A 53,155-nucleotide genomic window follows, 5' to 3' on the forward strand; every position below is an offset into this window, starting at 1 on the left:
CAAGTCTCTGATGGCGTAACGGCTCAGAACGCCGGCCAGACCGAGCAAGCCGAAGCGCAGCTGCAGTTGGCGTTGCCACAGCTGGCGCCAACTGTCGCAGCACCCGTGGCGTCGGAGCTGGGCGAGATCGCGGTGCAGCGTAACGACTGGAGCGGCGCGAGCGCCCGGTTCGAACGCGCGCTGAGTCTGCGTGAAGAAAGCGCCGGCTCGAACGCCGAAGCGCCAGCTGCGGCGGCTATTGAGGCGGACGCGCAGCAATTGGTTCGCTCGCTCGATCGCTCTGGCCGGACGCGCGAAGCGTGTCAGCGTTTGGAGCAGGTGCAAGCCGAACATGACGTCGCCTCGCCAGACGCCGATCTGCTCAACCGCTGCCGCACCCAGTTCCGCGCGCGCTTGAACACTGACGTTCAGCTTGCCCCGCAATTGCGCACGATCCGTCCTGGCGTGGTGCAGCGCACGGCGCCAGCAGCGGAAGTCGCGCCAGCGACGCCGTAGTCAGGGCGGCTTGAGGAAAAGCACCTTCGCGGCGCCATAGTCGCGCGTGTCCAGCGTTTCGAATGCGGGGATCGCGGGCGTCTCGTCGGCGCCAACTTCGAACACGATCAGCGCATCGCTCGTGATCCACGAGCCGGCGCCCAGCTGCCCGAGCGCTGCTTCGCCCAGACCCTTGCCGTAGGGCGGGTCGAGGAACACCAGATCGAATGGATCGCCAAGACCGGAAGGCTTTAAGCCCAGATCGGTTGCGTCACGGCGATGGATGCGCGTGGTCCCGAACAGGCCCAGCGCTTCGATGTTGTCACGTATCACGCCGCGTGCGGCGGCATCCGTCTCCACGAACAACGCGAACGCGGCGCCGCGCGACATCGCTTCAAGCCCAAGCGCGCCCGAGCCTGCGAACAAGTCAAGCACGCGCCGGCCTTCAATGCCCGGCGACCAGGGTGCGTGGGCGAGAATGTTGAACACGGCCTCGCGGGCGCGGTCGCTGGTCGGGCGCGTGTCCCGTCCTACCGGCGCTGCGATTGGCCGTCCCTTGAATTGTCCGCCCACAATGCGCATCGACGCCCACATGCGGCGCCGCGGCGCCGCGTGCAACATTGCAGATAATCGGCGTGCGCCATATGTCGCGCACGACGGGCGCTTGACCCGCACCGTACGTTTCGGGAACAAGAATGGCGCCGAAGGTCGGTAGATTGCGGAGCTGAACAATCGTGGAATCACTGGCCGCTCATTTTGCCGACCTGTTCAATCCCGATCTCGCTGTCGCAAACTTCACGGCGCTGTTCTCGGTCATCCTCATCGACTTGGCTCTGGCCGGCGACAACGCCGTGGCCGTGGGCCTAGCGGCTGCTGCCCTGCCGGCGGTTCAGCAGCGGCGTGCGATCTTTTGGGGCATCATCGTTGCCCTCGTGCTGCGGATCGTTTTTGCCACCGTGACTCAGCAATTGTTGGCAATCGATTGGTTGCTGCTCGCTGGCGGTCTGCTGCTGTTTTGGGTGGCGTGGCGGATGTGGGAAGACCTGCGCAAACATCAGCCCATTTCGGTGGGCGATCCTGTCGCCGGCGAGCATATGGCTGAGGTGATCGCGTCCCACGGCAAGAAGCCAAGGACATTCCTCAGCGCACTGATGACGATCATAATCGCCGACGTTTCGATGTCGCTCGACAACGTGCTCGCGGTGGCGGCGGTCTCGCGCCACAACGAAGTTATCATGTGGTTCGGCCTCGTGCTGTCAGTAGTCCTGATGGGCGTGGCGGCGACGTTCATTGCGCGCGTTATCGAAAAGCACCGCTGGATTGCGCTTGTCGGCATTATCATCATCGTCTTCGCCGGCGCCCGTATGGTTTGGGAAGGCTGTCACATCTTGTGGCCGGCCTACTTCCCGCCAATCCCCGCCTTCCTCGGTGGCGGCCACTAAGCGAAGTCTTTGCCCAGCTGTTCGCGCAGCACTTTGCGTGGAATTTCCTCGACCGCGTTCGGCGCCAGCACGCCGAGCTGGAACGGCCCGTACGCGATGCGGATGAGCCGGTTCACTTTCAAGCCGAGCGCGTCGAGCACGCGGCGGACTTCGCGGTTCTTGCCTTCGGTGATCGACACCGTGATCCAGGAATTGGCGCTGGAAATGGCGCCTTGACCACGCTCAAGCTTGGCGTCGATTGGCCCATAGCGCACGTCATCGACGGTGATGCCGTCCTTAAGCTGATCCAGCTCCTCCTGCGCCACCCGCCCGAACGCGCGCGCCCGGTAGCGCCTAATCCAGCCATTGGCCGGCAGCTCCAGCCGCCGCGCCAGTTCGCCGTCATTGGTGAGCAGCAGCAGGCCCTCGGATGTCAGATCGAGCCGCCCGACGGAAACCACACGGGGCAGGTCCGGCGGTAAATTCTCGAACACCGTCGGCCGCCCGGCGGGATCGCGGTGCGTGGTCACGAGGCCGGAGGGCTTATGGTAGCGCCAGAGCCGTGTGGCGTCGGCCGCGCCGACCGGGCGGCCATCCACGCTGATCTTGTCCTTGGCCGTGACCTTCACGGCCGGCGTATCCAGCGTCGTGCCGTTGAGCTTCACTCGGCCCTCGGCGATCAGCTTTTCGGCGTCCCGGCGCGAACAGACGCCCGCGCGCGCCAGGAATTTGGCAATGCGCTCGCCTTCGCTAGAAGAGAAGTCAGAGGAAGAAGCCATGTTCGCCGTGATTTACCGCTGGCAGGTCGTACCAGGGCTGGAGGCGCAATTCGAGGCGGGTTGGAAGCGCGGCACCGAGCGGATCGCCGCGGAGTTCGGCGGCTGGGGCTCGCGGCTGCACCGGGCGGAGGGGAATGTGTACATCGCTTACGCGCAATGGCCGGATCGGGAGACGTGGCAGCGCGCCAGCGAGGCGCGGATGCGCCATTCCGACGATGAAGCGCGGCGGATGTACCGCGAGGCCATCGTGCCTGGCACCTTCGAGACGCTTTACGCCATGCCGGTGGTCGCCGATCTGCTCGAACTCAAACGCGCATGAGCGACGAGAACCACATGTCGCGCGCTCTTTCGCTCGCTGTCGCCGCCGCGGGCTCGGGCGAGGCGCCGATTGGTTGCGTGATCGTCGACGGGCTGGGCGAGATTATCGCCGAAGGCGCCAACATGCCGATCTCCGCGCATGATCCGACGGCGCACGCCGAGATCATCGCGCTGCGGAATGCGGCAGCGGTGCTGGAGAATTATCGGCTGAAGCCGGGGCTGACGATGTACGTGACGCTGGAACCCTGCGCGATGTGCGCCGGCGCCATCAGCCACGCGCGCATCAGCCGGCTCGTCTACGGCGCGAGCGATCCCAAGGGCGGCGGCGTCGCGCACGGCAGCCGCGTGTTCGATCAATCGACCTGTCATTGGAAGCCGGCGATCACCGCTGGCGTCTGCGCCGATGCCGCGTCAAAGCTGCTCAAGGACTTCTTCAAGGCGCGGCGGTAGAGGAAGCGCATGACTCTCCCCGAAACCCAAACGCTCTATTTCGAAGATGTCCGCGTCGGCATGCGCGAGACGTACTCGAAGCACGTCAAAGCCTCGGATGTCGTCGGATTCGCCGAGATCAGCGGCGACCGCAACCCGATCCATCTGAGTGAACACTTCGCCGCCAAAACGCCCTTCGGCGGCCGCATCGCGCACGGGCTCTACACGGCGAGCTTGATCTCCGCCGTCATCGGCACGCGCATGCCGGGGCCGGGCGCGATCTACATTTCGCAGACGCTGCGCTTTCTGGCGCCAGTGCGGATCGGCGACACGGTCGAGGCCACGGTTGAGATCGTCGAGCTGGTGGAGAAGGGGCGGCGCGGTAAGCTGAAGTGCGAATGCCGCGTTGGCGACACGGTCGTGCTTGAAGGCGAGGCTGAGGTGAAAATCCCAACGCGGCCCATCCCCTAGAGTCATTCCAGACACGCGAAGCGTGATCTGGAATCTAGGGCAAACGTTCAGCTCTACGATCCCTGGATTCCAGATCGGCCTTCGGCCGTCTGGAATGACTCTATGGGGTGATCAGCGCGCGCCTTGCGTTGATGACATCCTGCGTCATCTGCCGCCGCATTGCGTTCACATCGTCGAACTTGGCCTCGTCGCGCAGGAACGCCGCGAGTTCAACTTCGATGGTCTTGCCGTAAAGATCGCCGCTGAAATCGAACAGATGCGCCTCTAGCACAGGCTCTGGCAGCGCCCCGACTGTCGGATTCACGCCGACGCTCGCCGCGCCGGGCAACAGTACGCCATCGCCGGTATCGACGCGAACTGCGTAGACGCCAAGCCGGGGGCGCACATACGCGCCAAGCGCCACGTTTGCCGTGGGAAAGCCGAAGCCGCGACCGCGCTGGAAGCCGCGCAGCACTTCGCCCTCGATTGCCCAGGGCCGCGTCAGCATATCAGCCGCGCGCGGCATGTCGCCCGCAGCGATGGCCTCGCGGATCGCGGAGGAGGACACTTTTGCGTTGCCATCTGTCACTGGTGCAACGGCTCCGACCGTAAAGCCGAGCTGTTGGCCGAGCGCCGCAAGGCCTTGAGCGTCGCCCATCCGGCCTCTGCCAAAGCGAAAATCGGCGCCGACGCTCACGTGGGACGCGCCGAGCGTACCTTTCAGAACTTTCTCCGCAAACTCCGCATCGGTCGAGTCAGCAACCGCTGCATCAAAACCAATTTCAAACACTTCGCTTACGCCAACATCGCCAAGCGCTCGCGCGCGTTGGCGATTGCTCTGCAGACGAAAGGGCGGTGTGTCCGGCTTGAAGAAGCGGCGCGGGTGCGGTTCGAATACGGCGGCTCCGAGCGCAACGCCGTACTCTTCCGCAACAGCACGCGCCGACTCGATTACGGCCTGATGTCCGCGATGCACGCCGTCGAAATTGCCGAGCGCGATCGCCGCGCCGAGCGCGTCTGCTGGAACTAAAGTTTCTGACGGATCGTCCATTCGTTCACAAAGTCTTGCGTTTCGCGCCGATCTGAGCGCTGTCCCTTGCCAAAGCATGACCAGCGCAAGCTTAGACGCGCGCGCGTTCACTCATACTTAAGCGCTACTTTACCGAAAATTCTCAGGTCTTTGCTATCTGTGATCTTACTACACGGCGCAATAAGAGCCGGGAACGTCTCGCCGCTGGATCGTCGCACCCCGATCCGGCGGCGCGCCGCCCCCTCAACAACAAGCGCCGGGGTGCGGGAGAGCCGAGCGTATGTCCGTATCGATGACGATGCCGATTTTGATCGTGGATGACTACAACACCATGATCCGGATCATGCGCAATCTGCTCCGCCAGCTTGGTTTCACCAATATCGACGAAGCATCCGACGGGCGCACAGCGCTCGCCAAGATGCAGGCGAAGAACTACGCGCTCGTGATCTCCGATTGGAGCATGGCGTCGATGACGGGCATGGAATTGCTGCAACGCGTTCGCGCCGATGAGAAAACCGCCGCCACACCGTTCGTGATGCTCGCCAACGACAACGAAGAAGGCGAAGCCGCCGAAGGCCGCGCCGGCGCGTCATCCTATTTGGTGAAGCCGTTCACCGCCCAGGCGCTGAAGCAAAAGCTCGTGCCGGTGATCGGCGCGTTCTGATCAGACGACGGTCTGCCCGCCGTCAATCACAAATGTCTGCCCCGTCGTGAAGTCGCCGGCCTTCGACGCTAGGAACACCGCCATGCCCGCGATCTCATCCGGTTGACCGATGCGGCGTAGCGGCGAACGTTCGGTCGCGACTTTCAGAATTTCCGGATTCTCCCATAACGCGCGCGCGAAATCGGTCTGGATCAGGCCGGGCGCGATGGTGTTGACGCGGACGTTATCCGGCCCGAATTCGGCCGCGAGATTGCGCGTGAGCTGCATGTCGGCGGCCTTTGAGATCGCATAGGCGCCAAGCACCGGCGTGCCGCGCAAGCCGCCGATCGACGAAATGATGATCACCGAGCCATCCTTGCGCGCGCGCATCTCGGGCGCGACCATCTGGATCAGCCAGTGGTTGGATACGATGTTGTTCTGCAGGATCTTGTTGAACTGATCGTCCTGCATGTTGCCCATCGGGCCGAAATACGGGTTCGACGCAGCGTTGCAGCAGAGGATGTCGATCTGGCCAAGCTGACGCCGAGTTTCGTCAACGAGGTTCTGTAGCGCCTCTTTTGCAGCGATGTTGCACGGAATGGCGATCGCAGCGTTGCGACCGACCTGATCGTTGATCTCAGCCACCACCGCGTCGCACACGTCCGCCTTGCGCGATGACACCACGACATTGGCGCCATGTTCCGCCAGCCGATGCGCGATGGCTTTGCCGATGCCCTTGGTGGAGCCGGTAATGATGGCGGTCTTGCCGCTGAGGTCGAACAAATTGGCCATCGCACCGCTCCCTGTTATGTGAGCGCCAGTCTAGGCGCGCCGGGCGAGGGCGGTCTAGGCTGACGTGGGAGGAACGCGATGCGGGTTTGGGTTGTGGTGTTGGTTGGGGCGCTGGCGCTGGTGGCATGCGACCGCGCAAGCGATGATCCGCTCGCACGCAACCGCGTCACCTGCGCCAATGCAAACGCCGAAGCCGCTGAGCGCGACGCGGCGTGCACCGCGCTGATCGACAGCGGCGAACTGGACGAAGCCGCGCGAGCCGAGGCGCAGGCGCATCGTGGCGTGGCGCGCCGTGCCGCCGGGCAAGTGACGCCGGCGCTACGGGACTTTGAAGCAGCGCTGCAGGTGGATGAGAACAATGCGGAAGCGCTCGCTGGGCGCGCAGCGATCCTGCTTGCGAGCGGCCAGCTTGATGCGGTCGAGCCGCTAGTGGACCGGCTGATCGCGCAAGGCGATGAACTGGATCAGGCCCACCTGATGAAGGGCGACATCGCGTTCCAACGCGGCGACTATCAAGCGGCGGTCGCGTCCTACGACGAAGCGATCAACCGCAATCGCAGCTTGGCGCTAGCCTACGCCCACCGCGGCCGCGCCAAGCAGCGGCTGCAAGACGACCTCGGCGCGCTTGCCGACTTCGACGCCGCCGTGCGCAACGATAACGATCTGGTCGACGCCCGCGCCGCACGCTGCTGGCTCTCAGTGCAGCAGTCGCGCAACCTAGATCGCGCACGCGGCGATGCGGAAACTGCCGTCGCGGCGGCGCCGGATAATGTGGAGGCCCAACTCTGTCGCGGCGTGCTGCAATTGCGCGGCGGCGAATGGGCTGGCGCGCGCACGTCCTTCGAAGCGGCGCTAGGAATCGAGCCTGGTAATCCGACGGCGCTGTTCGGCCGCGGAGTCGCCCGTCGTCGCAGCGGAGACAATGACGGCAGCGACGACATGGACCGCGCCCGCGACTTCGACCGTCACATCGGCGAAGCCTTCGACGATATGGGCGTGCGGACGTTTTAGGAGAGCGCAGTCATCGCGTACGCCGCGCGCACGCCTTCCAACGCTAGCGCTGCATCGACCTTCGCCACATCGATCGCGCCATCAGTCCATAGCGCTTCACCGTGCATGCCGGAGGCGATGAAGAGGCAATCCAGCCCTTGCGACTGCGCACCGGCGAGATCTGTCGGCACGCCATCGCCGATGGCGAGGATGCGGGATTTGTTGATGGACTCGCCGGCGACGCCTTCGAGTTCGCGATACGCCAAGTCGTAGATCGGCGCGAACGGCTTGCCGGCCATGATTACTTTGCCGCCGAGCGCTTCGTAATCGCGCGCGATCGCGCCGGCGCACCAGATCATGCGGTCGCCGAATTGGACGATGATGTCTGGGTTGGCGCAAATCATATCGAGTTCGCGCGCACGCGCTTCGCGCAGTGTTTCGGCGTAGTCCGCCGGCGTCTCGTCATCGCGGTTGAGACCAGAGATAGCGACGAACTTCGCCGCGCTTAGCGGCGCTGTTGCGAGCCCCAATCCTTCCCACAGCGTCCGATCGTAATCGTCGGGTCCGATCTTATACATTGGTCCCGGCGCCCGGAGCGCCAGTTCGGCGCGGATCGCGTCGCCGGAGGTGACGATGGCGTCCCAGGCATCGCGCGGCACGCCGGCGTGATCGAGTTGGCCGGGGATCGGTCCGCGCGGCTTCGGCACGTTCGTGATCAGGATGACGTGCTTGCCCGCGCGCTTGAAACGTTGCAGCGCTGCGCACGCGGCGGGGTAGGCGCGGCGGCCGTTGTGCAGAACGCCCCAGACGTCGCACAAAACGGCGTCGTAGCGATCGGCGATCGCGTCCAGACTCGGGATGATTTGCGTCACGCCAGGCGATCCAGAATTTGCGCGGCGCTTTGGTCCGCATGGTCGGGGCCGGCGTCATACGGGCAAACGATGACCATGTCAGCCAGCGCGCGCTGCGGCTCAATGTGGCGCTCGTGCATGGGGCGCACGGTGGTGAAGAACTGCGCCATGACGGAACGCGGCGTGCGCCCGCGCGATTCCGCGTCGCGGATCATGCGCCGGCCTAAGCGGAGCGCTTCGTCGGAGTGCATGTAGACAGAGAGGTCGTAGAGCGCGCGCAGCTCAGGCGCCGCGAGCAGGTGGATGCCTTCGACGATGACCGTGTCGGCATGGACGATGCGTTCAACATCAGCTCTCCGCCGGTGCGTGACGAGATCGTAGACCGGCTTGTCGAACGCCTCGCCGCTCTTAGCGAGCGCCAGATGATCACCCAACAGCGCGTGCTCCTTCGCTTCCGGCGCATCGAAATTGTAGGTCGCGGCGTCGAAGTTCGGGATGGTGGAGGAGCAGCAATAGTAGTCATCCTCGGCAATGACCACCGCGCCCGCGCCGAGCTTTCGCGCCAGCGCGCGCGCTACCGTGGTCTTGCCGGCGCCGGAGCCGCCGGTGATGGCGATGATCTTCGTCATGAGCGGCTAGTTGTGGCGGGACGCAGAAAAACTCAACCGTCATCCCGGCCGACCGAAGGGGAGAGCCGGGACCCAGGGGATCGTAGAGCTGTGTGTTTGCCCCTGGGTCCCGGATCGCGCTCCGCGCGTCCGGGATGACGTCAAGATTGGGAGTCGTGGGCTTTAATAACGCTTCTTGGCGCTTGCAGCCGCCAGGCCTTCTCCAGCCGCCCGCGCGCTTCCTTCTTGGTGAGCTTGCCCGGCCGCATCATCAGCGCCGGGTAACCCTTGTAGTGTGGCGTGATGTAGAACAGCTCCGGCGCCATCTCGCAGAGGAAGTCCTGCTCCTCGACATTGGCGATGCGCAGCACGAAGGCTTTTTCGTTCGGATTGTAGCCGGCCATGAACTTGCCGCGCACTTTGATCGCGGGTCGACCATATGAGGTGGATTCCTCCACCTCCGGCAGCTCCTTCGCGATCTTGACGAACTCGTCCCATTTCATGGGACCGAACTTACGCGATGCGGCCGGATTGCTTCATGTAGAATTCGCGCGGCGGCGCGGTTTCTTCCATCAAGCTTTCCTTGATCGCGCGCGGTGTCCCGAACAGGTGCCCTTGGCCGAACGGGATATCGAGGTCGAGCACCTCGAGCACTGTGTCTTCGCTCTCGATGCGTTCCGCGATCATGTCGATGCCGTAGCGCTGGAACACCGCCGCGATATCGGCTGCCGCGATTTCGCGCGTGATGGCCGAACGCGGGCGCATGCCGCGCGTGACGATCTGCTCGCTGATCGTGGTAGCGGAGATCTTCACGTACCGCACGCCTGAGCGTTCCAGGTCCGGCAGATCCATCTCAGTGTTGGTGACGCGGTCGATCGAGAAGCGGAAGCCGAGGTCCACCATCTTGGCCATGGCGCGCGCTTCGATCGAGGTACGGTTCTCGTAGCCATCCTGCGGAATCTCAAAGATCACGCTGCCGGCAAGATCGCGGTTCTCACGCATGAAATCGAGGAATTGCGGGAAGAATTGTTCATCCGCCAGCGCCGACGGCGAGATGTTGCAGAAGATGCCGATGCGGCGATCCTGCTTCATGAGCTTGCGGACAATCTGCACGCAGCGAAACAGCAGCACGTTGTCGATTGTGCTCATCAGCCCAGCTTGCTCAGCCGCCGGGATAAATTCCTGCGGCAGAATGATGCGGCCGTTCATGTCCTTAAGACGCGTGAAGCCTTCGTAGAACGCGGTCTTGCGCTGCGGCAGCTGCACGATCGGTTGCAGGTAAAGTTCAACGCGGTTTTCCATCAGCGCCTCGCGCACGAGGTCCATCGGACCGCGTGCAGCGGTTGGGTTGATGGCGGTGATGTTGCCGGCGCCTTGAATCGTTTGTAGACGCGCATCCATAGCCGCGCCGAGCTTGTCGACGATCTGATCGATCATGCGCAGTTCGATATTCGCCGGCTGCGTTTCGATCTGATGCGTGGTGGGCGCTGGCGTGCCGTACGCAATGGAGGCTTCCATCGAGTCGAGGCGCGTCTGCATCGCGTCGATGTCGGCGGTGACTTCGCGGTGTGCGACACGCAAGCGCTCCATGTCGCGCTTCATCGACTTCTCGGTGTTGCCGACGCGGCCTGCGGCGGTCGTCGCTGAGATGCTCGAGTGCGTCACCGCGCATGCGCAGAAGAGCGCGATGCCGCCGAGGAACGACGAGCCCAAATCCTGGCCGCCCACTTCGTTCAGCAGCAACGCCACCGTCAGCGAGATGGTGAGGTAGCCGAGGTAGAGCAGCACGTGGGTGATGATGGGCATTTTTTGCCGTCCCGAATCTCAAGTGTCCCATGGGACCTGGAGCCTGGTTGACGCCGTCTTAACCTCCCTGAACGCATCCCGCTTGACACGGTTATCGTGACGCAATAATGGATATTGCCAGGCGATAATAAATTATCGTCAGAGGGAGCGGACAATGGGCGACTCGGAAACGCCGCGGGACATTTGGCGGGATTCGGTGATCAGGGCCGCGGCGGAGGCCAGCCGGCTTCAGCCTTTGGCATCAATCCTGTTGGCGGCGGCGCTGCTGCTGATCCTTGGCCAGTACGTGATCGGCCCGATTAGCGAGGTGTTCTTCAACGAGTACGGCCCGGGCGAGGGCCGTGACTACGAGAGCCTCGTCCATCAAATCGTCGAAGCCTTCCCGCCGCTGATCCTTGCGTGGGGCCTTTGGGAGACGCGCAATTATCTTGGCCGGCTCGCACGTGGCGAAGTTTGGGGCCCGGCGACGGCGATGCTGCTTGGCCGCATCGGCGACGCGCTGCTCTGGGCGGCGGCGATCGCGATGATCGTGGTGCCGAACATTCAGAACTGGGTGTCGGGCGGTTTCGGCGGCTTCGATTGGAATTTCGAGGCTGAGTACTTGGTGCTCGCGGGCTTGGGGCTGTTGCTGTCATTGATCGCACGCGTCGTGCGCAACGTCGTGGAAGTCGCTGCCGCGCTCAAAGCCGACAACGACCAGATTGTTTGAGGGAGAACGTCATGCTGATGGTGAATCCCGCTGCGCCGATGGTGCGCGCACGCAAGTTGGCCGAAGGCGGCAGCGTCATGCTGATGGTGGCCATTGTGGCTGTCGTCGCGAGCGCGGTGCGCCAGCACGTTGCCGATCCAACCTTGGATGCGATCGCGCTGGAGTATTCGTGGCTGCAGGCGACGAACCACGTGCTGATCAACTCAGTGCTGACGTTGCCCAGCATCTATCTAATCTTGGCTTTGTGGCAGCTCCGTACAGCCGTCGAAGAATGCTTCTTCACGCGTGCGGCAGGGTCCGCGCTACGTTGCGCTGGTTATTGGGCGCTGTGGGCGCTGTTTGCGAAAATGCTGTTGGCGCCGACGCTTTACGGCATGTTCTCGACCGGGCAGTCGGGCGTCGTCGTCACTTATGAAACGTTCGACATCGGCATGGTCGGCTTCTCGGCATTGCTGATGCTGGCGGGTTATGTCCTCGAAACCGCGACGACGCGGGAGTTTGTTGAACTCTAATGAGGATTGTCGTGACGCTCGATGTGATGCTGGCGCGCCGCAAGATGCGGGCGAAGGACCTCGCCGAGCGCATCGGCATCACCGAGGCCAACCTCTCGCTGCTCCGTACCGGCAAGGTGAAGGGTGTTCGCTTTGAGACCTTGGCCAAGCTCTGCGCCGCGCTCGAGTGCAAACCAGCGGACTTGTTGGACTTTGAAATGACGGAACCGCCGCCAGCGGCGGAGACGCCGGAAGAAGCGGCGGACGACGTCTAGACTTTAGTTCGCGCGGGAGGCGCGAAGCCGGGACCCAGCCACGCAATCGCTCCATCCACTATGGGTCCCGGCCTCTTTCTTCAACTGGATGCGAACAAATGCGCCGCTTGGATCAGGTAGATCACGCCCAGCCCGGTTACGATCCAGCGCGTCCACTTCAGGAAATTCACGTCGCTCATGCGGTTGAGCACCAGGCCGCCGAGATAAGCGCCGAGCATGGCGAGTGGCGCGGCGACGATGAAAAACCACCATGGCGGTAGGCCGGTCGCTTGCGCCGAGGCGAACAACGGCACGCCATAGAACACCATTTTCACCGTGTGGCTGAACGCTTGCGTCGCCGCTTTGGTGGCGACGATCTGGTGGCGCGTCAGCGCGGTGCGGACGAAGAAGACGTCGAGCAGCGGGCCGGAGACGCCTGCGATGACGTTGAGACCCGTAACGCTCAGTCCGCACGCAACGGCGTGAACCGGCTTGGCGGCGTCGAGATTGAAGCGATCTTTGGGAATCCACGCCAAGCCCGGCACCAGCCCCAACAGCAAATACACCCAGGCTTTCGTCGGCGAATAGGTCACCATCGCCAGCAGTGCAGCGGCAACGGCGGAGCCCGCGCCGTAGAACAGGATGATCGGCCAATCGATGTACTTACGGTGCAGAATGGCGCGCCAGCCGTTGGAGACGAACTGGACGGCGCCGTGGGTCACCATGGCGGCGGCTACAGGCATGGCCAGCGTCAGCGCGCCCATCAGCATGAGGCCGCCGGCCATGCCGAACACGCCGGACACGGTCGCGGTGACGAGCACGACGATAAGCAGAACGATGTATGTCATGGGCAGATTACGAGCGGTTTCGCGCACGCCTCCTTGAGTTCGAGTGGGGAGAGCGGCGCGGCGGGGAGCGCCCCGTAAGCCGCAACGAATGCGGTGCTCGCGTCAGACTCAATCTACGCGCGTTCGGCTAAATTGCAAACGCGCAAGGATCAGCCGAAGGCAGCCAATCGCGCTTCCAGCTTCGTTTCAACTGCCGGCCATTCCTCGCGCAACACCGAATACCAAGCCGTATCGCGCCAACCACCCCAGGGTCTCCGCATGTGATGGCGGTGAATGCCTTCGAACGCGGTGCCGAGCTTCAGGATGGCCGCGCGCGAGTGCGCGTTCTCGGAATCCGTCTTCAACTCCACCCGCTCGGCGCCGCACGCAAAAGCGTGCCGCATCAGCAGCAACTTGCACGACGGATTGACCGGCCCGCCGCGCACGCGTTCGGCGTACCAGGTACCGCCGATCTCGACGCCGCCATCGTACTCGCGCGGATTGATGAAGCTGCTCTGCCCGCAAGCGCGACCGTCGGCGACGACCGCGTAAGGCTGCCAGCGCCCGGCGCGGCCTTGCTCGATCTGCCAGTCCACCATGGCCTCGAAACCGTCGTGATAGAGTTGCGGGCTCGGGCTGAAGCGCAGGGTCTTGAGCGGCTCGCCGATCGCTTCTCGGAGATCAGCCTTGTGGCGCTCATCCAGCGGTTCGAGGCGCACCCAAGCATTGGCGAGCGGCCCGTATTCCAGTTTCATCACGGCTCCCAAAGCTTTCGCAGCGGCAAGCCAGAAAGGCGCGTTGCTCCCGCTCGCGCGGAGCCTTAGCGTGCGCTCAGCACCTGCGCCAGCGAGCCGGAGATCACGATGTATTTCGAACATTCAGACCGCGCCAAGGAATGGATCGGCCGCGTCAGCAAGTTCATGGACGACCACATCATCCCCGCGGTGCCCACCTATGAGGCGCAGCAGAAAGAGGGCAGCCGCTGGAAGGTGATCCAGGTCGTGGAAGACCTGAAGGTGAAGGCCAAGAAGGAGGGCCTCTGGAATTTCTTCATGCCGTCGTCGAGCGGACACCCGAAGGTCGATGACACGTTCCAGTTCGAGGGCGAGACGCTTACCAATCTCGAATATGCGCCTTTGGCTGAGATCATGGGCCGCGTCGTGTTCGCGTCGGAAGTGTTCAACTGCTCCGCGCCCGACACCGGCAACATGGAAGTGTTCGAGCGCTACGGCACGCGCGCGCAGAAGGATCAGTGGTTGAAGCCGCTGATGAACGGCGAAATCCGCTCGGCCTTCCTGATGACCGAGCCGGCCGTCGCCTCGTCCGACGCCACCAACATCCAGTGCGAAATCAAGCGTGACGGCGATGACTACGTCATCAACGGCCGCAAGTGGTGGTCATCGGGCGCCGGCGATCCGCGGTGCAAGATCGCGATCCTGATGGGCAAGACCAATCCGGACAACCCCAAGCACAGCCAGCAGAGCCAAATCCTGGTGCCGCTCGACGCCAAGGGCGTGACCATCGAGCGCCCTCTCACCGTGTTCGGCTATGATGACGCCCCGCACGGCCACATGGAAATCGAGTTGAAAAACGTGCGCGTGCCGGCGTCGAACCTGTTGTTGGGCGAAGGCCGCGGCTTCGAGATCGCGCAGGGCCGTCTCGGCCCCGGCCGCATCCACCATTGCATGCGCACCATCGGCGCCGCGGAAGCGGCGCTGGCGGCGCTCTGCAAGCGCATCACCACGCGCGTTGCGTTCGGCAAAACCATCGCCGAGCACTCGGTGTGGGAAGAGCGTATTGCCCGCGCCCGCATCGATATCGAGATGAACCGGCTGCTCTGCCTGAAGGCCGCCTACATGATGGACGTCGCAGGCAACAAAGTGGCCAAAAACGAGATTGCGATGATCAAGGTGTCGGCGCCAACCATGGCGCTCCGGATCATCGACGACGCTATCCAGGCCCACGGCGCCGCGGGCGTCTGCCAGGACTTCAACCTAGCGAAGTCTTATGCCGGCATCCGCACTCTGCGCTTGGCTGACGGGCCGGATGAGGTGCACGCGCGCACCATCGCGATGAACGAGCTGGCCAAGTACGGCTGGACCGGCAAGCGCAAACAAGAAGGCGAGAGCCTGCCCGGCATGCGTTGATGCTGTTTGCTTGGATTTTGAACGCACTGGCGCTCGCGCTCGGTGCGGGCCTCGGCGCGCGTGCGCTGTACGACCCGCACTGGGCGTCGCGCTTCGTGCGCTTGAAGGCGGATGAGCAAGAAGGCGGATTCGCCGAATTCCGCGCCACGTTCGGTGGCATGATCTTTTTGCTGCACCTGTGCGCGTTGGTGCTGACCTTGCGCTACGTGCTGGCGGGTGGCGCGCTGGTTGGTGTCGTCGCCACGGGCGCCTCAGCTGCCGTGGCAGCCGCTTGGGGCGGCGCGGCGTTCGGGCGTCTTGTCTCGATGTGGCGCGACAAGACCGATACCAAGTTCAACCGATTGAGCGTTTGCGTTGAAGTTGCAATGGCGCTTGCCGCCGGCCTGCCGTGGCTAGCGTGGTTCTTCGGCGGCTAGTCCCGGAAGTCGTTGATGCTCATGTCCGAGCGCCGTGGCCAAACGCCGGCGCGCAAGCCGCAATCGGACGGATCGAAATTCTGGCGGTTGATCACCACGGTGTTGGTTGGCGTTTCTTCGATGCGCACTTCGCGCACGGTGAACGCCAGTCCTTCGACCGCGACGAACGCAGTCAGCTTCAGCCAGAAGCAGGCCGCCAGCGCCTCGGTGGTCGGATCGCCCTGGAATGTTATGATCTGCGACAGCCGCTCCGGCTCGCGGGTGCGAAAGTAGCCGATCAGCGGATCGTTTTCGTCGAGGTGAAGGGCGTGATCGACATGCTCGTCGATCCATTGATGCCAGCGCCGCTTCACATGCTCGAACGGCGCCGCCGAATTGGCGCCGCCGAAGCGGAACGGTTCGGTCGGATCGAGGCGAACGGTGACGAACTCGTTATGCCCGTGCGGGATCGCGCATTTCGGGCTCTTGGTCGTCAACAGCCGATGGGCCATCGCATAGCGACGGGTGAATTCAAGCGAAGCCATTGTTGCGTCCCTCGGGCCCTCCCGCAGCACAGACGGGCGCCAGAGCGGTGGCTTAGGCGCGGGCGTATGCGCCCGTCAATCGTTACACGGCAGATCGAGACGCCGGCAAAGCCAGGTTCCTAATTCAGAACCAGCGCCGCCACTTGGCGATGGCAAACAGCGTGGCCGGGGCCGCGAACATCATCGCCACGCCAACCCACGGTCCCCAAGACGCGCGAAACCAGGTCATGTGATCGAAATTCATGCCGAAGATCGACGCGATCAGAGTCGGCGGCACGAAGGCGATGGTCGCGAGCGAGAGCGCTTTCAGCACATTAGTTTGCGCCGCGTTGATCAAGCCAAGCACGGCGTCCTGCAAGTACGAGAGCCGCGGCTGCATTTGCTCAGCGATGCGTTCTAGTTCGCTGACGTCACGCGCGAGCGCCGAAAGCCTGGAATCCACCAAGCCATATCTGCTCTTGCTGGCGCGTGCGTAGACGAACAAGCGCTGCATGCTTGTGAGCGAATCGTGCGCCAGCGCCGCCAATCCGCCAATCCGACCAAGGTCCTTGAGCGCCATGCGCAAGTCCATCGTGTCGGTTTCGTCGAACACCTTCACCGAGAGCGCGTTGGCGTCGCGTGTCGCGTCGGCCAGGACGTCGGCAAGCCGTTCAGCCGCGCCTTCGATCAGCGCCAGCATCACGTCGGCGCCGGTCTGCGCCGAGCTGATCCGCGCCGAGGCGCGGCCTTGGCCAATCTCGAACGCGCGCGGACGCACTTGGCGCACGGTGACGAGCTTGCCCTTCGTCAGAATGAAGGTGACGGCCCCCGACACGAGCGGTCCCTCATCTCGCCGCCCGAGCAGCGTGGCCGTCAAGTGCAGCGCCTCGTTCTCTTCATAGTAGCGCGCTGATTCCTCGAACGCGGCGCGTTCCGCGGGCGTCGGCACGTCGATGCCGAGCTCCTGCTCGACGTCCGCTTCTTCCTCGTTCGTGGGAGACTCCAGGTCATACCAAAGTGCGCCTGGGCTTTCGCAGGCAACCTCGGAACCGCCGCGGGCAAGTACTCTGAGCATGGCGCTCCGTTAGCGCTATTCGCGTCCGCCGCCTACTCGTTCTTGTGCGTAAAGCCCCGCGCCATGACGAAGCGGATGTTCATCAGCACGGCCACGTCCTGGGTTGGATCGCCGTCGACCGCGATAATGTCGGCCGCATAACCCGGCGCGATGCGGCCGGCGATATTGTTCAGCTGCAGGTGATCGGCGGCGTCGATGGTAGCCATGCGGATGGCCTGCATTGGCGTGTAGCCGCCTTCGACTAGGAACTGGAATTCGCGCGCGTTCTGGCCGTGGCGGGAGACCCCGGTGTCGGTGCCGAATGCGACCTGCACGCCGGCGCGGCGCGCGTTTTGGATGTTTTGGCGCATGCGCGTGCCGACTTCGCGGGCCTTGTTCGCTTGCGCCGGAGTCAACACGCCGCCCTGCGCCGCCATTTCTTCGACCGTGACACCGGCGAGAATAGTGGGAACGAGGTAGGCGTGGTTGCGGCGGAAGAGGCGGATGGAGTCCGCATCGGCGTATGAGCCGTGCTCGATCGAATCCACGCCAGCCCGGAGCGCCGCGTTTATGCCGCCGGCGCCGTGCGCGTGCGCGGTGACACGGCGTCCCATGGCGTGCGCCGCATCGACGATGGCTTCGAGTTCGGTGTCGCTGAATTGCTGATCGAGCCCTGCGGAGGTGTTGGAGAGCACGCCGCCTGTTGCGGTGATCTTGATGACGTCGGCGCCAGCCTGAATTTGACGGCGCACGGCGCGGCGGCAGGCGTCGGCGCCAGAGCATGCATTCGGGCTACGCAGGGCATCGTTCACAGCCGGCGAAAAGCCGTTGACGTCGCCGTGGCCGCCATCAGGCGTGATCGCCGCGCCAGACGCGATAATACGTGGCCCAGGCACGCGGCCCTCGGCGATCGCGCGGCGGAGCGCGAAGATGGAATCGTTCATTGCGCCCAAGTCAGCGACCGTGGTGAAGCCCGCCAGTAGCGTGGTTCGCGCGAAGCCCGCGCCACGCAGGGCGCCGTCCGCCGCGGTGAGCGTCACTTCTTCGATCAGTTGATCGGGGCCGAGTTCGCCGGTGAGGTGGACGTGGTTGTCGATCAGGCCCGGCAGTACGAAGCGGCTGCGCTGATCGATAATCGTCGCGCCCTGACGCTCCACGTAGCCGGCTTCGATGCCGATGATATTGCCCTCGGCGCCGACGAGGATGGATTGCTCACTGAGAATGCGGCCAGTCGAAGCGTCAGCGAGCAGGCGGCCCGCATGGATGATGCTGGCGACACGCGGTTCGGTTTCTTGCGCGAAACCCGAAGCGCTGAGCGCTGTCAACGCAACGAAAGCGGTGAGTGCCGTGATGGCGCGGTGCAGCATGGATTGTCCCCTCGATCGGCCTTGAATCGAACCGCCCGCTGATCGCGTCAAGCGCTTACCCGCGTCGCACGACGCGCTTCATCGATTTGCGCCGCCGTTCGTTCACTTCAGGCCGGCCTTCTGCGCGTACATGAATGCGGCGGTCGCGAGGGGGCGGATGCGCTGGATCATTTGCAACGCGTGCGCGCTCGCCGCCGTGCCGTCACGCACGCGGCCGGCAATGCCTTGGAGGATGCAGGCGAGGCGGAAGGCGTTGTAGGAGAAGTACCAGTCGAGCGCGGGGATGCCGTCGCGCCCTGTCTGTTGGCAATAGAGCTCGACTGCTTCGTCCTGCGTCGGGATCCCCAAGCTAGCGACATCGACGCCGCCAAGTCCGGCGCGGCCGTCGTGCGGCATCACCCAGTTGATCAGATAGTAGGTGAAATCGCCGAGCGGATCGCCGAGCGTTGAAAGCTCCCAATCCAGCACCGCGATCACGCGCGGCTCGGTCTGATCCAGGATGAGATTGTCGAGCCTATAGTCGCCGTGAACGATCGAGGTGCGCTCACCGGACGGGATGGTTTGCGGCAGCCATTCGATCAGACGGTTCATCTCGTCGATCGTTTCGGTTTCGCTCAATTTGTATTGCTTCGACCAGCGATCGATCTGACGTGCGAAATAATTGCCTGGTTTGCCGTAGTCACTCAGGCCGATCTTCTCGTGGTCGGTGTTGTGAAGCTTCGCCAGCGTGGCGATCTTGTTTTCATACACGGCGCGACGCTCAGCCTTGCTCAGCTCCGGCAGCGCGCCGTTCCAGAGCACGCGGCCTTCCACCATCTCCATCACGTAGAACATCGCGCCGAGGACGCTGTCGTCCGTGCACAGCGCGTACTGGCGCGCGACCGGAAAGCCTGTGGGGTACAGCGCCGACATCACGCGAAACTCGCGGTCCACCGCATGCGCCGACGGCAGCAACTTTCCCGCCGGCTTCTTGCGCAACACGTATTTCTTCGCGGGCGTGACGAGCTGATAGGTTGGGTTCGATTGCCCGCCCTTGAACTGGTTGATCGTCAGCGGCCCCGCATAGCCCTCGACGTTCGATTGAAGCCACACCGTGAGCGCCGCTTCATCGAGTTGATGGCGTTCCTCAACAGGCTTCACGCCCTTGAAGTTGGCATGTGGGTCTTCGGTCGGTTCAGTCATTTAGAACAATCTCGTCATTCCGGACGCGCGAAGCGCGATCCGGAACCCAGGGGCGACCAGCGCGTCGTTTGCCCCTGGGTTCCGGGTTCAATGCTTCGCATTGCCCCGGAATGACGACAAGGGTTGAGTATCGCGGCTACGGTGTAAGCGCGCGCCAGGCGATGTCGCGGCGGCAGAAGCCGCCCGGCCAGTCGATCACGCTGACCGCTGCATATGCCTGGGCCACGGCGTCTTTCAGCGTGGCGCCGGTCGCGGTGACGTTGAGCACGCGCCCCCCGGCGGCGCGCAGCAGGCCAGCATCATCCACTTTAGTGCCAGCGTGGAAGATCACGACATCCTCCACCGCGTTGGCTTGCGGAACGCCGCGGATCACGGAGCCCGTCAGTGGTTCGTCCGGATAGCCTTGCGCCGCGTAAACGACAGTCACCGCCGGCCGGGCATCCCACTCCACAGGCGCGGCGCCAGCGAGTTCACCTTTCGCCGCCGCCAACAGCACTGGCGCGAGATCGCTCTTCAGCCGCCGCATCAATGTTTGGCACTCTGGATCGCCAAAGCGGACGTTGAACTCGATCAGCTTCGGCCCATCTGGCGTGATCATCAGCCCCGCGAACAGCACGCCGACGAATGGTCGGCCTTCCGCCTTCATCCCGCGCAATGTCGGCAGGATGATGCGCTCCATGGTTTGATCGCGTGCATGGTCCGTAAAGATCGGCGCCGGCGAGTAGGCGCCCATGCCGCCGGTGTTCGGTCCTTTGTCGCCATCGTAAGCGCGCTTGTGATCTTGCGCGGCGCCGAACGCGATCGCGGTCTCGCCGTCGCAGAGTGCGAAGAAGCTGGCTTCTTCACCTGGCAGAAAATCCTCGATGACGATGCGCTGACCAGCGCTGCCGAATTTTCGCCAGAACAGGATTTGATCGATCGCCTCGTCGGCTTCGCGGCGCGTCGCGGCGATGACAACGCCTTTGCCGCCCGCGAGGCCGTCGGCCTTGATCACGAATGGCGGTTCGCGATCACCCAGGTACGCCTTCGCGTGGATCGCATCGTCGAATACTTTGTAACCGGCGGTGGGAATGCCGTGCCGCGCACAGAAGTCCTTCATGAAGGCCTTGGAGCTTTCCAGCTCCGCCGCGGCTTGCGTCGGGCCGAAACAGGCGACGCCGACTTGCGCGAGGCGATCCGCTAACCCCGCTGCCGCCGCAGCCTCCGGCCCGATCACAACAAGATCAATCTGCTCGCGCATCGCGAACGCGGCCAACTCCGCGGCGTCATCCGATTTGATCGGCACGGTGCGGCCAAGCTCGGCCAAGCCCGGATTACCGGGCGCGGAGATCAGCTCCGAAACGAGCGGGCTCTGCTTCAGCTTCCAGCCCAGCGCATGTTCACGCCCGCCCGACCCGACGATCAGAATCTTCATGGGCGCCAATATGGACCGCCGGCGCCCTCGCCGGCAAACACTGGCGTTGGCCGGCGAGGCGCCGGCGGTCCATAGTCAGATCAAGCCGGCGTGACGATGCGGTCGACGCCAGCCTGCACGATCGGGTGATAACCCGCGCGGGCGCGGGCGTAGATACGCCGCGCGATCGGCTGGCCCCAATCGCCTTGGCCCATCAGCGCCGTATAAAGCGGACGCACGAACTTGCCGCGGCCCTGGCTGGTGAGGAACGTCTCCAGGGCGGGGACGGCCGGCTGGTAGCGGTTGCGCACGGCGAGCGCGAGCCAGTCGAACAGCACTTCACTGTTGCCGGTTTCGTTGAGGTGGAGCGCGGCCTGCAGCGCATCGAGACGCGCGCGCGAAAGTTCGCGCGGCAGCGTTTGCAGATAACGCTGGCGCTGCGCCGTATTCCAGTTCGCCCAAGCCGCTGCTGGCGCGCCACCGCCAGCGAAGGCCTGCACAGCTTGATCGACTTCAGTGAAGCCCGACGCCACCGGCGCTTGCGCGTTTGACGGCAGCCCAGGCTGGTACACCCATTGGTCGAGCATCAATTGTGCTTCGAGGGCTGCGTCGCCACGCACGGCGTGCTGACGGAAGTCGGCGAGGAACCACTCCGACGTCATTGGCCCGAAGGCGTGACGGTCGAAATACCCACGCAAGTAAGTGTCGATCTGGTTGCGACCGATGATGCGTTCGATCGTCCGCAGCATCCAGGCGCCCTTGTCATAGACGATGGTGCTGGGCGGGCCGTCGGCGCCCGGCGCCGGATCTTGGTGCAGCACGGTTTGTGCCGGTTGCGCGGTTTGCAGTGTCTGCTGCAGCGCGGCCCAGCTCAGCACTTCGGCCATGCGCGTTTCTTCGATGCCGAAGAGTTCTTCGCCGATGCGGTCCTCGATATAGGAGGTGAAGCCTTCGTTGAGCCAGCTATCGCCCCAGACCGCGTTGGTGACAAGGTTGCCGGACCACGAGTGCGCCAGTTCGTGCGCGATCAGCGACACGAGGCTGCGGTCGCCGGCGAGGAAAGTCGGCGTCAGGAAGGTGAGGCGCGGGTTTTCCATGCCGCCATACGGGAATGACGGCGGCAAGATCAGCACGTCGTAGCGGCCCCAGCGGTATTCGCCGTAGAGCGCTTCAGCGACGCGCATCATGTTGCCCATGTCGGCGCATTCGTAAGCGGCGCGTTCGCGCACGCTTGGCTCGCACCAGACGCCGGTGCGGTCGGTGACGGCGTGATGCACGAGATCGCCGATGGCGATGGCGATGAGATAGGGCGGAATGCGCTGCGGCATGCGGAAGCGGAACGCGCGTTTGCCTTCACCCGCGGTTTCGCCGTTGGGCGTCAGCATCTCGGCGCTCATCACCACTTTCAGATCGGCGGGGCCAACGATGCGCGCGTCGTAGGTTTGGCGAATGCCGGGGCTATCCTGTGTTGGGATCCAGGAGCGATTGAGGATCGCTTGGCCCTGGCTGAACAAGAACTTCTTGTTGCTCGCGGTTTGCGCGGGCTCAAGGAATTGCAGCGCGCTGGCGCCGGGGCTGCTTTCGTAATCGATCTCGATTTCGTCGGCGCCATCGAGTTGGACTGTAAGCGGCGCACCCAGCGTCGGGCGGCGTTCGCCGACGGTGTATTGCAGATCCCGGCCGTTTGCTTTGATCGAACGGATGACAAGGTTGTCGTTGTCGAGGACGATCTCACGCGCGTCGGGTGCGGAGGCGATCCTGAGCTTGCACTTGCCGGTCATCACTTTGCGCGCGAAGTCGGCTTCGAGATCGAGCGAAACGTGCGTGACGCGCGCGACGGCCGGTTGAGCATGCGAGCTGTTGTCGGCCGGGAGCGGCGCCATCGGATCGACGGCGGCTCCTGTTGTTGGCGTAACGCACGCGGCCAGAACAGGCACGGCGACGGCGGAAGTCAGAAGAGTGCGGCGAAGCATGCGTAACGTCCCCTACGAAGTTTGAGCGTACCCAAACCCCTAGTCGGGGGCCGACGCAAGCCGTGATGCGCGGCTATTCGTCCTTCGGCTTCATCACTCCGGAAAACGTGATCACAGCCAGGGCGGTAAGGATCGCGCCAAGAATGGCGTAAAGCGCATGCGCCCACTTCCAAACCGCCGCGCCCTCGAACAAGCGCCAGTCGGTGTCGCCGATTGGCGCGCCCGCCGAAAGTTCCGCGCGCGCCGTGCGGCCGGGGCCGCAGCGGCTCTCTTGGCCGAGATCGATCACCGGTAGCGCCACGTCCACCGCGTAGAGCGCCGGCTCGATCGCGCCATTACATTGCGTGCCGCGCGGCGTGACGAGTGCGCCCTGCGCGTTCATCGTCAATACACCGGCGACGCCGAGCGCCAGGAACAGCGCCAACGCCCGCACGATGCGGATCGGCGCCAGGCCGTAGCCCGCGATGATGCCGAACAGCGAAGACAAGAACCACGTGATCGGCCCCGCCGACGCCACAACGGTGCGCTTGTCGTGCTGCGCCAGCAGGATGCGCCGCGCATCTTCACGGCGGCCCGCACGCGCATACACTTGCGCCGCATGCGTGAACGGCTGCGGCGAGAAGCGTTCGCCGTAACGGTTGAGCCAATGCAAACGCTGGCGCCATTTCTCGTCGCGATTGTCGATGCGCTGATAGTCGAAGCCCTCAAGATCAAGCCGCGCGCCATCCACGCCCCAGCCAGCTTTCAGATCGTCATCCAACGCAGCGCAGCTCGCGCCAGACGCATCGATGCGCGCGTCTTGCTGCGTCACCAACCCTCGCGCCTGCACTGCGCCTTCGATGGTGGCGTCCGCAAACGAGAACAACGCGCCCTTGGCGCCATCCGGCCCAGGTCCGCGCAGTTCCAGATTCGTCCACCCGAGCGCGCCATCAATCCGCGCGCGGTCGAACTTCGCGCCGCCTTCGATCACTGTTTTCTGCCCAAGCGGCGCAAAGCCGTTGTCCGCGATCTTGAACGTCAGATTGCCACCGACGCGCACGTTCGGCGCACGAATGGCCCAGGCGCCGCCATTGATGAAGCGCCCGCCGCCAAAGGAGAGATAACCCGCGATCCGCGCATCAGCGAGAAACACTTCGCCTTTGATATTTGCGCCCTGCAGCAGCGCCGCGCCGCCAACGCTCATGCTGGCGCCTTCGATGGCGCGCCCATAGGTGTCACCGCGCGGCGTGCTTTTGTGCGTAATCTCAGCGCCGCGCAGATCGAGATTGCGCGCGATTGCCGCGCTCTGCAGCCAAAGCTGGCCCGCGATCTTGGCGCCGTCGCCGAAAATCTGTCCGCCGATCTCAGCGTTGCCGAGCATCAGCGCGATGCTGAATTCGTTCTTGAAGGATGCGCCTTCGCTGATGTCGAGATCGCGCACGATGCGCGCGCCATTAAACCGAACTAGCCCTTCGACCTTGGCCTTACGCATCAGCACGTTGGCGATCTCGGCGGCGTCGGCGTTGAGCGCTTCGCCCAGGCCGTCCTCAGTGCGGTTCAGCAGCGTAGCGCCTTCGCACGACATCCCGCCGGTGATCCGCGCGTTCTGCATCCAGACGCAGCCAAACGCTTCGAAGCCCTGATCGATCAACAGATTGCCGGCGATCTCGGCGCCCTGCAGCATCAGCGCGTCTTCGTCGCTATCGACCGCGCGCGCGAACTTGGCGCCGCGCGCCAACACGTCGCCATCGATGCGCGCGCCACGCAGCTTCGCCGTCAGCGTCTCCAGGCCCGGTGCGCCGAGCGGCGCGACATCGCAAAGATCAAGCTCGCCATCGACTTGCGTTTCGATCGCCACCAGCTTCACCAGCCGGCTGCCCTTGAGCGAGAAGCGCGCGAGTCGCGCGTGGCTCACATCCACAAGGTCGGGCAGCTCGCACTCGACCAGCGCCAGCGCCGGCAGCCCGGCGCCGCCAGCCCCTGAACAATCCGTAAGGTCGAGCGCGCCTTCGATCTTGGTGCCGCGCAGCCGCACACCCGGCGTCCGCACCGCCCAATTTGGGTCCAGTTGCAGCATCAGCTTGCGCAGAAAACCGGCCCGCACCGGCGGTTTGGCCCCGCCAGGGCCGGCCATCGCTGTAAAATCGGCCACCTCGCCGGCGCGCGTGCGCTCGACCACGAAATGCTCGTGCGGCGACAAATCGTTGGCGTCGAACGCCATATGCTGATCCCCCGGCTCCCCAGCCCGGGGAATGTTAAGCATTCCCGGCGCGCGCGGGCGAGTCGGCTTATATGAAACTGATGTCAGAGACGGCAGAGAGCACCCAGGCCGCGAATTCCAACTTGCCGGAATTGACCGTCAGCGAGTTGTCGCAGGCGGTGAAGCGGTCGGTCGAGACCAATTTCGACCGTGTCCGCGTGCGCGGCGAACTCGGCCGCGTGATGATCGCCAAGTCCGGCCATCTCTACGTCGATCTCAAAGACGCCAACGCCACCATCTCGACGGTGATGTTTCGCCTCGAAGCGCAGAAGCTCAACTTCAAGCCGGAGGAAGGCTTGGAGGTCGTCGCCGAGGGCAAGCTCTCGACCTTTCCCGGCCGCTCGCAATACCAGCTCATCTGCGACCGCATGGCGCCCGCCGGCGCCGGCGCGCTGTTGGCGCAACTCGAGAAGCTGAAAGCGCGGCTGCAAGCGGAGGGCCTGTTCGCGCGCGAGCGCAAGAAGCCGATCCCGTATCTGCCGCAAACCATCGGCGTAGTGACATCGCCCACCGGCGCTGTGATCCGTGACATCCTGCATCGCCTGCGCGAGCGCTTTCCGCGCCGCGTCATCATCTGGCCGGTGCTGGTGCAGGGGCCCGAGGCCGCCGGCCAAGTCGCGCGCGCCATCAAGGGCTTCAACGCGTTGCAAGGCCGTGACCGCCCCGACGTGCTGATCGTGGCACGCGGCGGCGGGTCGATCGAGGATCTCTGGGCCTTCAACGAAGAGGCCGTCGTCCGCGCCGCCGCCGAAAGCCAGATCCCGCTCATCAGCGCCGTCGGCCACGAGACCGACACCACTTTGATCGACTACGCCTCCGATCTCCGCGCGCCAACGCCGACCGCCGCCGCTGAACGCGCCGTGCCGGTGCGGTCGGAGTTGATCGAGCGCGTCACCAGCGCTGATGGCCGGCTAAAGAATGGCCTGGTCCGCGGCCTCGAACGCCGCCGCACCGAACTCCGCGCCGCGGCCGGGAAGCTGCCGCGCCTGGAGACGCTGTTTCAAATCCCGCAACAGCGTTTCGATCGCGCAGCCGAGCGTCTCAACGCGGCGCTCGTCGCTAACACGCGCGCCGCGCAATCCAAACTCGATCGCGTCGCCGCGCGCCTGCGCCCCGAAGCGCTGGTGCAAGACATCGCCCGCCGCCACGACCATCTCGTCCGCACCACAGCGCGCCTGCAGCCCGCGATCAAACGCACGTTGGAAGGTCACCGAAAGCATCTCGATGGCGCCACACGCATGTTGGAATCGCTGTCGCACAAAAGCGTGCTGGCGCGCGGCTTCGTCATGGTTCACCGCGATGACGGCACGCTTGTCCGCGCCGCCAAGGATCTGAACGCCGGCGACGTGATCGACCTCACCTTCGCCGACGATCACAAGAAAGCGGTGATCGATCCGCCTGCGGATGGCGCGGCAAAGCCGAAAGGTAAGAGCACCAAGCCCGGCGGCGATCAGGGTCAGCTGTTCTAGGCGCGGAAGCGGGGATAGAGGCGCCCTCTATCCAACAAACGCGCGCGGTGCATGCAGGTTGGAGCGCGCGGCTCCGCCGCGCATTTTCACCACACGCTCAATCGCTTGCACCCATGCGCGGCGGAGCCGCGCGCTCCGACCTGCAAATATTTGCGCGGATCAATCCGACCGACTTCAGCCACCGATAATATGCCCGCATCTCTCACACGGGAGGTTCAAGTGCTAGCCGAACACCTGAGCGTGAGAGACGTGATCGAACGTGAGTTAGCCAGCGGGGCTTGAAACCGCTGGGGTCCGGACGAAGGCATCGCCCGCACGTCTCAAGCCTTCGGCTCCGGAGTGAACAGCTCCTCAACCGTTAGGCCAGAGCCAAACGATTGCGCGGGACGTGTCGTGTTCGCAAAACACTCACTCTCCCTTGGTCCAGCGCTCACGGCGCGTCCCGCTCTCCCGCTTCGAGAGCGCAAAGCAAAAACGGAGCGCGATGCGCGTCCGGTCATTCTGCGTGTAGATCCTTCTCGTACCGCCACGTCTCCAGCGCGAACGGCCCCGCCGATGTCTCGACTTCATTCATCATCACGCCCGCGCGCCGCCAGCCGAGTTTTTCGTAGAACCGCGCAGCGCGGTCGTTGCCGATCGCGCACGAAAGCCACGTCGTCGCCACTCCATTCGCTTTCAGCCGCGCTTCACCGTCCGCCATCAGCATCGCCGCCGCACCCGTGCCTTGCGCGGCAGACGAGACGAACATCTGGTAGAGTTCATCGTCCTTGATGGCGCAAAAGCCGATCGGCGCACCGGGAGGTCCGATGACGCGGACATCGCTGATCATGTGCGCGAGCCGTTCGTGGAAACTCTCCAGCGTCCGCAGCTTGATCAGCGCCTCCGGCATCAACGGCGCATGTGAGGCGGTCCACACCTCGCACCAGAGCCGCGCCAGGGCGTCGAGATCATCTGGTTCTGCTGGCCGAACGTTCATGTTTTTGCACCCGAAACCCGGCTTCGCGCCGCCCCGCGCGCTTGGTCTTAGGGGCGGGGCGGGCTAAATGGAATCCATGAACAAGCACGATCCGGGCGGCGCCGAGGCCAAGCTCCATTACGGTGACAACGAGATCACGATTCTAAAGCACGGGACGCATGTCCTGTGCGCCGTATCGGGCGAGCGCATTCCGCTGGACGAATTGCGCTATTGGAACGTCGACCTGCAGGAAGCCTATCGCAGCCCAAAGGAAGCGACGCAGCGCTGGAAAGAACTCCAGGAGAAGAAGCAGCGATGAAACTGGTCGGGGGGATACTCGCACTTCTGCTCGTCGCCTGCGCCGCGCCGGACGCGCCGGCGCAACCGGAACAGCCGCCGGTTGCGACGCCGCCGATCCAGGTCGTCAGCCCCGTCGATCCTCCGCCGCCCGCGACGCTTTCGCTCAATTGCGCCGGCGCCTTCACCCAAGGCGGCGTGGCGCTTTGTCGGACTCTGCCCGGCGCAGTCATCAACGTGGACGGTGTTTCAAGCGGCATCGCCGATGCGCAAGGCTGGGCCGTGATTGGCTTCCCGCGCGATCATGACGCCGAAGCTGTCGTAGCCGCGAGCGAGCCTGTCCGCACAGACGGCGTTCGCCAAGATGTCTATCGCACTGTCGAAGGGCGCTACGCGATCGCGCCGCGCCAGTTCGACATCCAGCGCGTCGACGGCCTGCCGCAGCAAACCGTGACGCCCACCGATCCCGAAGTGATCGCACGCATTCAGCGCGAAGCGGCGGTGAAGCAGCAGGGTTGGAACAGCTACGCCGACATCGAAGGCTTTCTCGACGGCTTCATCATCCCTGTCGAAGGCGGCCGCGTCTCCGGCACATGGGGCAACCAGCGCGTCTTGAACGGCGTGCCCGCTTCACCGCACTTCGGCTACGACATCGCAGCCCCCGCCGGCACGCCGATTCGCGCGCCTGCCGCCGGCGTTGTCACGCTGGCGCAGCCGGATATGCATTACGAAGGCGGGCTCGTGTTCATCGACCACGGCCAGAATCTCATCACCATGTATCTGCACATGAGCCGGCTCGACGTTCAGGTCGGCGATCGCGTGGAGCAGGGCCAAGGCATCGGCGCCGTCGGCTCCAGCGGCCGCGCCACCGGCCCGCATCTTTGCTGGCGCATGAAGTGGCGCGACCGCCAACTCGATCCAAGCGTGGCGCTGCAGGGCCTGAGCGCTGCGCGCGCTGCGTTGATCAGCGCGAACTAGCTCCGCGGCACCACGTGGGTCACCAGGATCACCGCCGGATAGCGTGACGTGTTGCGCCAGCCGTGTGCGGTTTGCGCGTCTTCGCGCGCGACATCGCCGGCGCGGTAGACGATCGGGTCGAGACAGGTGTTGCGGAATTCCGTGATCTCGCCCGAAAGCACCAACGCCATGCCCTGCACACCGTCATGCGCGTGCCAAGCGATCGCCCCGCCCGCCTGAACCGTGATGCGCCGCAGCCGCACCGCGCGGCTCGGATCGCTGGCGAGCGGGACTAGGCCAATGTCTTGCGTGTCGACACCGCGGGATTCGTTGTCGCTGCCGATGCGCGCATTCGCCAAGGCGCGACCCTCCGGGCATTCGTGGAAATGCGCGCTCTGGATCGCGCGGAGCGTATCGTCGGCCCGGGGCGCGCGGTCTGGACTGATGCGGTCCATGGTCGAGCAACCGCCGCCCAAGGCAAGCAATGGCGCAAGCGCCGCCAGCGCAATCGGCAAACGTGACATGAAGCCCTCCCACGACCCTTGTAGCGAAGGCGGCGGAGCAGCGAAACCGGAATGGGTTCAAGTTCCGTTGAAGATCTCGCGTAGCGCGCGCTCCTGCTTCTCGGCCTCGAACCAAAAGCCCCAGAGCACGCCGCCATAGGCGAGCGCGGGCAGCAGGACGAGCGAGACCAAGCCCATGGCGTCAGCCGCGAAAGCGGCCGCGCCGACGATCAGCAGCAACATTGCCATGATCACGATCAGCAGAACGACCACGAGCGAGTGCAGCTTCATTTCGACGTCGATTGTCGATCTCGATCCCGTCCCTCGAACCTTCCCCGTGACGTTCGGCAGGAACGAGTTCCGGTATCCGGTGATCCGGCTGATGCTGAAACTGTCGGCGCTGACGTCGCCGTGGAAGCGCTTGTCGTTCGCGGGGTTTGGGAAGACGCCAACGCGAAACATCCGCCGTTCCTCAACATGAGCTTTGAGCGCTTCGATCGCGGCCTGGGGTGAAAGCGCCGATTGGATTTCGAACCGGTGATACGGCGTCCATTTCATACCAGGCCCGCCGCCTTCCACGCTTCCTTCGGCCAGCGCCGATGCGCCCAGAACCATTGGCCGGGCGCCTCCCGAACGCGCGCTTCCATGAATTCGTTGATGCGCTTCACGCCGTCGAACACAGTCTGCTCGTCGTCTGGTTTGTCGTAGTCGAGCGGGACCGCGGGATAGGCGGTGGCCACGAACTTGGTGCCTTCGATGCGACGCCCGGTGATCGGGATCAGTGGCACGCCAAACTTGAGCGCGAGCCGTGTCGGACCATCCGCCGTCATGCAGTCATGTCCGAACATCGGCACGGCCAAGCCCTTGTTGTACTTCTGGTCGTTCATCAGCGCGATGCTGCGGCCTTTCTTCAGCGAGCGCAGCAGGCCCATGCCGCCCTCCTTACCCTTCGCCGCCTGCAGCGCGAGCCCAAACCTGGCACGAGTATCGACAATGTATTTGTCGATGATGGGATTGTTGGCGGGGCGATAGGTGAAGTGGCAGGTCGGATCGACTTGCGCGAGGCAGAGCGAGGTCACTTCCCAATCGGTGAAATGCCCGCCAATGAACACTGCGCCCTTGCCGAGCGTCGCCTCCACGCGCTCCTTGCCCTCGAACGCGAGTTCGCCGGAGCGATACTTCTCCAGAAACTTGCCCATATGCGGAAATTCGCCGGACATGCGGCCGAGTTCGTTGAACGTCTCCGCGCGCACTTCGCGGTGCCAAGCGTCGCTCTCGTTTGGGAACGACATCTTGATGTTGCGGATCGCCGTTTTCCACGCACTGGACGCGCGCGCCACCACCGGCACGATTGCGCCACCCCAGCGCGAGGCGCGGTCAAGGCCAAGCGCGCTCAGCCCGCCGATGTAGGCGTTCCACGCGATCGCCTCGAGGCGGAAACCAAAATTGAGCGGCTTTGACTTAGCCATGCGTGGCCGTCATCCGCGATTGGATCGGCGCGAGCAAGGCGTCCAGCGCGGCCTCATCGCTGAAACGCGCCGCCACCGGAAGCACCGCCACGCGCGCGCGCCACGCGGGCGTGAGGCGTGCCGCATCTTTCTCCGTAGTGATCAACGTTGCGCCGCGTTCCTCGGCCATTTGCGCCAGCATTTCCAAATCGTCTTCCGAATAGACATGGTGATCTGCAAAGGGGACGGCTTCCTCTACTTGCACATCCATCGCTTCCAGCGTGTCGAAGAATTTCTCCGGCCGCGCCAGCCCCGCGAACGCTACCAGCTTGCCGCGCGGCGCCTCGCCCGTCGGCGACAGGCGTGCGCGCAATATGGGACGCTGAAACCGCTCCAGCCAGCGCGGGGTATGCTCTTCGCCATCCCCGATCAGCACGATGGCGTCGGCGCGGCGTAACCCGTTGTGGAGGCGCTCGCGTAGCGGTCCTGCTGGAAACACTTGGCCGTTGCCGATCCCATAGCCCGCATCCACCGCGACGAACGACAGATCCTTCCCAAGTTCGGGGTTCTGAAAGCCGTCGTCCATGATGATGACGTGCGCGCCGGCGGTTGCCGCCGCCATCGCGCCAGCGACGCGGTCGCGCGATATCCATGCCGGACCATCGGCGGCATGCAACAGGGGCTCATCGCCAACTTCGCGCGCATCCATATCCGGCGTGACGCGCAGCGGTCCTTCAACACGTCCGCCATAGCCGCGCGATAGCGTATGGGCGTTGGGCCCAAGCTTCGCACGCAAGGCGCGCGTGACTGGCGTCTTGCCGGCGCCGCCGACGGTGAGATTGCCGACGCAGATCACCGGCGCCGGCGCATGACGCGGACGTGTCGTCGCGATGCGCTGCGCCGCGGCCCACGCATACGCCCACGAAACGGGCGTCAGCAGGCCGCGTAGGACCAGCGCGCTGTCGCGCCCGCGCGCGTCTGCGCGCCAGAACTCAGGCGGTCGCATGCGCCGGCCTCACATCCGCGCCCTGCGGCAGCAACGCGATGAGCTGTGTCACCGTCGCGTCGAACGCCTCCACGCCGTGCGCGATCACGCCGCGCGCCGCCGCAATTTGCGCGGAGCGCGCTGCTTCATCACTCCAAAGGCGCGTTACGGCGTTCGCGATTGATGCTGCATCGTTCACAGTGGTCACACCACCCGCCGCCGTAAGCGCATCGAACAAGTCCTGAAAGCTCTCAACGTGAGGTCCCGAGACGATCGCGGCGTCGAGTTTGGCTGGCTCGATCGGGTTGTGCCCCTTGAGGTCAGGCCGCAGGCTGCCTGCGACCAGCGCCGTCGGTGCGAGATCGTAGAACAACCCCAACTCTCCCAGCGTATCGGCGATGTAGACAGGCGCATGCCCGATCGGCTCGGCTTTCGAACGCCGTGGCGCATTGTCAGCCCGCGTGGCAATTGCCGCGCCGCGTTCAGGATGACGCGGCGCAATCACCAGCAGCGCGTCCGGCGATTCAGCGCGGATCAGGGCGTGCGCCGCGAGCGCGATCTCGTCCTCGCCTAGATGAGTGGAAGCCGCAAGCCAGAACGGCCTGGCGCCGATCTCCTGCGCCAAGGCCGCTCGCGTGTTTGCATCGACGCGCAGCGCAGGCGCCGCCAGTTTCAGATTGCCAAGCGCCGGGACGCTTTCGCCTCGAACCTCGGTGAGCGCCGCCGATGTTCGCGTGTCTGCGGCCGAGACGAACGCGAACGCCCTGAGCAGTCGCGCACCCGCTTTCGGCCAATCGCGCCAGCGTTGCAGTGAGTTAGGGCTCATGCGCGCGTTCACGAGCGCCAGCGGCACGCGCCGCGCTTCGGCGGCCAAGATCAGATTTGGCCAAATCTCGCTCTCGACGAACACGCCGAGGTCCGGCCGCCAATGATCGAGGAAGCGCCGCACCACGCTGCCGCGATCTAGCGGCGCATAGATATGCGTCACGCGGGGCAACGCACGCCGCGCAACGAGGTCGGCCGACGTGCGCGTGCCGGTGCTCAACAAGAACGAGAGCGACGGATCGCGCACGCTCATCGCCTCAATCAGCCCTAACGCCACGCCGCTCTCGCCCACGCTCGCCGCATGTAGCCAAATCAGAGTCCCAGCCGGCCGGTCGCGGATGTAGCGGCCGAAACGCTCGCCCAAACGCGCTTTGTCTTCCTTGCCCTTATCCGCACGGGCGCCAAGCCACAGCCCCGCGAAGGCGCCGACGACGCTTGTCGCCGCGCGATAGGCGGCAAGGGCGGGTGAGAAGCTCACGAGGCCGTCGCCGCGGGCTCGGGCGTCGTGGTCTCAAACTTTGGTGGTGCGGGCTCGATCACCGGAACGCCAGCGATGCGATCGGCCTCCGCAGAGATGCGGTTCATCTCTGTCTCGAGTGCGAGTCGAATGCGCTGCACCTCTTCGTCGCCCGCATCGGGCGCGGGCGGTGCGATCGGATTGCCCCAGATTTTCGCGCCACGACCGAAAGGCAGCGGAAGAACAAAATTGTCCCAGCTGTTGAGCACGATCCGATTTGACGTCGCCCACGCCACCGGAAGTAAAGGTGCGCCAGCGAGCTTGGCGACCTGGACCGGTCCCTTCTTGGCGCGCATGCGAGGACCGCGCGGGCCATCCGGCGTCACGCCGACGATGCCGCCGCTTTCGATGTGGCGGGCCATGGCGCGAACCGCCTCCAGGCCGCCTTTGGCCTGGCGGCCCTTGGCGGCAGAGCCTCGAATGACTCCGGCGCCGACCGTGCGCGAGGTGTGCGCCACGATGCCGCCCTCGCGGGACTGCGAGATCAGCATTTTGCCTTTTGGCGCGCCGCGCTTGAACGACCACATCGTATGAATCAGAGGAAAGCGCCCGTGCCAGATGCAAAGAATCAAACGGCCAGCGCCGGGCGCCCAGAACGGCTCGACCGCGGCGCGGTTGACCTTTTGCCAGCGCGTGGTCACGCCCACGAACAGCATGTAGCTGCCGATCAGGCGCCCCAACAGGAACTGGACGACCGGGTTGCCGAGAATGCTCTTCAAAATGGGTCCGATGGGGGACCGCCTTCCGGGTTGCGGCCAACGCCCTTATACGGGGCCGCGCCCGGTTCGCGCCAGACGCCCAAGCAAGCACTAGGTAAGCAGATGAATTCAGGGACCGATCCGGCCAAGCCGTCGCGTTTCGACCTCGCCACCCCGGAAGGGCGGCGGGCGGCCGAGCGCGATCTGGTCTGGATCGACCACGGCTTTCTGCGCGCCCGGTTCTCGAACTTCCACTGGATCGAGCCTGACGTGATGGCCCGGGCCAACCAGCCGTCGCCGCAAGCGGTCGCCCGCTACGCGGCGCAAGGGTTCAAGACCATCCTCAACCTGCGTGGCAAGTCGGACACCGGCTACTATGCGCTCGAGCGCGAAGCCTGCGCCGCACACGGCATCGACATGATCGATGTGCGCATGCACTCGCGCGAACCGCCCAGCCGCGCCCAAGTCAACGGGGCCAAAGAGATATTCGACACGATCCGCTATCCCGCGCTGATGCACTGTAAGTCCGGCGCGGATCGGGCCGGGGTGATGGCGGTGCTCTACAAGCACTTCAAAATGGGCATGCCGATTGAAGACGCCGTCGAGCAACTGGGCCTGCGCTATCTGCACGTGAAGCAGGGCAAGACCGGCATGATCGATTTCTTCTTCGGCACGTATCTAGCGCAGGCAAACGGCAAGCCGTTCCTGCAATGGGTGAACGAAGACTACGATCAGAAGACCGTCAAAGCCGCCTTCATGGGCGAGTGGTGGGCGAACATCCTGACCGACAAGATCCTGCGGCGCGAATGATGCCCGCATAAATGAAACGGCGGCCGTCGGGCCGCCGTTTGTGTCGCTGCTACTTCTTTTGAACATCGAGATAAGGCTCGTGCGCGTACGGATCGGCAGAGCCCTCCTCGATAATGACTTCAGGCGAGAGGCCCTGGTGCAGCGCGTTCACCATTGGATGATTGAGGTCATTGACGGTGTTGTCGGCTGTTTCATCTCCACACTCGGCGCTCACGCGGCGCTCCAAAGCGTTTTGCGGGCGGTCTTCGTCGCTGCAGACGCGGTAGGCCGCCGCGTCGATGCGTGTGAGCAATTCCTCTGCGTCCTTCGGCTCATAGAGATCGAGATCGCCGATATAGATGCGTTCGGTCTCGCGCGTCGGATTGCGGTTCTGCGCGAAGGATGGGGTGGCGGCTGCAGCGACCAAGAGGGCGGCGCACAACAGGGGCACGGTGCGTGACATTCTGAATCTCCAGTTGTCCCGCCCGACTGCGTGAGAAACACACGCGGCCTTGGCCGGTTCCGGAGTTCCGCTATTCGGCGCGAAATTGGAGAACGTTGAGCCGGGCGTAGAGGCCATTCTGGGCCATCAGATCGCCGTGCGCGCCCATTTCCGCCACGCGCCCGTCATCCAGCACCAGGATGCGGTCAGCGTCGCGCACGGTGGCGAGCCGGTGGGCGATAACCAGCACTGTGCGGCCTTTGGCCAAGCGCGCGAGCGCCTCTTGCACCTTGGCTTCGCTCTCAGCATCGAGCGCGCTGGTCGCTTCGTCCAACAGCAGGATCGGCGCGTCGCGCAGAAACGCGCGCGCCAAGGCAATGCGCTGCCGCTCGCCGCCCGAGAGATTGGCGCCGCGTTCACCGACGACGGTGTCGTAGCCATTCGGCAATGCGGTGATGAACTCATGCGCGGCCGCGCCGCGTGCGGCTTCTTCGATCTCGGCATGTGTCGCGCCTTCGCGGCCGAGCGCGATGTTGGCGCGGATGGTGTCGTTGAACATCGCGGCTTCCTGCGCGACCAGCGAGAGCGAGGCGCGCAGCGACGCAACGGTGACGTCGCGCACGTCCTGGCCATCGATCCGCACCGCGCCGCCCGTGGCGTCATAGAGGCGGGGCAGCAGGTTGAAGATCGTCGACTTGCCGGCGCCCGAGGGTCCCACGAACGCGACGGTTTCGCCGGGCTCCACCGTGAAGCTCACGTGCTCTAGCGCTGGACCTTCGCCATAGGAGAACGAGACATCCTCGAACTCGACGCGGCCATTGGTGATCGCAATCGGCTTGGCGTCCGGCTTGTTGTTTATCGTCATCGGTTCATCGAGCAGGCCGAAAATTCGCGCCAGCGCCGCGTTGGCTTCGCCCATCGCCGTGTTGAACTGCCCAAGCGCCCGCGCCGCCGGCGTCGCAACGCCCACAGCGCCGATCATGCCGATCAGATCGCCGACAGTCATGACATCGGCGATAATGCGCAGCCCCGCAATCCAGAGCACGCCCGCCAACGCTATGCCGCCGATGATCTCCATCAGCGGCACGGTGCTGGCGCGATTGTAGGCGAGCTTCATCGAAAGCCGGCGCCGCTCCTCGAATGACGCATCCGTCCGCGCAATCTCGTGATCTTCCAGGCTGTAGGTCTTCACGAACCGCGCCGCACTGAACGTCTCCGTCAGCAGCGTGGTCAGCGAGCCAATCTGGATTTGCGCTTCCTTGGTCTTGTCGCGTGCTTTTTTGGCGATCAGCTGCAATGGCCAAGCCGCCGCCGCGAACACGACAAAAACGACCAGGGTGAGCACCCAATCGAACCAGAGCATCGACGCAATCGCGCCGATCAGGGTCAGGGCATCACGTATCGTGGCCTGAGCGCCGCGCACCAGCGCTTCGCTGACGACGTTGATGTCGTTGGTGAAGCGCGACACCAGCTTGCCCGGCTCTTCACGCGCGTGGCGCGCGAAATCCACCTTCATCAGCTTGGCGAACATCGCGCCTTGCAGGTCGCGCAGCACCTTGAGCGCCAACCCTTGTGACAATACCGCCTGCGCCCACATCCCGAACGCCCGAAGTGAAGTTGCAATCAACACTGCGACCGGCGCGAGGAACACCACGTTCGGCTGATCGTTGGCGACGCCGTCGGTAGTGTACTTCAAGATCAGCGCATACGAGACTCCGGCCGCCGCCACCAGCGCCAACGCCGGCACGAGCAATGTGAAATCGCTGGCGTAGCGCGAGACGTAGTCACGCCACAGGCGGCCGAAGAGTCCGCGCGTTTTCATCGGCTGTCGGGATCGCTCCCCGGATCGAGCAGGCGGTGCGCGTGGATGATGAAGTAGCGCATGCGCGCATTATCGACCGTGCGCTGCGCCGCGCCTTTCCAGGCATCGTAAGCGGCGCGATAGTTCGGATAGGCGCCCACGAAATCCACCGCCGGGAGATCGCTAAACTCCGGCCGGTCGAGGTCCTTCAACTCCCCGCCGATAACGAGGTGAAGCAGTTGGCGGTGTTCGGTCATGGCGTAGCTCTTGGATCGGGGAAGGCGCGGGAGCGCTCGATTAGCAAAGGGTGCAACGCCGCGCCAGAGAGCGCGACGCCCGGCGCCCGTGCGGGGTATTGGTTGAAGCGGAGCGGCTCGCCCCACAAATCCGTAACCACGCCGCCGGCTGCCTCCACCAATGCCGCGCCCGCCGCGATATCCCATTCGTGCTTGAAGCCGAACAGCAAGGCCGCGTCACCCAGTCCCGCGGCGACGAGCGCCATACGGTAGGCGATCGATTGGCGTTCGATCACGTCCATTTTCGGCCACGGCGTGGGCCAGCGCTTCGGCGTGAAGCGGAAGAGCTGGGCGATCATCCGCGCGCCCTCGAGCTTGTCCGTGGTGGTGACGTGCGCTGGGCGGCCGTTCAGCGTCGCGCCGTGGCTGATGGCGCCGACGAACATCTCGTCGGTCATCGGATTGTAAACCGCGCCCGCAAACGCGCGCTCGCCTTCAACAATGCCGATGCTGATGGTCCATTGCGGCGCGCGTCCGATCATCGCGGCGGTGCCGTCGATTGGATCGATCATGAACGTGCGCGCCTTGCCGATACGGCGGATAGGTTGGTCAGGTGTCTCTTCAGAGAGCCAGCCATAATCCGGCCGCGCGCCGAGCAGCTTTTCTTCCAGGAACGCGTCCACGGCGAAGTCGACGTTGGTCACCGGCCCGGCGGCGCCCTTCGATTGGACCTCAAGCGGCTTCAGCAGCAGCGATCGCGCCAGCGCGCCGGCTTCGCGCGCGGCTTCTTCGAGGAGGGAGAGTTCAGACGCCGCCGATTGCAAGGTCATCCACAATCAAGCTGGGAATTTCGAGCGAACCGCGATTGTCGAGGTCCGCGCCGCACCGGAGCCGCGCGAAGATGTCGAGCAGATTGCCCGCAACCGTCACTTCGCTGACGGGATGCACGGCCTCGCCGCTCTCGAACCAATAGCCCGCCACGCCCACCGACCAATCGCCGGTGTTCATGTTGAGCGATGGCGAGAACATGTCGGTGACAAGAAGGCCCTTGCCCGCGCCGCGCATCAGCGCCGGCAGATCGCCTTCGCCGGGTTTCACGAACAGGTTCGACGATGTGATGCCCGGCGGTCCGCCGTGACCGGCGGACGCGTGGCCGTTTGGCTCAAGTCCGAGCTGACGCGCCGTTGATGCATTCAACGTCCACATCGTGATCACGCCGTCATCCACCAATGTTGCCGCCCGCACCGCGCTGCCTTCGCCGTCGAACCAGCGGCTGCCCATGGCGCGCTTGACGAACGGATCTTCGTGCACGCGGAAGCCTGGCGCGAACACACGCTGGCCGAGCTTATCCTTCAGGAACGAAACACCGCGCGCCACGGCTGCGCCGGAGATGCCTGAGAACAGCGGCGAGAGAATGCGCCCCGCCAACCGGTTCTCGAAAATCACGGACGCCTTTTGGCTCGCGACCTTTTTCGCACCCAGGCGACGCGCCGTGCGCTCGCCGGCGATGCGGCCGATCTCTTCGGGCGAGGGCAGGTCAGCAAAGAAGCGTTTGGTGCGCCACTCGTAGTCGCGCTCCATCTCATCGTCTTTTTCGGCCACCGGCTGCGTGCCGAGGCTATAGGCGGTCGAACTCTCCGCGCCTTCAAAGCCATTCGAGGTCGCGTAAACGAACGTCGAGGTTTCGCTCGACGCACCGCCGCCGCTCGAATTGGCGATCCCCGGAATGGCCAGCGACGCCGCCTCGCAGCGCTTCGCAAGCTCAAGCAATTGCTCCGGGTTCGGTCGCGCCGTGTCCGATTGCTCAAGATCAGGCGCCGCGCCCTTGGCGTGATAGCGCTCATCCAGCAGCCCGCAGAATTTGTCCTCGGGCGCGGCCCTGGCCATCGCCACGGTCCGCTCGGCCAGATCGCGCATGCCCTTGGTCGAGAGATCGGTGGAGGAGGCGGCCGCCTGGCGCTTGCCGAGGAAGGCCCGCAGCGCCACCGAGCGCGCTTCCTCGCGCTCCATGCCCTCGAGCTCGCCCATCCGCACCTCGGCGGAGATACTCTCGCGGGCGGCGTAAGAGGCTTCCGAGGCGTCGGCCCCGGCTTTCTTGGCGTAGTCGATCAGGGCCGCCAGGGCGGCATGGGAATCAGCGTCAAAGGCCATGGCCCGAACATGGGCTTGGGTAGCCCGCGCGGCAATCGGGCGATGCCGGTATTATAATACTCAAAGCTGCTGAGCGAACCCCGCATAGATCAACCCGCCAGCGATGAGCAGGAACGAAATCCAGGTCAGCAGGATGCCCGCCCCTCGGCCGGCGTTGAGCGCCCCGGTATGGAGGCCGACACCGTGAAAAATTCTGCCGGCCGTCAAAAAAAGTCCGGCGGCGTGCAGCAGCCACAGCGGGACCGCTGGGTCCAAGAGCGCCAGCAACACCAGCCCGATCAGGCCCGCGGGGATGTATTCCGCAGCGTTAGCGTGCGCGCGGACGGCGCGGTTGAAATCCTCATTCGCGCCATCGCCTAACACGATCTTGTGCTTCCGCCGGCCCATCATCACCAGCACTGCGAGCACCAGCAGGATGAGAATGTTTACGCCCGCATAGAGCGCGACGACTTCAAGACGCAGCATTCGGCTTCTCCCTCGCGCTCACCTCTAGTCTGCACACAATCCGCATTTCAACGTTTTGTTTTGCTTTCGGAAACCGCGCGTTCACGACACGGCGTCATAGTCGTCCTCAACAAGATGCCTCGAAGGCAACGGGATGGGTGGTTTGACAGACGCGAGCTTCATCGGCGTCGTCGCATGGGCGATCATCGCGGTAGTCGCGGGCATGGGCCTGGCGGTTGCCGCGATTACGCTCGTCCGCCGCGCGCGCGATTGCGACTACGATTTCGAGGCCGGCTACAACGCGCTGGCGCCGGTCACCGAACGCTAAAGGTTCCCGAACATTTTCTGAACGACCGCGCCCGTCCGCTCCGCTAAAGCTTCGCGCTTGGTGGAGGTGACCTCATGAAATTTCGCGCGATCCTGTTGGCCGTAGCCTTGGCCGCCTGTGGACAATCCGGCCAGACGGGGCCTGAAGCGCCATCCGCCTCGGACACCCCCAACGCCATCGATCTTGGAATCGACATCGGCCGCGCCGGCGCGATGCTCAATAGCGTCGAAAGCCTGACGGCTGAGCGCCCCGGCGCCGATCCGGACGCCACCACGGAAGCCGACCTCGCCCGCCGCCTGCGCGAAACGGTCTGGGAGTACAACGCCCAGAGTTCGCAACTCTGCGCCAAGGGCTTGTTCGCCGAAGTATCGTGCGGACCAGCGTATGCGCCGGTGTGGCTGTCTGAGCCCGCCAACGCGACGCCTTCACTCGAAGACATCCAGCTCCGCACCATCGCCGTGCACGAAGAAGTGCAGCGCCTCTGGGCCGCCGTCTGCGACGACGCCCGCTCGCGCGTGACGGACGAACAAGAGAAGATGTCTGTCTGTCCGATGGAGTAGGGTTCAGGCGCGCAGCCGCCAAACGGCTGCGCGCTTCACTTCCGCGTCTTCCAGCGCGCGTGTGACAGGAATGTCGTACGCCGCGATCTGCTCAAGGTTGTCGCGCGGCAAATAAGTGCGACCAGGATCGCCGATCAGCACGGTCTTGCCGTCGCTCTGTTGCGCGATCAGCCATTCGAGTACGCGCGGCGCCAGGTCGCGATCGTAGAACAAATCGCCGACCAAGATGATCTCCGCATCCGTTGGCGCGCCGACCGGATCCGAGTCGCTCGTCGCTACAACGACATCGTTGAGCGCCGCGTTCAACACCGCCGCGTGCGCCGCGAATGCATCGATGTCGACCGCCAGCGCCGTCGCTGCGCCCGCCTTCATCGCCGCGATGGCGACGAGGCCAGAGCCAGACGCCACATCAAGCACGCGCTTGCCGCGTGCGGTCTCCGGTTGATCCAGAACGTAGCGCGCGAGCGCTTGTCCGCCCGCCCACGCAAACGCCCAGAACGGTGGCGCCAAACCGAGTTCGCCTAGCTGTTCCTCTGTCATCTGCCACAAAGCCACAGCGTCATCGGCGAGATAAAGCTTCAACTCCGGCACATGGCTCGGCGCCAGCACGCGCGTGTTCTCGCGGATGAATGCGGGGACGTCGGAGATCAAGCGGGCTGATCCAGCAAATCCAAGATCGTCGCCAGCGCCTCTGACAGGTTTTCAGGACCACATGCGCAAACCAAGAAGGTGTCATGGCCATTTTTCTCGGTCGCTAGATGGATCCAGTCTCGGTCCGACCGCTCGGTCATGCGTGGAGAAACGATGAGGTGATCAAACGGCGTGCCGTCCAAGCAAACACGGATCGACCATCCCGGGTTGTCAAGATTCTCTATCGTAATGCCTAATCCGTGTTCCCATTCGCCGTCGGAAAGGGAGACGAGGAGCTGTTCGAGACGTTTGACGAGGTCGGTCACGCGAGTTGCACTACAGGTTTCGACGACGCTTCACCCAACACCGCAGCATAGCCGGGCGCGATGCGCATGCGTGACCAATACCCTTTGTCCATCAGCGAGCGGTGCATGCGTTCGAGCCGATAGCAGGGCACGTGCATGAAGACGTGGTGCTCGCCGTGGAAGTGCACCCAGTACGGCGCGATGAAGAGCCGCTCGATCGCATTCGCCAACGTCGTGCGCGCATGCGTGAACGGATCGTCCTTGGTGTTGACGACGGCGTGCTCCGCGATGTTGCGCAGGCGCGTCACCAGCGGCAGCCACGTCGCCATCGGCACGAGCCAAAGCGCCGGATACGCCCACCAATAGCCGGCAAGCGCCAAGCCACCGAACAGGATTGCATTCGTCAGCAAGAAGTGACTCGTGCTCGAGTTCACGACTTCGCCGGGCTTTCGGCCGCCGAATAGCTGCGCGCCGCGTTGCTTCGAGAACGTCTGCCCAGTCAGATCGCGCACCACCTTCCGCCACAGCGACGCGCGCGTGATCGGGAAGGGCGCTGACAACGCGAGGTCTGGATCTTCCGGTTGCTCGGTGAAGCGATGATGCTTCAGATGATACTCTCGGTACGAAGCCAGCCGCGCGCCCACCGGCGCCGCGCACAGCCATTCGCCGACCCAGTTGTTCACCTTCATGTTCGAATGCAGCGCGCCGTGCGCTGCGTCATGCATTAAGATCGCCAGCCCCAATTGCCGCGCGCCGATCAGCATCACCGCCAGCACGTATGTCAGCAGGTTCGGCCACAGCACGAACATCGCGCCTGCCGCGAAGATTAGCCCCCAGGCGCCCGCCACCAGCACAAGTCCGAGCCACGACGAGCGCGCCGAGAACCGCGCCCATTCTTCCGGGGCGAAAACGTCCTTGGGGTCGATGCGTGCAACGGCAGGCATGGCGCCACTATAGCGCGTTCAGATCGAACATAAACGCCCGCTGCAGCGCTGTTTCGCCGTAGCGCGTGAATTCGACGATACGGGAAGTGCCCCGCTGCGCCGCCCAGCCGCGCTCGAAGATGTTTTCCAGCAGCGCAGCGCCCAGGGCGCCCGCCAAGTGGTGGCGCCGCACGCTCCAATCCAAGCAGGCCCGGCACACCGGCCGCGCGCCTTGCTCCAACTCCGCGATGTCGACGCCGAACGTCGACACCTTCACGCGCCCCAGTCGCGTCAGCGCGAACGTTTTCTCCGGACCCGGCACGATCCACTTGTTTTTCTTGAACGCGTCGAACAGCGCCACGCCCAGTTCGCCGGCGAGATGATCGTAGCAAAGTCGCGCGCGCCGCAGCGCCGGCTCCTTCGGACCCGGCCGTGTACGCAACGCCTTCGCCCGCGCCGCCACGCCCATCAGCGTTTCCAGCAAGCCCGCAACGTCGGCGTCAGCGAGCCTGTAATAGCGATGCCGCCCCTGCGCCTCGACCGCGATCAGGCCGGCTGCTTCCAGCTTCGACAGATGCGAACTCGCGGTTTGCTTGGTCACGCCGCCTTCGAGCGCAAGCTCGGTCGCCGTCAACGCTTCGCCGTTGACGAGCGCCGTCAGCATGTTGGCGCGCGCTGGATCGCCGACCATGGCGGCGATCGCTGCGATGTTTGGGCCTTCTCTCATCGGGCTCCCATGGTTCGACCGTAGTCGAACCATGTAGTCGCTGCAATACGCTATGCAAGCCTCCGGAGGCCAGCATGCTGACGTGTTTCATTCGTTACCAAATCGATTCGTTCAAAAAGCCGGAATTCGAGCGCTACGCCCGCACCTGGGGCGAAGCGATCCCCCGTTGCGGCGCCGATCTGATTGGCTATTTCGCGCCGCACGAGGGCTCGGCGACCTTGGCGTACGGTGTGTACAACATCGAAAACCTCGCCGCGTACGAGGAGTACCGCACTCGTTTAGCGGCCGATCCGCAGGGCCGCGAGAACTACGAGTTCGCCAAGCGCGAACGCTTCATCCTGCGCGAGGACCGTACGTTTCTGAAACTCTGCTCGCGATGATCGCGGTGATCTTCGAAGTCGAACCGGCGGCGCGCGACGACTACTTCCGCATCGCTACCGAACTGCGCCCGCTCCTGGGAGAGATAGACGGCTTCATCTCCATTGAGCGTTTCCAGAGTTTGAACGATGACAGCCGCATCCTCTCGCTCTCGTTTTGGCGCGACGAAGCCGCTATCGCGCAGTGGCGCACACTCGAAGCGCACCGAGCGGCGCAAGCTGAGGGCAGGGCACGAATCTTCCACGACTATCGCCTGCGTGTAGCGAATGTGGTTCGGGACTATGGGATGAGGGCGCGCGACGGGGCGCCAGAAGATTCTCAGGCGGCGAACGGATAGGTCACGCGCGCCGTTTGGCCTTCTTGGCGGCTTTCTTCTTAGGGAGCTTTTTCTTCGCGACTTTCTTGGCCGGTTTCTTCGTCGCCTTTTTCTTTGCCTTTTTCGTTGGCGAGCGATCAGGCGTCAGCGTGTCGGCGATGCGCCAGAGGTGCCAGGCAGCCGCGCTTCGATAGGGCGTCCATCGTTCGCCGTACGCGGCGAGCTCTTTCGGCGTGAAGCCGCGGCTGTAGAGTTTCTCGGCGCCCTTGCGCACGCCGAGATCGTCGACGGGCAATATGTCCGGTCGGCCTAACGTGAACATGAGGTACATCTCAACCGTCCAGCGCCCGACGCCCCGCGCGGCCGTCAGCCGTTCGATAATCTCCTCATCGCCCAACTTCGAGAGCGCGCGCGCCTCAGGTATGATGCCGTCAAGGCGCTTCTGAGAAATATCGCGCAGTGCAGCAATTTTCTGGCGCGAGAGGCCCGCGCCGCGCAGCAGCTCGTCGCTGACGCTTAGAATGTCGCTCGGCTCGGGATGATCTTTGTCGGCAAACAACGCCAGCACACGGCCGTGAATGGTCTGCGCCGCTTTGCCGGACAGCTGCTGAAAGACGACAGCGCGGATCAGTGCGCGGTACGGATCGTTTTGCCGTTCAAATTTGGTCGGGAAGGGCTCGTGCTTGGCCACGACGCCGGCGAAGCGTTTGCAGATCGTCGAGAGATGTTCTTCCGCGTCGCCCATCACACACCCAGGATCGGCCTCACTGTGCGCCAGATGGGTTCGAGCGCAAACGCCAGCAAGACCGCCGCGCCGATCATCGCATTGCGTTTGAACGCCGCAAGCGCCGTTTCCGGACGTGCGTCGTCGACGCTCTCCAGCATCGGCCAGATCATCGCGGCGCCGATCATGGAAAGCGACGCCGCCATCAGCACGCTCGAGCCTGCAATCGCCGCCGCCGCCGTCCAGAGCGCCACTGCGGCGACGTAAAACACGCTCGTCCACATCCGCCATTTGTCCGCGAACAACCGCGCTGTCGAGCGCACGCCGACGAGTACATCGTCCTCGCGATCCTGCAGCGCGTAGATGGTGTCGTAGCCAATGGTCCAGCAGATGCAGCCTGCGTAAAGCGCGATCGCTTCGAACGGCACGCCCGGCAGATAGCTCACCGCCGCGCCGCCCACGAGCGCGCCCCACGAAAACACAATGCCGAGCCATGCCTGCGGCCACCACGTGATGCGTTTCATCAAAGGATAGAGTGCGACGAACGGCACGGCGATCGACGCCACGATCTGCGCCGTGCGCGGAAGCAGCACTAGCACGCCCAGTCCTACGAGACACTGCGCGATCAACCACACCCAAGCGCCACGCGTCGTCACCGCACCCGAAGGCAGCGGCCGCGCCCGCGTGCGCTCGACTTGCGCGTCGATATCGCGATCCAGAATGTCGTTATACGTGCAGCCCGCGCCGCGCATCGCGATCGCGCCAACGAGAAACGCAAACGCCAGCGCCAGATCGCTCCAGAAAAATCCAAAGCCGGTGCGCGAAACCGCGATCCCCATCCAGCACGGCAACAACAGCAACTGCCACCCAATTGGCCGGTCCAGCCGCGACAGCTGCGCGAACGGCTTCCACGCGCGCGGCAGCGCGTCGGTCCAATGTTGCGCCAACGCATCGGCGGGTTTCAAATCGGTCACGAGGGCGTCATGCGGCGCTCTTTTGCTTTACGCAAGACGACACAAACGCTATGTGACCGGCTCCAAAATACTAGGAGCAGCGGTCCATGGCGGTCCGATTTAAGTAAGTACGGCGTAGCGAATGGACGCCGCTGAGCTTTGAGGCCAACGCCTCAGTTCCAAATCCCCAGACCGATTGCGGAAAAGCAATCGTGCGCGGGAGCCTCCGTTTCGCCGAGCCGTGCTGAAGGACGCCTTCCGCTCTCAGCTTCTCGTTCCAATTCAATTGTGCAACGCCGCCCACGTAGCGCGGCCGCGCCTTCATCCTTGGTGCTCACATGAGCGACGCATACGACATCGACGACGAGTCTGGCCGCCGCAAAGCAACATTCGGCCAAGTCGCCAAGTATTTGTGGAAGCACTGGTCCAGCCAGCCGCTGAAGCTCGCCTTGTTCGGCGCTTTTTTCCTGTTCGCGATCGCCGCGGACCTGGCGTTTCCGTTCGCCTCGGCGCGTTTGGTGGAGGCGCTCGCCGCTGGCCCGACGGCCGAAGGGACGCGCGAGGCCGCGTTTGGGTACGGCGTGGTCGCCTTCGTAGCGTTCATCTTCTACGTCTCGCGCAATATCGGCGTGCGCTTCTGGCTGCCCTACGCGGCCAACAACATGGAGCGGATCGTCTCGAACGGCTTCCGCGACGTGCAGCGTTTCTCGTCCGACTGGCACGCTGACAACTTCGCCGGCGCGACGGTGCGACGCGTCTCGCGCGCGATGAACGCCTACGACCAAATCTCGGACACTTTGGTCTGGTACATGCTGCCGGCGATGGGCGTGCTGATCGGCGTCACCGTGCTGACGTTTATCCAATGGCCGCTCATCGGACTCTTCACCGGCGGCACGATCGCGCTGTTCCTGCTCAGCGCCTACCTGTTCGGCCGCTACCTGATCGCGGGCGCCGTGCGCCGCTACATCAAGGCCGACACTGAGATCGGCGCAGCGCTGGCCGACGCTGTAACCTCCAACGCGACGGTGAAGGCGTTCGGCGCGGAAGAGCGTGAGCAGAAGCGCTTCGATGCCGTGGTCAGCGTTTGGCGCGTCGAAGCCATCAACACGTGGACGCTGTGGACCAATTCCTGGATTCTGCAGAACATGCTGCTGTTCATCCTGCAGGCGGGGCTGCTTGGCCTCGTGCTGCTGGAATGGAGCAAAGGTCGCGCGACCGCTGGCGATGCGGTGTTCGCGATCACGTCGTTCCTGTTGGTCTCGGGCTACCTCCGCACGCTCGGCGAGAACGTGCAGAACCTGCAGAAGGGCATCGCCGATATCGAAGACGTCGTCGGCTACGACCTTGAGCAGGCAGGCGTCGTCGATCGGCCCAGCGCACCTGCTTTCAATGCAGGCGCAGGCGGCATCGCGTTCGACAAAGTCTCGTTCGGTTACAAGAACGCGTCCGAGGCGCTCTACAGCGATTTCTCGCTGGAGATCACGCCCGGCGAGACCGTGGCGCTGGTCGGGCCGACGGGCTCCGGCAAGTCGACGTTCGTGAAGCTGGTGCAGCGCCTCTATGACGTTGACGCGGGTGAAATTCGCATCGACGGCCAGGACGTGCGCGCGGTGACGCAAGCCAGCTTGCGCCAATCGCTCGCGCTGGTGCCGCAGGACCCGTCGCTGTTCCACCGTTCGCTGAAGGAGAACATCTCCTACGCCAAGCCTGACGCGACGATGGATGAAATCATCGATGCGGCCCGGCGCGCTCGCGCCCACGACTTCATCGAAAAGCTGCCGTTCGGCTACGACACCGAAGTCGGCGAGCGCGGCGTGAAACTCTCCGGCGGCGAACGGCAGCGCGTCGCGCTGGCGCGCGCCTTCCTCGCCGGCGCGCCGATCCTGATCCTCGACGAAGCGACGTCTTCGCTTGACGTAGAAACCGAACGCGAAGTGCAGGCAGCGATGGCGGAGCTAAAGCGGGGGCGCACCACGATCGTGATCGCGCACCGGCTCAGCACGATCCGCGAAGCCGACCGCATTCTGGTGTTCAACCAGGGACGGATCGTGGAGCAGGGCAAGCACGCGGAACTGATCTCCGCGCGCGGGCTCTACGCGCGGCTGAATGCGATGAGCGTGGGAGATACCATCGCTGACGAAGCAGCATAGTGTCTGAGTCATCCCGGCCGACCGAAGGGAGAGCCGGGACCCAGGGATCGTAGAACTCAGTGTTTGTCTCTGGGTCCCGGATCGCGCTCCGCGCGTCCGGGATGACTCTGAAGCCATCGATCGATTAATAAGCGCACGCCTCAAACACGCGCTTCACGTCTCCGCCCCACTCTGTGCGGTAGCGCTCAATCAGCCGCTCGGCCGGCGTGACGCCGCTCGCCGCAATATCATCCAGCTCCGTCAGAAAATGCGTTTCATCCTGGCCCGAGCCGTCCGCCTTCGCGCGCGACTTCAAACCCTGCCGCGCTATCGCCAGCGCCGCCTGCGCGATGTTCTGCGCCGAGTTGCCGCGGATCGGCGCGCGCAGCCCCAGCACCGGCACGGCGCGGCGCAGGCTTTCGCGATCTTCCGCGGTCCAGCTCTTCACCAGCGACCACGCCGCCTCCAGCGCCGCGTCGTCATAATAAATGCCGGCCCAGAACGCCGGCAGTGCGCACAGGCGCGACCACGGCCCCGCATCGGCGCCGCGCATTTCGAGATATGTCTTCAACCGCACTTCGGGGAAAATCGTGGTGAGGTGATCTTCCCAATCCTTCGCGGTCGGCCGCTCACCAGGCAGCGTGGACATCTTGCCGTCCATGAAGGCGCGGAAGCTCTGGCCCGAGCAATCGACGTACTTGCCATCGCGATACGCAAAGTACATCGGCACGTCGAGCGCGTACTTGGCGTAGCGTTCAAAGCCCATGCCGTCTTCGAACACGAACGGCAGCATGCCGGTGCGATCGGGATCGGTGTCGGTCCAGATGTGAGCGCGATAGGAGAGGAAGCCGTTTAGCCGCCCTTCCGCGAACGGCGACGCCGCAAACAGCGCCGTTGCGATCGGTTGCAGCGCTAGGCCGACGCGAAACTTTTTCACCATGTCGGCTTCGGATGCGAAGTCCAAATTGGTCTGCACCGTACACGAGCGGAACATCATCTGGCGGCCAAGGCGTCCGACCTTCGCCATGTAGTCGCGCATAATCTTGTAGCGGCCCTTCGGCATGATCGGGATGTCGTCCAGCGCCCACAGCGGTTGGAAGCCGACGCCCAGGAAGGCGATGTTCATGTCGTCGCAAACGTCGCGCAGCTGCGAGAGGTGCGAGCCTGTTTCAGCGCACGTCTGATGCAGATGCTCAAGTGGCGCACCGGAAAGCTCAAACTGACCGCCTGGCTCCAGCGTGATCGACGCCATGCCCTGCTTCAGCGCGATGACGTTTTCGCCTTCGTACGTGCGCTCCCAGCCGTACTTGTCGGCGAGCTTGTTCAGCAGCGCGCCGATGCCGTTCTCGCCTTCGTAGGGAACGGGTTTCAGCGTGTCGCGATAGAAGGCGAACTTCTCGTGCTCGGTGCCGATGCGCCAGGTGGAGCGGTCCGGCTTCGGCCCACTCTCCAAATGCGCGACAAGATCGCGAAAGCCCGTCAGCACCGGGGCTGTTTCAGTTTTGGCCAAGCGCTTCCTCCCGGGGCGTTCTTGGCGGTGATGTGGAGCTTTCACCGCGCCGCCGCAAGGCGCAACGCCTACCGCCAGTCGCCCCAGGTCGACTGAATGACGCTTAACGCTGCGATCACCGCCGTCTCCGCGCGCAAGATACGCGGGCCAAGCGAGACCGGCGTTACAAACGTTAACGCGCGTAGCATGCGCCGCTCCTCTGGCGTGAAGCCACCTTCGGGTCCAATCAGAAGCGCGAGCTTACTTGGACCGCCGGCGTCTCGCCGGCCGGCTCCGGCGATGGCCGGCGAGACGCCGGCGGTCCAAGTAAGCAGTGCTTGCGCAATTGGAGCCGCGCGTCCGCTCTCTCCACCCCAAGCTGCGTTCGCATCATCACCCGCTTCATCGGCATAGATCAGCGGCCGCGCCGCATCCCAGCCATCGACAATTTTCGCAAGCGATACCGGGTCCATGATCTCCGGCGCGTCGAACCGCTCCGTCTGCTCTGCCGCCTCGCGCGCAATACTCTGCAATCGATCGAGCCGTACCGTTTCGACGATCGTGCGCTGCGTAATCACTGGGCGTATGCGGCGCACGCCAAGCTCAGTCGCCTTCTCCACGATCAAATCCGTCGCGTGCCGCTTTACCGGCGCGAACAGCAAATCCAAATCCGGCGTCGCGCGCGCCTCGCGCAACAGTGCGTCCACCGCCACTATCATCCCGCGCTTCGTTTTGGCGCTAACCTTCGCGCTCCATTCGCCGTCGCGCGCGTTGAACACGCGAAGCGTGTCGCCTTCATCCAACCGCAACACAGTGCCGACATGGCGCGCCTGCGCCTCGTCCAGCGCGATCGCGGCGCCGGGCCGTAAATTTTGATCTATCAACAGGCGCGGATTGGCCATGATGTGCCCTTGCTGCCGCGCTCCGGCGCTCCTTACAAGCCCGCCTCTTGACCCAAGGCGCGGCCAGGCGCTCATTCCGCCCGCCAAAAGCGGAGGGGACGATGGCGGCGCAGACGCTCCTGATTTCAGCCGGTGACGTGATCGACGTGCAGCTCACGTCGGAAACGGTGGTGATCGAATCCCGCACCGGCCGGCACGAGGAAGAGGGCCACATCACCAACCGCATGCGTCTCTTCGTGAAGGAGACTGACGGCGCCGAGAAGAAATACGATTTCGAAGACACCGAACTCGGCGTGCGCGAAACGCAGCGCGTCGCCATCGTGCGCGGCAAGCTGAAGAAGATCGAGCAGCCGATGCATCTCATCCTGTTCAATCTTTCTAGCGGCGAGCACGACACGTTCGAAGGTGGCCTGCGCGCCTATCTCGGCCACAAGCCGTTCTTTGGCCCGCTCTGGAAAGCGGCGACGCTGTCGCTTGGCATGGCGTTGGTGTTTTGGTTCGTGTCGAATTTCATCATCCGTAACGGCAATGGTGGGCTGGGCTCAATCTCGCTCGCGCTCATGTTCGCGTTTCTCACCTATCCGGTGTTCTGGTGGCTGAGCCGCACCTGGGACCGCATCACCGAGCGCATGCGGTACAAGGCGGCGCGCAAGCGCTTCATCAAGGACTTGGCTGGCCGTGTCCGCGCCTACGCGCCGAGCGCTGCCCCCGCGCCTGTTGCGCCGCAGCAAGCGCCGGCGCCGGAATCCGCCCCGCCCGCGAGTCCCGAGGCGCCAGCGCCCGAACCGAGCGCTAGCTAGCCGCCAACTGCGCGTGTGCGGTTGCCCGAGCGGATGTCTTGCGTAAGGTCCGCCCCCGTGACCGCGCTCGATCATCCGATTTACACGTCGCGCCTCCGGCTCGAGCCGGTGACGCCGGCATTGGCCGATGCAGCGCGCGCGGGGCAGGCGGCATTCGCCGACGTGATTGGCGCCGAAGCGCCGGCCGAATGGTGCGCCGCAAGCCTTGGCCTGGTCGCACGCTCGATCAATCACGCCTGGGGCCCATCGCCCGCGCCGACACGCGCAATCGCTATTTTGCGCGGTGAAGACGCCGTTATTGGCGATGTGCGCTTCGAGCCCTCGCTCCGCGCGGCCAAGGAATTCGAACTCGGCTATGGTGTCGCGCGCAGCCGCCGCAATCAGGGCTACGCCACCGAGGCCGCGGGCGCGGTGATTGACTGGCTATTCGAGGAGGGCGGCGCCGACAGCATTCTCGCTGGCTGCGATCGCAGGAACCTTGCCTCGGTGCGAACCCTGCGCCGTCTCGGCTTTTGGCTCGACTCCAATCCCGGCGAGACCTTCTGGTGGGTGCTCACCCCGGACCTTCGTGTGTCGCCGCGCGCTTGACCGGCAATTCCATGACTGCTTTGTGAGAATTCATGGGACGCTGGCGCCGGGACCAACCGCGCGCAGGGAGGATTTTGCCGTATGTGGAACATCGTCGTAGCAGGCGGCATCGCGATCACGTTGATCACGGCCGTCCCGGTCTTCCTGCAGCTGCGCAAGCACCCGCAGGGCATCCACATCCTCTTCTTCACCGAGATGTGGGAGCGGTTTTCCTACTACGGCATGCGCGTGTTGCTGCTGACCTACATGACGCAGCACTTCCTGTTCTCCGACACCTACGGGCAGGGCACCTACGGCGCCTACACATCGCTCGTGTACCTGCTGCCGCTGATCGGCGGCTTCCTCGCCGACAAATATATCGGCACCCGCAAGGCCATCGCTTTCGGCGCATTGCTGCTGGTTGCCGGCCACCTCACCATGGCGATCGAGCAGCCGCAGGTGCAGCAGACGCTCACCTACCAAGGCCAAGCCTACGACTTTGAGATCACCGGCCGCCAAGATCAGCGCGCGACTCGCATCATGGTCGGTGGCCAAGCCTACGATTACGGTCCAGCCGACGGCGGCGGCATCGCCATCGAAGGCCTGCCGGCCAACGCTGCGTTGCCGAGCACGCTCGAGGCCGGCTCGTACACACTTGCCGAAGAGGGCCGCAATCCGCTCTTTGTGAACATCTTCTTCTTCGCCATGGCGTTGATCGCCATGGGCGTCGGCTTCCTGAAGCCCAACATCTCGACCTCGATCGGTCAGCTCTATGAGCCTGGCGATCCACGTCGCGACGCCGGCTTCACGCTCTACTATTTCGGCATCAATCTCGGCGCGTTCTGGGCGCAGGTTTTGTGCGCAGGCCTCGGCGCGACATTCGGCTGGGCCTACGGCTTCGGCGCCGCGGGTATCGGGATGGCGATTGGCTATCTTGTGTTTGTGAACAAGCGGCTCTTGTTCTTCATCCCCGGTCCGAAGCAATTGCCCGATCATGTCGGCGCCCCGCCGGAGCCGGAGCTGATCAAAAAGCCGCTGTTAGGCCCCATCAACCGCGAGTGGCTGATCTACATTCTGGGCCTCGCGGGCGTCGCCGGCGTTTGGGTACTGCTGCAACGTGAGCCGTGGGTGAACACCGCGCTGACATGGTCGTCCGTGATCATGCTCGGGTACTTCTTGTTATACATGATCCGGAACTGCTCCTGGATCGAAAGCCAGCGCATCATTGTCGCTCTGGTTCTCGTTCTGGCATCGACTGTGTTCTTCGCGCTGTTCGAACTTGCGGGCTCGGCGCTCAATCAGTTCGCCGAGCGCAACACCGCGCTGCCAAACGACGGCTTCTTCTCGATGACGTCCGGCCAAACGCAGAGCTTCAACGGCGCCTTTATCCTGCTGTTGGCGCCCGTGTTCGCGATGATGTGGAGCTGGATCAACAAGCACAATCTCGATCCGGGCGACGGCTTCAAGTTCGCGCTCGCTCTGATCCAAGTCGGCGCTGGCTTCCTGGTGCTGGTCTGGGGCGCGCAATACGCTGACGAAAGCGCGCGCGTGCCGCTCATCTTCCTGGCGCTGCTCTATCTGCTCCACACCACGGGTGAGCTCTTCCTCTCGCCGGTTGGTCTCTCTGCCATGACCAAGCTGGCGCCCGCGCCCATCGTGGCGACCATGATGGCGACCTGGTTCCTGGGCTCGTCTGGCGCGCAAGCGTTGGCGGCCCAGATCTCGAAGCTGACGGCGCAGGAGACTGTGGGCGGCCAAGTG

Annotated in this window: 62 protein-coding genes (2 of these 62 only partly in view); 24 read left to right on the forward strand and 38 right to left on the reverse strand. The window is 64.3% G+C overall.

From position 1 onward, the window contains the following. Positions 1–495: the 3' end of a toll/interleukin-1 receptor domain-containing protein gene (locus tag DSM104635_RS06315; protein WP_158765391.1), read on the forward strand. It extends 1,083 nt beyond the left edge of the window; only the last 495 of its 1,578 coding nucleotides appear in the window; its start codon lies beyond the left edge, outside the window; the stop codon is at positions 493–495. Here the strand turns inward: DSM104635_RS06315 and rsmD are convergent, their stop codons facing one another. After that, positions 496–1,056, reverse strand: coding sequence for a 16S rRNA (guanine(966)-N(2))-methyltransferase RsmD (gene rsmD, locus DSM104635_RS06320; protein WP_158768024.1), 561 nt, complete (start codon positions 1,054–1,056; stop codon positions 496–498). It lies immediately after the preceding gene. 152 nt (positions 1,057–1,208) lie between these two features. On the opposite strand from rsmD, the gene DSM104635_RS06325 reads away from it, so the two are divergent. Next, complete coding sequence (locus DSM104635_RS06325) at positions 1,209–1,916, forward strand: YjbE family putative metal transport protein (protein ID WP_158765392.1); 708 nt, start codon at positions 1,209–1,211, stop codon at positions 1,914–1,916. Here DSM104635_RS06325 and DSM104635_RS06330 read toward each other — a convergent pair. Next, positions 1,913–2,674 carry a pseudouridine synthase gene (locus tag DSM104635_RS06330; protein ID WP_158765393.1) on the reverse strand — a complete coding sequence of 254 codons (762 nt, stop codon included), beginning with the start codon at positions 2,672–2,674 and terminating at the stop codon, positions 1,913–1,915. The two genes, DSM104635_RS06325 and DSM104635_RS06330, sit on opposite strands and share 4 nt — an antisense overlap. Here DSM104635_RS06330 and DSM104635_RS06335 point away from each other — a divergent pair. From DSM104635_RS06335 to DSM104635_RS06345, 3 genes are read left to right on the forward strand one after another with little or no spacing between them, the layout of a single operon-like run. Further along, complete coding sequence (locus DSM104635_RS06335; RefSeq protein ID WP_158765394.1) at positions 2,673–2,993, forward strand: antibiotic biosynthesis monooxygenase family protein; 321 nt, start codon at positions 2,673–2,675, stop codon at positions 2,991–2,993. The genes DSM104635_RS06330 and DSM104635_RS06335 overlap by 2 nt on opposite strands. After that, a complete protein-coding gene (gene tadA, locus DSM104635_RS06340; RefSeq protein WP_228445909.1) occupies positions 2,990–3,442 on the forward strand; it encodes a tRNA adenosine(34) deaminase TadA in 453 nt (150 codons plus the stop codon). Before DSM104635_RS06335 ends, tadA begins: the two co-directional genes overlap by 4 nt. Before the next feature lie 9 nt (positions 3,443–3,451). Continuing rightward, the gene (locus tag DSM104635_RS06345) at positions 3,452–3,892 is read left to right on the forward strand and encodes a MaoC family dehydratase (RefSeq protein WP_158765395.1); all 441 of its coding nucleotides are present in this window, start codon (positions 3,452–3,454) and stop codon (positions 3,890–3,892) included. Between the two features lie 100 nt (positions 3,893–3,992). On the opposite strand, the gene DSM104635_RS06350 is transcribed toward DSM104635_RS06345, so the two are convergent. Next, on the reverse strand, positions 3,993–4,922 hold the full coding sequence (locus DSM104635_RS06350; RefSeq protein WP_158765396.1) for a bifunctional riboflavin kinase/FAD synthetase: 930 nt from the start codon (positions 4,920–4,922) through the stop codon (positions 3,993–3,995). A gap of 259 nt (positions 4,923–5,181) precedes the next feature. On the opposite strand from DSM104635_RS06350, the gene DSM104635_RS06355 reads away from it, so the two are divergent. Then, positions 5,182–5,565: a response regulator gene (locus DSM104635_RS06355; protein ID WP_158765397.1), complete on the forward strand. Its 384-nt coding sequence runs from the start codon at positions 5,182–5,184 to the stop codon at positions 5,563–5,565. On the opposite strand, the gene DSM104635_RS06360 is transcribed toward DSM104635_RS06355, so the two are convergent. Beyond that, a complete protein-coding gene (locus tag DSM104635_RS06360; protein ID WP_158765398.1) occupies positions 5,566–6,336 on the reverse strand; it encodes an SDR family NAD(P)-dependent oxidoreductase in 771 nt (256 codons plus the stop codon). 78 nt (positions 6,337–6,414) lie between these two features. On the opposite strand from DSM104635_RS06360, the gene DSM104635_RS06365 reads away from it, so the two are divergent. Further along, positions 6,415–7,347 (forward strand): tetratricopeptide repeat protein, encoded by a 933-nt coding sequence (locus DSM104635_RS06365; RefSeq protein ID WP_158765399.1) that lies wholly within the window; start codon positions 6,415–6,417, stop codon positions 7,345–7,347. Here the strand turns inward: DSM104635_RS06365 and DSM104635_RS06370 are convergent. From DSM104635_RS06370 to DSM104635_RS06385, 4 genes are all read right to left on the reverse strand, one after another. Then, positions 7,344–8,198 carry a TIGR01459 family HAD-type hydrolase gene (locus tag DSM104635_RS06370; RefSeq protein ID WP_158765400.1) on the reverse strand — a complete coding sequence of 285 codons (855 nt, stop codon included), beginning with the start codon at positions 8,196–8,198 and terminating at the stop codon, positions 7,344–7,346. The two genes, DSM104635_RS06365 and DSM104635_RS06370, sit on opposite strands and share 4 nt — an antisense overlap. Beyond that, entirely contained in the window at positions 8,195–8,806 is a 612-nt protein-coding gene (locus DSM104635_RS06375; RefSeq protein ID WP_158765401.1) for a uridine kinase family protein, read from the reverse strand. The genes DSM104635_RS06370 and DSM104635_RS06375 overlap by 4 nt, the downstream gene beginning before the upstream one ends. Before the next feature lie 140 nt (positions 8,807–8,946). Next, positions 8,947–9,288 carry an MmcQ/YjbR family DNA-binding protein gene (locus DSM104635_RS06380; RefSeq protein ID WP_158765402.1) on the reverse strand — a complete coding sequence of 114 codons (342 nt, stop codon included), beginning with the start codon at positions 9,286–9,288 and terminating at the stop codon, positions 8,947–8,949. A gap of 10 nt (positions 9,289–9,298) precedes the next feature. After that, positions 9,299–10,591: an EAL domain-containing protein gene (locus DSM104635_RS06385; RefSeq protein ID WP_158765403.1), complete on the reverse strand. Its 1,293-nt coding sequence runs from the start codon at positions 10,589–10,591 to the stop codon at positions 9,299–9,301. A gap of 154 nt (positions 10,592–10,745) precedes the next feature. Between DSM104635_RS06385 and DSM104635_RS06390 the strand changes: the two genes are divergently transcribed. From DSM104635_RS06390 to DSM104635_RS06400, 3 genes are read left to right on the forward strand one after another with little or no spacing between them, the layout of a single operon-like run. After that, positions 10,746–11,300 (forward strand): DUF2975 domain-containing protein, encoded by a 555-nt coding sequence (locus DSM104635_RS06390; protein ID WP_158765404.1) that lies wholly within the window; start codon positions 10,746–10,748, stop codon positions 11,298–11,300. Between the two features lie 11 nt (positions 11,301–11,311). Then, positions 11,312–11,812 carry a hypothetical protein gene (locus DSM104635_RS06395; protein ID WP_158765405.1) on the forward strand — a complete coding sequence of 167 codons (501 nt, stop codon included), beginning with the start codon at positions 11,312–11,314 and terminating at the stop codon, positions 11,810–11,812. After that, positions 11,812–12,066: a helix-turn-helix domain-containing protein gene (locus DSM104635_RS06400; protein ID WP_158765406.1), complete on the forward strand. Its 255-nt coding sequence runs from the start codon at positions 11,812–11,814 to the stop codon at positions 12,064–12,066. Before DSM104635_RS06395 ends, DSM104635_RS06400 begins: the two co-directional genes overlap by 1 nt. Positions 12,067–12,146: 80 nt before the next feature. On the opposite strand, the gene DSM104635_RS06405 is transcribed toward DSM104635_RS06400, so the two are convergent. Continuing rightward, positions 12,147–12,893, reverse strand: a complete 747-nt coding sequence (locus DSM104635_RS06405; RefSeq protein ID WP_158765407.1) for a sulfite exporter TauE/SafE family protein — start codon at positions 12,891–12,893, stop codon at positions 12,147–12,149. A gap of 149 nt (positions 12,894–13,042) precedes the next feature. Beyond that, positions 13,043–13,627 carry a GNAT family N-acetyltransferase gene (locus tag DSM104635_RS06410; protein WP_158765408.1) on the reverse strand — a complete coding sequence of 195 codons (585 nt, stop codon included), beginning with the start codon at positions 13,625–13,627 and terminating at the stop codon, positions 13,043–13,045. A gap of 108 nt (positions 13,628–13,735) precedes the next feature. Between DSM104635_RS06410 and DSM104635_RS06415 the strand changes: the two genes are divergently transcribed. Then, positions 13,736–15,019 carry an acyl-CoA dehydrogenase family protein gene (locus DSM104635_RS06415; RefSeq protein ID WP_158765409.1) on the forward strand — a complete coding sequence of 428 codons (1,284 nt, stop codon included), beginning with the start codon at positions 13,736–13,738 and terminating at the stop codon, positions 15,017–15,019. Beyond that, positions 15,019–15,435: a hypothetical protein gene (locus tag DSM104635_RS06420; RefSeq protein ID WP_158765410.1), complete on the forward strand. Its 417-nt coding sequence runs from the start codon at positions 15,019–15,021 to the stop codon at positions 15,433–15,435. Before DSM104635_RS06415 ends, DSM104635_RS06420 begins: the two co-directional genes overlap by 1 nt. Here DSM104635_RS06420 and DSM104635_RS06425 read toward each other — a convergent pair. The 7 genes from DSM104635_RS06425 to DSM104635_RS06455 form a co-directional block, all read right to left on the reverse strand. Further along, positions 15,432–15,959: a 6-carboxytetrahydropterin synthase gene (locus DSM104635_RS06425; protein WP_158765411.1), complete on the reverse strand. Its 528-nt coding sequence runs from the start codon at positions 15,957–15,959 to the stop codon at positions 15,432–15,434. The two genes, DSM104635_RS06420 and DSM104635_RS06425, sit on opposite strands and share 4 nt — an antisense overlap. Positions 15,960–16,083: 124 nt before the next feature. Continuing rightward, the gene (locus DSM104635_RS06430; RefSeq protein WP_158765412.1) at positions 16,084–17,013 is read right to left on the reverse strand and encodes a CorA family divalent cation transporter; all 930 of its coding nucleotides are present in this window, start codon (positions 17,011–17,013) and stop codon (positions 16,084–16,086) included. 32 nt (positions 17,014–17,045) lie between these two features. Next, positions 17,046–18,359 (reverse strand): metal-dependent hydrolase family protein, encoded by a 1,314-nt coding sequence (locus tag DSM104635_RS06435; RefSeq protein ID WP_158765413.1) that lies wholly within the window; start codon positions 18,357–18,359, stop codon positions 17,046–17,048. Between the two features lie 102 nt (positions 18,360–18,461). Continuing rightward, positions 18,462–19,541 carry a phosphotransferase family protein gene (locus DSM104635_RS06440; protein WP_158765414.1) on the reverse strand — a complete coding sequence of 360 codons (1,080 nt, stop codon included), beginning with the start codon at positions 19,539–19,541 and terminating at the stop codon, positions 18,462–18,464. A gap of 136 nt (positions 19,542–19,677) precedes the next feature. Further along, entirely contained in the window at positions 19,678–20,964 is a 1,287-nt protein-coding gene (purD, locus tag DSM104635_RS06445) for a phosphoribosylamine--glycine ligase (RefSeq protein ID WP_158765415.1), read from the reverse strand. A 71-nt stretch (positions 20,965–21,035) separates the two neighbouring features. Continuing rightward, the gene (locus DSM104635_RS06450) at positions 21,036–22,907 is read right to left on the reverse strand and encodes a M1 family metallopeptidase (protein ID WP_158765416.1); all 1,872 of its coding nucleotides are present in this window, start codon (positions 22,905–22,907) and stop codon (positions 21,036–21,038) included. A 73-nt stretch (positions 22,908–22,980) separates the two neighbouring features. After that, entirely contained in the window at positions 22,981–25,107 is a 2,127-nt protein-coding gene (locus tag DSM104635_RS06455; RefSeq protein ID WP_158765417.1) for a hypothetical protein, read from the reverse strand. Between the two features lie 71 nt (positions 25,108–25,178). Between DSM104635_RS06455 and xseA the strand changes: the two genes are divergently transcribed. Next, positions 25,179–26,615 (forward strand): exodeoxyribonuclease VII large subunit, encoded by a 1,437-nt coding sequence (xseA, locus tag DSM104635_RS06460; RefSeq protein WP_158765418.1) that lies wholly within the window; start codon positions 25,179–25,181, stop codon positions 26,613–26,615. Between the two features lie 496 nt (positions 26,616–27,111). Here xseA and DSM104635_RS06465 read toward each other — a convergent pair whose 3' ends face one another. After that, a complete protein-coding gene (locus tag DSM104635_RS06465; RefSeq protein WP_158765419.1) occupies positions 27,112–27,591 on the reverse strand; it encodes a GNAT family N-acetyltransferase in 480 nt (159 codons plus the stop codon). A gap of 76 nt (positions 27,592–27,667) precedes the next feature. Between DSM104635_RS06465 and DSM104635_RS06470 the strand changes: the two genes are divergently transcribed. Together DSM104635_RS06470 and DSM104635_RS06475 are read left to right on the forward strand one after the other, a co-directional pair. After that, positions 27,668–27,889, forward strand: a complete 222-nt coding sequence (locus DSM104635_RS06470; protein ID WP_158765420.1) for a DUF2093 domain-containing protein — start codon at positions 27,668–27,670, stop codon at positions 27,887–27,889. Beyond that, positions 27,886–28,845, forward strand: coding sequence for a M23 family metallopeptidase (locus tag DSM104635_RS06475; protein WP_158765421.1), 960 nt, complete (start codon positions 27,886–27,888; stop codon positions 28,843–28,845). Before DSM104635_RS06470 ends, DSM104635_RS06475 begins: the two co-directional genes overlap by 4 nt. Here DSM104635_RS06475 and DSM104635_RS06480 read toward each other — a convergent pair. Genes DSM104635_RS06480 through DSM104635_RS06505 form a run of 6 tightly spaced genes read right to left on the reverse strand, consistent with a single transcriptional unit; the run spans position 28,842 to position 33,821 of the window. Continuing rightward, the gene (locus DSM104635_RS06480) at positions 28,842–29,348 is read right to left on the reverse strand and encodes a cupin domain-containing protein (protein WP_158765422.1); all 507 of its coding nucleotides are present in this window, start codon (positions 29,346–29,348) and stop codon (positions 28,842–28,844) included. The two genes, DSM104635_RS06475 and DSM104635_RS06480, sit on opposite strands and share 4 nt — an antisense overlap. A 57-nt stretch (positions 29,349–29,405) precedes the next feature. Continuing rightward, entirely contained in the window at positions 29,406–29,885 is a 480-nt protein-coding gene (locus DSM104635_RS06485; protein WP_158765423.1) for a hypothetical protein, read from the reverse strand. Next, positions 29,882–30,796, reverse strand: coding sequence for a lysophospholipid acyltransferase family protein (locus DSM104635_RS06490; protein ID WP_158765424.1), 915 nt, complete (start codon positions 30,794–30,796; stop codon positions 29,882–29,884). The genes DSM104635_RS06485 and DSM104635_RS06490 overlap by 4 nt, the downstream gene beginning before the upstream one ends. Continuing rightward, positions 30,789–31,781, reverse strand: coding sequence for a tetraacyldisaccharide 4'-kinase (lpxK, locus tag DSM104635_RS06495; protein ID WP_158765425.1), 993 nt, complete (start codon positions 31,779–31,781; stop codon positions 30,789–30,791). The genes DSM104635_RS06490 and lpxK overlap by 8 nt, the downstream gene beginning before the upstream one ends. Then, on the reverse strand, positions 31,768–33,063 hold the full coding sequence (locus tag DSM104635_RS06500) for a 3-deoxy-D-manno-octulosonic acid transferase (protein WP_158765426.1): 1,296 nt from the start codon (positions 33,061–33,063) through the stop codon (positions 31,768–31,770). Before DSM104635_RS06500 ends, lpxK begins: the two co-directional genes overlap by 14 nt. Next, the gene (locus DSM104635_RS06505) at positions 33,060–33,821 is read right to left on the reverse strand and encodes a lysophospholipid acyltransferase family protein (protein WP_158765427.1); all 762 of its coding nucleotides are present in this window, start codon (positions 33,819–33,821) and stop codon (positions 33,060–33,062) included. Before DSM104635_RS06505 ends, DSM104635_RS06500 begins: the two co-directional genes overlap by 4 nt. A 102-nt stretch (positions 33,822–33,923) precedes the next feature. On the opposite strand from DSM104635_RS06505, the gene DSM104635_RS06510 reads away from it, so the two are divergent. Continuing rightward, on the forward strand, positions 33,924–34,610 hold the full coding sequence (locus DSM104635_RS06510; RefSeq protein ID WP_158765428.1) for a fused DSP-PTPase phosphatase/NAD kinase-like protein: 687 nt from the start codon (positions 33,924–33,926) through the stop codon (positions 34,608–34,610). A 49-nt stretch (positions 34,611–34,659) separates the two neighbouring features. Here DSM104635_RS06510 and DSM104635_RS06515 read toward each other — a convergent pair whose 3' ends face one another. From DSM104635_RS06515 to DSM104635_RS06540, 6 genes are all read right to left on the reverse strand, one after another. Continuing rightward, the gene (locus tag DSM104635_RS06515; RefSeq protein ID WP_158765429.1) at positions 34,660–35,052 is read right to left on the reverse strand and encodes a UrcA family protein; all 393 of its coding nucleotides are present in this window, start codon (positions 35,050–35,052) and stop codon (positions 34,660–34,662) included. Between the two features lie 70 nt (positions 35,053–35,122). Then, positions 35,123–36,853 carry an ABC transporter ATP-binding protein gene (locus tag DSM104635_RS06520; RefSeq protein ID WP_158765430.1) on the reverse strand — a complete coding sequence of 577 codons (1,731 nt, stop codon included), beginning with the start codon at positions 36,851–36,853 and terminating at the stop codon, positions 35,123–35,125. Next, positions 36,850–37,089, reverse strand: coding sequence for a DUF4170 domain-containing protein (locus tag DSM104635_RS06525; RefSeq protein ID WP_158765431.1), 240 nt, complete (start codon positions 37,087–37,089; stop codon positions 36,850–36,852). Before DSM104635_RS06525 ends, DSM104635_RS06520 begins: the two co-directional genes overlap by 4 nt. Further along, the gene (locus tag DSM104635_RS06530) at positions 37,086–37,898 is read right to left on the reverse strand and encodes an inositol monophosphatase family protein (RefSeq protein ID WP_158765432.1); all 813 of its coding nucleotides are present in this window, start codon (positions 37,896–37,898) and stop codon (positions 37,086–37,088) included. Before DSM104635_RS06530 ends, DSM104635_RS06525 begins: the two co-directional genes overlap by 4 nt. Beyond that, a complete protein-coding gene (locus DSM104635_RS06535; protein ID WP_158765433.1) occupies positions 37,873–39,219 on the reverse strand; it encodes a TldD/PmbA family protein in 1,347 nt (448 codons plus the stop codon). Before DSM104635_RS06535 ends, DSM104635_RS06530 begins: the two co-directional genes overlap by 26 nt. A gap of 60 nt (positions 39,220–39,279) precedes the next feature. Further along, the gene (locus tag DSM104635_RS06540; protein ID WP_158765434.1) at positions 39,280–39,684 is read right to left on the reverse strand and encodes an MAPEG family protein; all 405 of its coding nucleotides are present in this window, start codon (positions 39,682–39,684) and stop codon (positions 39,280–39,282) included. A 133-nt stretch (positions 39,685–39,817) separates the two neighbouring features. Here DSM104635_RS06540 and DSM104635_RS06545 point away from each other — a divergent pair, with 133 nt between their 5' ends. Further along, complete coding sequence (locus DSM104635_RS06545) at positions 39,818–39,991, forward strand: hypothetical protein (RefSeq protein ID WP_158765435.1); 174 nt, start codon at positions 39,818–39,820, stop codon at positions 39,989–39,991. 74 nt (positions 39,992–40,065) lie between these two features. Beyond that, complete coding sequence (locus DSM104635_RS06550) at positions 40,066–40,551, forward strand: hypothetical protein (RefSeq protein ID WP_158765436.1); 486 nt, start codon at positions 40,066–40,068, stop codon at positions 40,549–40,551. 3 nt (positions 40,552–40,554) lie between these two features. Here DSM104635_RS06550 and DSM104635_RS06555 read toward each other — a convergent pair whose 3' ends face one another. The 4 genes from DSM104635_RS06555 to DSM104635_RS06570 are packed head-to-tail and all read right to left on the reverse strand — an operon-like array spanning position 40,555 to position 43,136. Beyond that, positions 40,555–41,202, reverse strand: a complete 648-nt coding sequence (locus tag DSM104635_RS06555) for a class I SAM-dependent methyltransferase (protein ID WP_158765437.1) — start codon at positions 41,200–41,202, stop codon at positions 40,555–40,557. Continuing rightward, a complete protein-coding gene (locus DSM104635_RS06560) occupies positions 41,199–41,507 on the reverse strand; it encodes an Imm53 family immunity protein (RefSeq protein WP_158765438.1) in 309 nt (102 codons plus the stop codon). Before DSM104635_RS06560 ends, DSM104635_RS06555 begins: the two co-directional genes overlap by 4 nt. Next, on the reverse strand, positions 41,504–42,430 hold the full coding sequence (locus tag DSM104635_RS06565) for a fatty acid desaturase family protein (RefSeq protein ID WP_158765439.1): 927 nt from the start codon (positions 42,428–42,430) through the stop codon (positions 41,504–41,506). The genes DSM104635_RS06560 and DSM104635_RS06565 overlap by 4 nt, the downstream gene beginning before the upstream one ends. 7 nt (positions 42,431–42,437) lie before the next feature. Next, a complete protein-coding gene (locus tag DSM104635_RS06570; protein ID WP_158765440.1) occupies positions 42,438–43,136 on the reverse strand; it encodes an ArsR/SmtB family transcription factor in 699 nt (232 codons plus the stop codon). A gap of 74 nt (positions 43,137–43,210) precedes the next feature. On the opposite strand from DSM104635_RS06570, the gene DSM104635_RS06575 reads away from it, so the two are divergent. Further along, a complete protein-coding gene (locus tag DSM104635_RS06575; RefSeq protein WP_158765441.1) occupies positions 43,211–43,516 on the forward strand; it encodes an NIPSNAP family protein in 306 nt (101 codons plus the stop codon). Beyond that, complete coding sequence (locus DSM104635_RS06580; RefSeq protein ID WP_158765442.1) at positions 43,513–43,851, forward strand: antibiotic biosynthesis monooxygenase family protein; 339 nt, start codon at positions 43,513–43,515, stop codon at positions 43,849–43,851. The genes DSM104635_RS06575 and DSM104635_RS06580 overlap by 4 nt, the downstream gene beginning before the upstream one ends. 1 nt (position 43,852) lies before the next feature. Here DSM104635_RS06580 and DSM104635_RS06585 read toward each other — a convergent pair whose 3' ends face one another. Next, positions 43,853–44,575 (reverse strand): DNA-3-methyladenine glycosylase family protein, encoded by a 723-nt coding sequence (locus DSM104635_RS06585; protein ID WP_158765443.1) that lies wholly within the window; start codon positions 44,573–44,575, stop codon positions 43,853–43,855. Further along, positions 44,575–45,528 carry a 4-hydroxybenzoate octaprenyltransferase gene (ubiA, locus tag DSM104635_RS06590; protein ID WP_158765444.1) on the reverse strand — a complete coding sequence of 318 codons (954 nt, stop codon included), beginning with the start codon at positions 45,526–45,528 and terminating at the stop codon, positions 44,575–44,577. Before ubiA ends, DSM104635_RS06585 begins: the two co-directional genes overlap by 1 nt. 317 nt (positions 45,529–45,845) lie before the next feature. On the opposite strand from ubiA, the gene DSM104635_RS06595 reads away from it, so the two are divergent. After that, positions 45,846–47,657, forward strand: a complete 1,812-nt coding sequence (locus DSM104635_RS06595) for an ABC transporter ATP-binding protein (RefSeq protein WP_158765445.1) — start codon at positions 45,846–45,848, stop codon at positions 47,655–47,657. Positions 47,658–47,781: 124 nt separating this feature from the next. On the opposite strand, the gene DSM104635_RS06600 is transcribed toward DSM104635_RS06595, so the two are convergent. Both DSM104635_RS06600 and DSM104635_RS06605 read right to left on the reverse strand, forming a co-directional pair. Further along, positions 47,782–49,146 carry a glutamate--cysteine ligase gene (locus DSM104635_RS06600; RefSeq protein WP_158765446.1) on the reverse strand — a complete coding sequence of 455 codons (1,365 nt, stop codon included), beginning with the start codon at positions 49,144–49,146 and terminating at the stop codon, positions 47,782–47,784. 68 nt (positions 49,147–49,214) lie between these two features. After that, entirely contained in the window at positions 49,215–50,027 is an 813-nt protein-coding gene (locus tag DSM104635_RS06605; RefSeq protein WP_158765447.1) for a 16S rRNA (uracil(1498)-N(3))-methyltransferase, read from the reverse strand. Positions 50,028–50,128: 101 nt separating this feature from the next. Here DSM104635_RS06605 and DSM104635_RS06610 point away from each other — a divergent pair, with 101 nt between their 5' ends. The 3 genes from DSM104635_RS06610 to DSM104635_RS06620 all read left to right on the forward strand — a co-directional run. Beyond that, complete coding sequence (locus DSM104635_RS06610) at positions 50,129–50,827, forward strand: hypothetical protein (RefSeq protein ID WP_158765448.1); 699 nt, start codon at positions 50,129–50,131, stop codon at positions 50,825–50,827. Between the two features lie 57 nt (positions 50,828–50,884). Next, the gene (locus DSM104635_RS06615; RefSeq protein WP_158765449.1) at positions 50,885–51,415 is read left to right on the forward strand and encodes a GNAT family N-acetyltransferase; all 531 of its coding nucleotides are present in this window, start codon (positions 50,885–50,887) and stop codon (positions 51,413–51,415) included. Positions 51,416–51,496: 81 nt separating this feature from the next. Beyond that, on the forward strand, positions 51,497–53,155 hold the 5' portion of the coding sequence (locus DSM104635_RS06620; RefSeq protein WP_158765450.1) for a peptide MFS transporter. 189 nt of this gene lie beyond the right edge of the window; 1,659 of the gene's 1,848 nt are visible here — the first part of the coding sequence; the start codon lies at positions 51,497–51,499; its stop codon lies off the right edge, out of view.

The organism is Terricaulis silvestris (assembly GCF_009792355.1).
In the GTDB taxonomy this organism is placed as follows: domain Bacteria; phylum Pseudomonadota; class Alphaproteobacteria; order Caulobacterales; family Aquidulcibacteraceae; genus Vitreimonas; species Vitreimonas silvestris.

What these genes read in the sequence shown, in the direction of transcription:
- rsmD (WP_158768024.1), bottom strand. Translation starts at nt 1,056, where the DNA reads ATGCGCATTGTGGGCGGACAATTCAAGGGACGGCCAATCGCAGCGCCG.
- DSM104635_RS06335 (WP_158765394.1), top strand. Translation starts at nt 2,673, where the DNA reads ATGTTCGCCGTGATTTACCGCTGGCAGGTCGTACCAGGGCTGGAGGCG.
- DSM104635_RS06330 (WP_158765393.1), bottom strand. Translation starts at nt 2,674, where the DNA reads ATGGCTTCTTCCTCTGACTTCTCTTCTAGCGAAGGCGAGCGCATTGCC.
- tadA (WP_228445909.1), top strand. Translation starts at nt 2,990, where the DNA reads ATGAGCGACGAGAACCACATGTCGCGCGCTCTTTCGCTCGCTGTCGCC.
- DSM104635_RS06345 (WP_158765395.1), top strand. Translation starts at nt 3,452, where the DNA reads ATGACTCTCCCCGAAACCCAAACGCTCTATTTCGAAGATGTCCGCGTC.
- DSM104635_RS06350 (WP_158765396.1), bottom strand. Translation starts at nt 4,922, where the DNA reads ATGGACGATCCGTCAGAAACTTTAGTTCCAGCAGACGCGCTCGGCGCG.
- DSM104635_RS06355 (WP_158765397.1), top strand. Translation starts at nt 5,182, where the DNA reads ATGTCCGTATCGATGACGATGCCGATTTTGATCGTGGATGACTACAAC.
- DSM104635_RS06360 (WP_158765398.1), bottom strand. Translation starts at nt 6,336, where the DNA reads ATGGCCAATTTGTTCGACCTCAGCGGCAAGACCGCCATCATTACCGGC.
- DSM104635_RS06365 (WP_158765399.1), top strand. Translation starts at nt 6,415, where the DNA reads ATGCGGGTTTGGGTTGTGGTGTTGGTTGGGGCGCTGGCGCTGGTGGCA.
- DSM104635_RS06375 (WP_158765401.1), bottom strand. Translation starts at nt 8,806, where the DNA reads ATGACGAAGATCATCGCCATCACCGGCGGCTCCGGCGCCGGCAAGACC.
- DSM104635_RS06380 (WP_158765402.1), bottom strand. Translation starts at nt 9,288, where the DNA reads ATGAAATGGGACGAGTTCGTCAAGATCGCGAAGGAGCTGCCGGAGGTG.
- DSM104635_RS06385 (WP_158765403.1), bottom strand. Translation starts at nt 10,591, where the DNA reads ATGCCCATCATCACCCACGTGCTGCTCTACCTCGGCTACCTCACCATC.
- DSM104635_RS06390 (WP_158765404.1), top strand. Translation starts at nt 10,746, where the DNA reads ATGGGCGACTCGGAAACGCCGCGGGACATTTGGCGGGATTCGGTGATC.
- DSM104635_RS06395 (WP_158765405.1), top strand. Translation starts at nt 11,312, where the DNA reads ATGCTGATGGTGAATCCCGCTGCGCCGATGGTGCGCGCACGCAAGTTG.
- DSM104635_RS06400 (WP_158765406.1), top strand. Translation starts at nt 11,812, where the DNA reads ATGAGGATTGTCGTGACGCTCGATGTGATGCTGGCGCGCCGCAAGATG.
- DSM104635_RS06405 (WP_158765407.1), bottom strand. Translation starts at nt 12,893, where the DNA reads ATGACATACATCGTTCTGCTTATCGTCGTGCTCGTCACCGCGACCGTG.
- DSM104635_RS06410 (WP_158765408.1), bottom strand. Translation starts at nt 13,627, where the DNA reads ATGAAACTGGAATACGGGCCGCTCGCCAATGCTTGGGTGCGCCTCGAA.
- DSM104635_RS06415 (WP_158765409.1), top strand. Translation starts at nt 13,736, where the DNA reads ATGTATTTCGAACATTCAGACCGCGCCAAGGAATGGATCGGCCGCGTC.
- DSM104635_RS06420 (WP_158765410.1), top strand. Translation starts at nt 15,019, where the DNA reads ATGCTGTTTGCTTGGATTTTGAACGCACTGGCGCTCGCGCTCGGTGCG.
- DSM104635_RS06425 (WP_158765411.1), bottom strand. Translation starts at nt 15,959, where the DNA reads ATGGCTTCGCTTGAATTCACCCGTCGCTATGCGATGGCCCATCGGCTG.
- DSM104635_RS06430 (WP_158765412.1), bottom strand. Translation starts at nt 17,013, where the DNA reads ATGCTCAGAGTACTTGCCCGCGGCGGTTCCGAGGTTGCCTGCGAAAGC.
- DSM104635_RS06435 (WP_158765413.1), bottom strand. Translation starts at nt 18,359, where the DNA reads ATGCTGCACCGCGCCATCACGGCACTCACCGCTTTCGTTGCGTTGACA.
- DSM104635_RS06440 (WP_158765414.1), bottom strand. Translation starts at nt 19,541, where the DNA reads ATGACTGAACCGACCGAAGACCCACATGCCAACTTCAAGGGCGTGAAG.
- DSM104635_RS06450 (WP_158765416.1), bottom strand. Translation starts at nt 22,907, where the DNA reads ATGCTTCGCCGCACTCTTCTGACTTCCGCCGTCGCCGTGCCTGTTCTG.
- DSM104635_RS06455 (WP_158765417.1), bottom strand. Translation starts at nt 25,107, where the DNA reads ATGGCGTTCGACGCCAACGATTTGTCGCCGCACGAGCATTTCGTGGTC.
- xseA (WP_158765418.1), top strand. Translation starts at nt 25,179, where the DNA reads ATGAAACTGATGTCAGAGACGGCAGAGAGCACCCAGGCCGCGAATTCC.
- DSM104635_RS06465 (WP_158765419.1), bottom strand. Translation starts at nt 27,591, where the DNA reads ATGAACGTTCGGCCAGCAGAACCAGATGATCTCGACGCCCTGGCGCGG.
- DSM104635_RS06470 (WP_158765420.1), top strand. Translation starts at nt 27,668, where the DNA reads ATGAACAAGCACGATCCGGGCGGCGCCGAGGCCAAGCTCCATTACGGT.
- DSM104635_RS06475 (WP_158765421.1), top strand. Translation starts at nt 27,886, where the DNA reads ATGAAACTGGTCGGGGGGATACTCGCACTTCTGCTCGTCGCCTGCGCC.
- DSM104635_RS06480 (WP_158765422.1), bottom strand. Translation starts at nt 29,348, where the DNA reads ATGTCACGTTTGCCGATTGCGCTGGCGGCGCTTGCGCCATTGCTTGCC.
- DSM104635_RS06485 (WP_158765423.1), bottom strand. Translation starts at nt 29,885, where the DNA reads ATGAAATGGACGCCGTATCACCGGTTCGAAATCCAATCGGCGCTTTCA.
- DSM104635_RS06490 (WP_158765424.1), bottom strand. Translation starts at nt 30,796, where the DNA reads ATGGCTAAGTCAAAGCCGCTCAATTTTGGTTTCCGCCTCGAGGCGATC.
- lpxK (WP_158765425.1), bottom strand. Translation starts at nt 31,781, where the DNA reads ATGCGACCGCCTGAGTTCTGGCGCGCAGACGCGCGCGGGCGCGACAGC.
- DSM104635_RS06510 (WP_158765428.1), top strand. Translation starts at nt 33,924, where the DNA reads ATGAATTCAGGGACCGATCCGGCCAAGCCGTCGCGTTTCGACCTCGCC.
- DSM104635_RS06515 (WP_158765429.1), bottom strand. Translation starts at nt 35,052, where the DNA reads ATGTCACGCACCGTGCCCCTGTTGTGCGCCGCCCTCTTGGTCGCTGCA.
- DSM104635_RS06520 (WP_158765430.1), bottom strand. Translation starts at nt 36,853, where the DNA reads ATGAAAACGCGCGGACTCTTCGGCCGCCTGTGGCGTGACTACGTCTCG.
- DSM104635_RS06525 (WP_158765431.1), bottom strand. Translation starts at nt 37,089, where the DNA reads ATGACCGAACACCGCCAACTGCTTCACCTCGTTATCGGCGGGGAGTTG.
- DSM104635_RS06530 (WP_158765432.1), bottom strand. Translation starts at nt 37,898, where the DNA reads ATGACCTTGCAATCGGCGGCGTCTGAACTCTCCCTCCTCGAAGAAGCC.
- DSM104635_RS06535 (WP_158765433.1), bottom strand. Translation starts at nt 39,219, where the DNA reads ATGGCCTTTGACGCTGATTCCCATGCCGCCCTGGCGGCCCTGATCGAC.
- DSM104635_RS06540 (WP_158765434.1), bottom strand. Translation starts at nt 39,684, where the DNA reads ATGCTGCGTCTTGAAGTCGTCGCGCTCTATGCGGGCGTAAACATTCTC.
- DSM104635_RS06545 (WP_158765435.1), top strand. Translation starts at nt 39,818, where the DNA reads ATGGGTGGTTTGACAGACGCGAGCTTCATCGGCGTCGTCGCATGGGCG.
- DSM104635_RS06550 (WP_158765436.1), top strand. Translation starts at nt 40,066, where the DNA reads ATGAAATTTCGCGCGATCCTGTTGGCCGTAGCCTTGGCCGCCTGTGGA.
- DSM104635_RS06565 (WP_158765439.1), bottom strand. Translation starts at nt 42,430, where the DNA reads ATGCCTGCCGTTGCACGCATCGACCCCAAGGACGTTTTCGCCCCGGAA.
- DSM104635_RS06570 (WP_158765440.1), bottom strand. Translation starts at nt 43,136, where the DNA reads ATGAGAGAAGGCCCAAACATCGCAGCGATCGCCGCCATGGTCGGCGAT.
- DSM104635_RS06575 (WP_158765441.1), top strand. Translation starts at nt 43,211, where the DNA reads ATGCTGACGTGTTTCATTCGTTACCAAATCGATTCGTTCAAAAAGCCG.
- DSM104635_RS06580 (WP_158765442.1), top strand. Translation starts at nt 43,513, where the DNA reads ATGATCGCGGTGATCTTCGAAGTCGAACCGGCGGCGCGCGACGACTAC.
- DSM104635_RS06585 (WP_158765443.1), bottom strand. Translation starts at nt 44,575, where the DNA reads ATGGGCGACGCGGAAGAACATCTCTCGACGATCTGCAAACGCTTCGCC.
- DSM104635_RS06595 (WP_158765445.1), top strand. Translation starts at nt 45,846, where the DNA reads ATGAGCGACGCATACGACATCGACGACGAGTCTGGCCGCCGCAAAGCA.
- DSM104635_RS06605 (WP_158765447.1), bottom strand. Translation starts at nt 50,027, where the DNA reads ATGGCCAATCCGCGCCTGTTGATAGATCAAAATTTACGGCCCGGCGCC.
- DSM104635_RS06610 (WP_158765448.1), top strand. Translation starts at nt 50,129, where the DNA reads ATGGCGGCGCAGACGCTCCTGATTTCAGCCGGTGACGTGATCGACGTG.